52 protein-coding genes and 2 pseudogenes (2 of these 54 running past the window's edge) are annotated in these 55,477 nt (G+C 71.8%); 31 read left to right on the top strand and 23 right to left on the bottom strand.

Features of this window, described 5'->3' with window-relative positions; all coding sequences use genetic code 11:
- Positions 1 to 235 carry the 3' portion of a cupin domain-containing protein gene (locus tag ACWD1U_RS14550; protein WP_451107479.1) on the top strand. It extends 125 nt beyond the left edge of the window, so only the last 235 of its 360 coding nucleotides appear in the window; its start codon lies beyond the left edge, outside the window; the stop codon is at positions 233 to 235.
- A 456-nt stretch (positions 236 to 691) separates the two neighbouring features.
- Here ACWD1U_RS14550 and ACWD1U_RS14545 read toward each other — a convergent pair whose 3' ends face one another.
- The 6 genes from ACWD1U_RS14545 to rhaI form a co-directional block, all read right to left on the bottom strand.
- Complete coding sequence (locus ACWD1U_RS14545; protein WP_451107477.1) at positions 692 to 1,339, bottom strand: LutC/YkgG family protein; 648 nt, start codon at positions 1,337 to 1,339, stop codon at positions 692 to 694.
- Positions 1,336 to 2,814, bottom strand: a complete 1,479-nt coding sequence (locus tag ACWD1U_RS14540; RefSeq protein ID WP_451107476.1) for a LutB/LldF family L-lactate oxidation iron-sulfur protein — start codon at positions 2,812 to 2,814, stop codon at positions 1,336 to 1,338. The genes ACWD1U_RS14545 and ACWD1U_RS14540 overlap by 4 nt, the downstream gene beginning before the upstream one ends.
- Complete coding sequence (locus ACWD1U_RS14535; RefSeq protein ID WP_451107474.1) at positions 2,811 to 3,566, bottom strand: (Fe-S)-binding protein; 756 nt, start codon at positions 3,564 to 3,566, stop codon at positions 2,811 to 2,813. Before ACWD1U_RS14535 ends, ACWD1U_RS14540 begins: the two co-directional genes overlap by 4 nt.
- 100 nt (positions 3,567 to 3,666) lie before the next feature.
- Positions 3,667 to 5,115 carry a rhamnulokinase gene (locus tag ACWD1U_RS14530; RefSeq protein WP_451107473.1) on the bottom strand — a complete coding sequence of 483 codons (1,449 nt, stop codon included), beginning with the start codon at positions 5,113 to 5,115 and terminating at the stop codon, positions 3,667 to 3,669.
- Positions 5,112 to 7,151: a bifunctional aldolase/short-chain dehydrogenase gene (locus tag ACWD1U_RS14525; RefSeq protein WP_451107471.1), complete on the bottom strand. Its 2,040-nt coding sequence runs from the start codon at positions 7,149 to 7,151 to the stop codon at positions 5,112 to 5,114. Before ACWD1U_RS14525 ends, ACWD1U_RS14530 begins: the two co-directional genes overlap by 4 nt.
- Before the next feature lie 110 nt (positions 7,152 to 7,261).
- Positions 7,262 to 8,422 carry an L-rhamnose isomerase gene (gene rhaI, locus ACWD1U_RS14520; protein WP_451107469.1) on the bottom strand — a complete coding sequence of 387 codons (1,161 nt, stop codon included), beginning with the start codon at positions 8,420 to 8,422 and terminating at the stop codon, positions 7,262 to 7,264.
- Between the two features lie 261 nt (positions 8,423 to 8,683).
- Between rhaI and ACWD1U_RS14515 the strand changes: the two genes are divergently transcribed.
- From ACWD1U_RS14515 to ACWD1U_RS14485, 7 genes are all read left to right on the top strand, one after another.
- Positions 8,684 to 10,201, top strand: a complete 1,518-nt coding sequence (locus tag ACWD1U_RS14515) for a sugar ABC transporter ATP-binding protein (RefSeq protein WP_451107467.1) — start codon at positions 8,684 to 8,686, stop codon at positions 10,199 to 10,201.
- Positions 10,198 to 11,238 carry an ABC transporter permease gene (locus tag ACWD1U_RS14510; protein WP_451107465.1) on the top strand — a complete coding sequence of 347 codons (1,041 nt, stop codon included), beginning with the start codon at positions 10,198 to 10,200 and terminating at the stop codon, positions 11,236 to 11,238. The genes ACWD1U_RS14515 and ACWD1U_RS14510 overlap by 4 nt, the downstream gene beginning before the upstream one ends.
- Complete coding sequence (locus tag ACWD1U_RS14505) at positions 11,231 to 12,259, top strand: ABC transporter permease (protein WP_451107463.1); 1,029 nt, start codon at positions 11,231 to 11,233, stop codon at positions 12,257 to 12,259. Before ACWD1U_RS14510 ends, ACWD1U_RS14505 begins: the two co-directional genes overlap by 8 nt.
- Positions 12,260 to 12,271: 12 nt before the next feature.
- A complete protein-coding gene (rhaS, locus tag ACWD1U_RS14500) occupies positions 12,272 to 13,357 on the top strand; it encodes a rhamnose ABC transporter substrate-binding protein (RefSeq protein WP_451107461.1) in 1,086 nt (361 codons plus the stop codon).
- A 35-nt stretch (positions 13,358 to 13,392) separates the two neighbouring features.
- On the top strand, positions 13,393 to 13,713 hold the full coding sequence (locus tag ACWD1U_RS14495; RefSeq protein WP_104784503.1) for an L-rhamnose mutarotase: 321 nt from the start codon (positions 13,393 to 13,395) through the stop codon (positions 13,711 to 13,713).
- Between the two features lie 16 nt (positions 13,714 to 13,729).
- Positions 13,730 to 15,154, top strand: a complete 1,425-nt coding sequence (locus ACWD1U_RS14490; protein WP_451107459.1) for a BNR repeat-containing protein — start codon at positions 13,730 to 13,732, stop codon at positions 15,152 to 15,154.
- 87 nt (positions 15,155 to 15,241) lie between these two features.
- Complete coding sequence (locus tag ACWD1U_RS14485) at positions 15,242 to 16,267, top strand: LacI family DNA-binding transcriptional regulator (RefSeq protein WP_451107458.1); 1,026 nt, start codon at positions 15,242 to 15,244, stop codon at positions 16,265 to 16,267.
- 231 nt (positions 16,268 to 16,498) lie between these two features.
- Here ACWD1U_RS14485 and ACWD1U_RS14480 read toward each other — a convergent pair whose 3' ends face one another.
- Positions 16,499 to 18,520 (bottom strand): cell wall-binding repeat-containing protein, encoded by a 2,022-nt coding sequence (locus ACWD1U_RS14480; RefSeq protein ID WP_451107456.1) that lies wholly within the window; start codon positions 18,518 to 18,520, stop codon positions 16,499 to 16,501.
- A 443-nt stretch (positions 18,521 to 18,963) separates the two neighbouring features.
- On the opposite strand from ACWD1U_RS14480, the gene ACWD1U_RS14475 reads away from it, so the two are divergent.
- From ACWD1U_RS14475 to ACWD1U_RS14450, 6 genes are all read left to right on the top strand, one after another.
- Entirely contained in the window at positions 18,964 to 20,265 is a 1,302-nt protein-coding gene (locus ACWD1U_RS14475; RefSeq protein WP_451107454.1) for an alpha/beta fold hydrolase, read from the top strand.
- Positions 20,266 to 20,315: 50 nt separating this feature from the next.
- A complete protein-coding gene (locus tag ACWD1U_RS14470) occupies positions 20,316 to 21,050 on the top strand; it encodes a PIG-L deacetylase family protein (protein ID WP_451107453.1) in 735 nt (244 codons plus the stop codon).
- Between the two features lie 20 nt (positions 21,051 to 21,070).
- Complete coding sequence (sigJ, locus tag ACWD1U_RS14465; protein ID WP_451107451.1) at positions 21,071 to 21,973, top strand: RNA polymerase sigma factor SigJ; 903 nt, start codon at positions 21,071 to 21,073, stop codon at positions 21,971 to 21,973.
- A gap of 111 nt (positions 21,974 to 22,084) precedes the next feature.
- Positions 22,085 to 22,927 carry a pentapeptide repeat-containing protein gene (locus ACWD1U_RS14460; RefSeq protein WP_451107450.1) on the top strand — a complete coding sequence of 281 codons (843 nt, stop codon included), beginning with the start codon at positions 22,085 to 22,087 and terminating at the stop codon, positions 22,925 to 22,927.
- 263 nt (positions 22,928 to 23,190) lie between these two features.
- Positions 23,191 to 23,316, top strand: coding sequence for a hypothetical protein (locus ACWD1U_RS14455; RefSeq protein WP_451107448.1), 126 nt, complete (start codon positions 23,191 to 23,193; stop codon positions 23,314 to 23,316).
- Between the two features lie 85 nt (positions 23,317 to 23,401).
- Positions 23,402 to 24,130, top strand: coding sequence for a DUF2470 domain-containing protein (locus ACWD1U_RS14450; RefSeq protein WP_451107446.1), 729 nt, complete (start codon positions 23,402 to 23,404; stop codon positions 24,128 to 24,130).
- Here the strand turns inward: ACWD1U_RS14450 and ACWD1U_RS14445 are convergent.
- The 3 genes from ACWD1U_RS14445 to ACWD1U_RS14435 form a co-directional block, all read right to left on the bottom strand.
- Positions 24,098 to 25,294, bottom strand: coding sequence for a lactonase family protein (locus ACWD1U_RS14445; protein ID WP_451107540.1), 1,197 nt, complete (start codon positions 25,292 to 25,294; stop codon positions 24,098 to 24,100). The two genes, ACWD1U_RS14450 and ACWD1U_RS14445, sit on opposite strands and share 33 nt — an antisense overlap.
- A gap of 89 nt (positions 25,295 to 25,383) precedes the next feature.
- Positions 25,384 to 26,646 (bottom strand): FUSC family protein, encoded by a 1,263-nt coding sequence (locus tag ACWD1U_RS14440; protein ID WP_451107445.1) that lies wholly within the window; start codon positions 26,644 to 26,646, stop codon positions 25,384 to 25,386.
- Between the two features lie 88 nt (positions 26,647 to 26,734).
- Positions 26,735 to 27,229: an FBP domain-containing protein gene (locus tag ACWD1U_RS14435; RefSeq protein WP_451107443.1), complete on the bottom strand. Its 495-nt coding sequence runs from the start codon at positions 27,227 to 27,229 to the stop codon at positions 26,735 to 26,737.
- Positions 27,230 to 27,313: 84 nt separating this feature from the next.
- Between ACWD1U_RS14435 and ACWD1U_RS14430 the strand changes: the two genes are divergently transcribed.
- Positions 27,314 to 28,228, top strand: coding sequence for a DUF3626 domain-containing protein (locus ACWD1U_RS14430; RefSeq protein ID WP_451107441.1), 915 nt, complete (start codon positions 27,314 to 27,316; stop codon positions 28,226 to 28,228).
- On the opposite strand, the gene ACWD1U_RS14425 is transcribed toward ACWD1U_RS14430, so the two are convergent.
- Positions 28,168 to 28,821: a helix-turn-helix transcriptional regulator gene (locus tag ACWD1U_RS14425; RefSeq protein WP_451107439.1), complete on the bottom strand. Its 654-nt coding sequence runs from the start codon at positions 28,819 to 28,821 to the stop codon at positions 28,168 to 28,170. The genes ACWD1U_RS14430 and ACWD1U_RS14425 overlap by 61 nt on opposite strands.
- Positions 28,822 to 28,967: 146 nt before the next feature.
- Here ACWD1U_RS14425 and ACWD1U_RS14420 point away from each other — a divergent pair, with 146 nt between their 5' ends.
- The 4 genes and pseudogenes from ACWD1U_RS14420 to ACWD1U_RS14405 all read left to right on the top strand — a co-directional run bounded on the left by ACWD1U_RS14420 (position 28,968) and on the right by ACWD1U_RS14405 (position 33,380).
- A complete protein-coding gene (locus ACWD1U_RS14420) occupies positions 28,968 to 32,141 on the top strand; it encodes a cytochrome P450 (RefSeq protein ID WP_451107437.1) in 3,174 nt (1,057 codons plus the stop codon).
- 30 nt (positions 32,142 to 32,171) lie between these two features.
- Positions 32,172 to 32,608 (top strand): annotated as a pseudogene (locus ACWD1U_RS14415) (aminoglycoside phosphotransferase family protein); the annotation flags it as partial.
- Positions 32,609 to 32,612: 4 nt separating this feature from the next.
- Positions 32,613 to 33,047 (top strand): annotated as a pseudogene (locus ACWD1U_RS14410) (ROK family protein); the annotation flags it as partial.
- 60 nt (positions 33,048 to 33,107) lie between these two features.
- Complete coding sequence (locus ACWD1U_RS14405) at positions 33,108 to 33,380, top strand: hypothetical protein (RefSeq protein ID WP_451107435.1); 273 nt, start codon at positions 33,108 to 33,110, stop codon at positions 33,378 to 33,380.
- 80 nt (positions 33,381 to 33,460) lie between these two features.
- Here the strand turns inward: ACWD1U_RS14405 and ACWD1U_RS14400 are convergent, their stop codons facing one another.
- From ACWD1U_RS14400 to ACWD1U_RS14385, 4 genes are all read right to left on the bottom strand, one after another.
- A complete protein-coding gene (locus tag ACWD1U_RS14400) occupies positions 33,461 to 34,489 on the bottom strand; it encodes an SDR family oxidoreductase (protein WP_451107433.1) in 1,029 nt (342 codons plus the stop codon).
- A 300-nt stretch (positions 34,490 to 34,789) separates the two neighbouring features.
- Positions 34,790 to 36,103 carry an FUSC family protein gene (locus ACWD1U_RS14395; RefSeq protein ID WP_451107431.1) on the bottom strand — a complete coding sequence of 438 codons (1,314 nt, stop codon included), beginning with the start codon at positions 36,101 to 36,103 and terminating at the stop codon, positions 34,790 to 34,792.
- A gap of 40 nt (positions 36,104 to 36,143) precedes the next feature.
- Positions 36,144 to 36,800: an HAD family hydrolase gene (locus ACWD1U_RS14390; protein WP_451107429.1), complete on the bottom strand. Its 657-nt coding sequence runs from the start codon at positions 36,798 to 36,800 to the stop codon at positions 36,144 to 36,146.
- A 39-nt stretch (positions 36,801 to 36,839) separates the two neighbouring features.
- A complete protein-coding gene (locus ACWD1U_RS14385) occupies positions 36,840 to 37,868 on the bottom strand; it encodes a PHP domain-containing protein (RefSeq protein ID WP_451107428.1) in 1,029 nt (342 codons plus the stop codon).
- 123 nt (positions 37,869 to 37,991) lie between these two features.
- Here ACWD1U_RS14385 and ACWD1U_RS14380 point away from each other — a divergent pair, with 123 nt between their 5' ends.
- Positions 37,992 to 38,801 (top strand): SDR family oxidoreductase, encoded by an 810-nt coding sequence (locus ACWD1U_RS14380; RefSeq protein ID WP_451107426.1) that lies wholly within the window; start codon positions 37,992 to 37,994, stop codon positions 38,799 to 38,801.
- 393 nt (positions 38,802 to 39,194) lie between these two features.
- Entirely contained in the window at positions 39,195 to 39,431 is a 237-nt protein-coding gene (locus tag ACWD1U_RS14375; protein ID WP_451107425.1) for a hypothetical protein, read from the top strand.
- A 63-nt stretch (positions 39,432 to 39,494) separates the two neighbouring features.
- On the opposite strand, the gene ACWD1U_RS14370 is transcribed toward ACWD1U_RS14375, so the two are convergent.
- The 4 genes from ACWD1U_RS14370 to ACWD1U_RS14355 form a co-directional block, all read right to left on the bottom strand.
- On the bottom strand, positions 39,495 to 40,034 hold the full coding sequence (locus ACWD1U_RS14370) for a VanZ family protein (RefSeq protein ID WP_451107423.1): 540 nt from the start codon (positions 40,032 to 40,034) through the stop codon (positions 39,495 to 39,497).
- 176 nt (positions 40,035 to 40,210) lie between these two features.
- On the bottom strand, positions 40,211 to 40,873 hold the full coding sequence (locus tag ACWD1U_RS14365; RefSeq protein ID WP_451107422.1) for a DUF4230 domain-containing protein: 663 nt from the start codon (positions 40,871 to 40,873) through the stop codon (positions 40,211 to 40,213).
- Positions 40,874 to 40,978: 105 nt separating this feature from the next.
- Positions 40,979 to 41,356, bottom strand: a complete 378-nt coding sequence (locus ACWD1U_RS14360; protein ID WP_451107421.1) for an anti-sigma factor antagonist — start codon at positions 41,354 to 41,356, stop codon at positions 40,979 to 40,981.
- Between the two features lie 205 nt (positions 41,357 to 41,561).
- The gene (locus tag ACWD1U_RS14355; protein WP_451107420.1) at positions 41,562 to 41,999 is read right to left on the bottom strand and encodes a MarR family winged helix-turn-helix transcriptional regulator; all 438 of its coding nucleotides are present in this window, start codon (positions 41,997 to 41,999) and stop codon (positions 41,562 to 41,564) included.
- A gap of 102 nt (positions 42,000 to 42,101) precedes the next feature.
- On the opposite strand from ACWD1U_RS14355, the gene ACWD1U_RS14350 reads away from it, so the two are divergent.
- Positions 42,102 to 43,556, top strand: coding sequence for an aldehyde dehydrogenase family protein (locus ACWD1U_RS14350; RefSeq protein ID WP_451107419.1), 1,455 nt, complete (start codon positions 42,102 to 42,104; stop codon positions 43,554 to 43,556).
- A 23-nt stretch (positions 43,557 to 43,579) separates the two neighbouring features.
- Positions 43,580 to 44,686 (top strand): NAD(P)-dependent alcohol dehydrogenase, encoded by a 1,107-nt coding sequence (locus ACWD1U_RS14345; protein ID WP_451107417.1) that lies wholly within the window; start codon positions 43,580 to 43,582, stop codon positions 44,684 to 44,686.
- An 18-nt stretch (positions 44,687 to 44,704) separates the two neighbouring features.
- Here ACWD1U_RS14345 and ACWD1U_RS14340 read toward each other — a convergent pair whose 3' ends face one another.
- Positions 44,705 to 45,655 carry an NADP-dependent oxidoreductase gene (locus ACWD1U_RS14340; RefSeq protein ID WP_451107415.1) on the bottom strand — a complete coding sequence of 317 codons (951 nt, stop codon included), beginning with the start codon at positions 45,653 to 45,655 and terminating at the stop codon, positions 44,705 to 44,707.
- Positions 45,656 to 45,726: 71 nt separating this feature from the next.
- On the opposite strand from ACWD1U_RS14340, the gene ACWD1U_RS14335 reads away from it, so the two are divergent.
- From ACWD1U_RS14335 to ACWD1U_RS14310, 6 genes are all read left to right on the top strand, one after another.
- Entirely contained in the window at positions 45,727 to 46,671 is a 945-nt protein-coding gene (locus ACWD1U_RS14335) for a GlxA family transcriptional regulator (protein WP_451107414.1), read from the top strand.
- Between the two features lie 251 nt (positions 46,672 to 46,922).
- Positions 46,923 to 48,653, top strand: coding sequence for an ATP-binding protein (locus ACWD1U_RS14330; RefSeq protein ID WP_451107412.1), 1,731 nt, complete (start codon positions 46,923 to 46,925; stop codon positions 48,651 to 48,653).
- Between the two features lie 5 nt (positions 48,654 to 48,658).
- A complete protein-coding gene (locus ACWD1U_RS14325; RefSeq protein WP_451107411.1) occupies positions 48,659 to 49,069 on the top strand; it encodes a roadblock/LC7 domain-containing protein in 411 nt (136 codons plus the stop codon).
- Complete coding sequence (locus ACWD1U_RS14320; RefSeq protein WP_078650896.1) at positions 49,066 to 49,437, top strand: DUF742 domain-containing protein; 372 nt, start codon at positions 49,066 to 49,068, stop codon at positions 49,435 to 49,437. Before ACWD1U_RS14325 ends, ACWD1U_RS14320 begins: the two co-directional genes overlap by 4 nt.
- Positions 49,418 to 50,023 carry a GTP-binding protein gene (locus tag ACWD1U_RS14315; protein ID WP_451107409.1) on the top strand — a complete coding sequence of 202 codons (606 nt, stop codon included), beginning with the start codon at positions 49,418 to 49,420 and terminating at the stop codon, positions 50,021 to 50,023. The genes ACWD1U_RS14320 and ACWD1U_RS14315 overlap by 20 nt, the downstream gene beginning before the upstream one ends.
- On the top strand, positions 50,020 to 51,270 hold the full coding sequence (locus ACWD1U_RS14310; protein ID WP_451107407.1) for a cytochrome P450: 1,251 nt from the start codon (positions 50,020 to 50,022) through the stop codon (positions 51,268 to 51,270). The genes ACWD1U_RS14315 and ACWD1U_RS14310 overlap by 4 nt, the downstream gene beginning before the upstream one ends.
- A 215-nt stretch (positions 51,271 to 51,485) precedes the next feature.
- Here the strand turns inward: ACWD1U_RS14310 and ACWD1U_RS14305 are convergent, their stop codons facing one another.
- The gene (locus ACWD1U_RS14305) at positions 51,486 to 52,994 is read right to left on the bottom strand and encodes a hypothetical protein (RefSeq protein WP_451107406.1); all 1,509 of its coding nucleotides are present in this window, start codon (positions 52,992 to 52,994) and stop codon (positions 51,486 to 51,488) included.
- Positions 52,995 to 53,883: 889 nt separating this feature from the next.
- Between ACWD1U_RS14305 and ACWD1U_RS14300 the strand changes: the two genes are divergently transcribed.
- Together ACWD1U_RS14300 and ACWD1U_RS14295 are read left to right on the top strand one after the other, a co-directional pair.
- Complete coding sequence (locus ACWD1U_RS14300) at positions 53,884 to 54,348, top strand: pyridoxamine 5'-phosphate oxidase family protein (protein ID WP_451107404.1); 465 nt, start codon at positions 53,884 to 53,886, stop codon at positions 54,346 to 54,348.
- Positions 54,349 to 54,427: 79 nt separating this feature from the next.
- Positions 54,428 to 54,820, top strand: a complete 393-nt coding sequence (locus tag ACWD1U_RS14295; protein WP_451107402.1) for a VOC family protein — start codon at positions 54,428 to 54,430, stop codon at positions 54,818 to 54,820.
- 232 nt (positions 54,821 to 55,052) lie between these two features.
- Here ACWD1U_RS14295 and ACWD1U_RS14290 read toward each other — a convergent pair whose 3' ends face one another.
- Together ACWD1U_RS14290 and ACWD1U_RS14285 are read right to left on the bottom strand one after the other, a co-directional pair.
- Positions 55,053 to 55,346 (bottom strand): DUF4235 domain-containing protein, encoded by a 294-nt coding sequence (locus ACWD1U_RS14290; protein ID WP_451107401.1) that lies wholly within the window; start codon positions 55,344 to 55,346, stop codon positions 55,053 to 55,055.
- Between the two features lie 32 nt (positions 55,347 to 55,378).
- Positions 55,379 to 55,477, bottom strand: the final stretch of a protein-coding gene (locus tag ACWD1U_RS14285) for a glutathione S-transferase family protein (RefSeq protein ID WP_451107399.1). It continues 927 nt past the right edge of the window; only the last 99 of its 1,026 coding nucleotides appear in the window; the start codon falls outside the window, past its right edge; the stop codon is at positions 55,379 to 55,381.

Raw genomic sequence — 55,477 nt, 5'->3', positions numbered from 1 at the left:
GTCCGAGTCCGTGGCTCCGATCGCCGGGACCGACAGCTGCCAGGTCCATCACAACGGCTACGTGGTCTCGGGCCGGATGCACATCCGCATGGACGACGGTGGGGAGGGCGAGGTGGGCCCCGGCGACGTGTTCGTCTGCCCGCCCGGCCACGACGCCTGGGTCGTCGGCGACGAGCAGTGCGTGGTGTACGACTTCGCGGGCAGCATGGCCAAGGAGTACGCCAAGAAGGACTAGGCGTCTCGATCACGAGCGGGTGTTGCCGGGCGTCGCGGCACTCGTGCGTCTCGGCCTGCTCGGCGTGTGCGGGCGCGACCGCGTCGCCCCAGCGGGAGCGCTTGCCCAGCGGGAACGCTGCTCGGGGTTTCAGCCAGTGGGCGGGCGACGACTGGAGAGGGTCTCCGACAGGACCCGTCTCCCGGGGCCGGGCGGAGCCGCTCGCCCCGTCGGCTGCCGACTGATGCTGTCCTGGACGGGCCGGCGCCCGGGCGGGGGCCGGGATCGAGACACTACGGGGCGCCACTCGCCACGGCGACCGTGACCGCGCTGCCGGACGCCTCCAGGAACGCGGTGAGGGCAGCCGCCGCAGCGGCTGCCCTTTCCCGTCCCCTCGCTCACGCGGCCACCGCCCGACCGCGGGCGTGCGCAGCTCCCGCCGTGCCGTGGCCGGGCCCTCCCCATCGTCGCCCTGAGTCAGGCGTCGCCCACCAGGATCACCTCCAGCGTGCGCGGACCGTGCACCCCCTCGACCCGGTCCAGCTCGATGTCACTGGTCGCCGACGGCCCGGAGATCCAGGTCAACGGGCGTGCCGGATCGAGGCGTTCGAGCCCCTGCGGCACGGACGACACGATCTGGCCGGGGACGCGCACCACACAGATGTGGTGGTCGGGGACGAGGGTGGTCCGGCGCCGCCCCTGGTCGGGGGACCCGTCCAGCACGATCGTCCCGGTCTCCGCGATCGCGACCGCACAAGCGGTCACGACACTGTCCACCCGGTCGAGTTCGTGCGGGGTGCCTTCCGCCCGGTCCGCCACCCGCGTCACCCCGGTCGCCGCCAGCCACCCCCCGTCGAGCCCGGGCGGCACCAGCACCGAGGCCGACCCCCGCTTCTCCAGCAGACCCGCGATCAGCCCGGCCAGCCCGTCGGCGTCCGTGCGGTGCACGATCGCCCGGTAGTCCGCCAGGTTCTCGGCGAGCAGATCCACCGTCTCCGGGACACTCCGCTCCCCGTGCTCCCGCAGATAGTCGCGCGCAACCGCCTGCTCGTACGGCGGGTCGTCCCGCGGTACGTCCGCCAGCGCGCGCCGCACCCGGCCCAGGATCCGTTCCCTGCTGTTCACTTGGCACCGTCCTTCCCGCCGCGCGTGCGCTGCCACCAGTCCCGGAACGGCTCGGCGGGCACCGGCGGCAGGTCCCGCGACCCGCTCCACGCCTTGCCCGGGCCCGGCAGCGTCCGGGGATGGAAGCGGCGGGTCCGGGAGGCGGCGCGCTGGCCGGTGCGCAGCGCGCCCGGGTGCGCGAACGCCCAGCGTGCCGCGCGCATCGCGGCGCGTTCGGCGGCATGTCCCTTCGCGGGCCGCAGCACCACCTTGTTGCCCTCCCGGGTGACCTCGCCGCCCTGCACGACCCGTTCCCGCAAGTGCACCAGCACCTCGGGGATGTCGATGGCGACCGGGCACACCTCGTAGCACGCCCCGCACAGTGAGGAGGCGTACGGCAGCGAGGCGTCGATCTCGCTGGCCGTGCCCCGCAGTTGGGGGCTGAGGATCGCGCCGATCGGGCCCGGGTACACCGAGCCGTAGGCGTGCCCCCCGGCCCGCTCGTACACCGGGCACACGTTGAGGCACGCCGAGCAGCGGATGCAGCGCAGCGCCTGCCGGCCGACCTTGTCGGCCAGGGTGTCGGTGCGGCCGTTGTCCAGCAGCACCAGATGGAAGGTGCTCGGCCCGTCCCCGTCGCTCGTGCCGGTCCACGTCGACGTGTACGGGTTCATCCGCTCCGCCGTCGAGGAGCGGGGGAGGGTCTGCAGGAACACCTCCAGGTCCTGCCACGTGGGGACGATCTTCTCGATGCCGACGACCGAGATCAGCGTCTCGGGCAGGGTCAGGCACATCCGCCCGTTGCCCTCGGACTCCACGACCACCAGCGTGCCCGTCTCGGCGACCATGAAGTTGGCCCCGGAGACGCCGACCTTGGCGCGCAGGAACTTCTCCCGCAGGTGCAGCCGGGCCGCCTCGGCGAGTTCGGCGGGCGTGTCGGTGAGGCCCTCGGGGGCGGGGCGGCCCCATTCGCTCATCTCGCGGGCGAAGATGTCCCGGATCTCGCCGCGGTTGCGGTGGATGGCCGGTACCAGGATGTGCGAGGGGCGGTCCTTGCCCAACTGCACGATCAGCTCGGCGAGATCGGTCTCGTAGGCGCGGATGCCCTCGGCCTCCAGCGCCTCGTTGAGCCCGATCTCCTGCGTGGCCATCGACTTGACCTTGACGACCTCCGACTCGCCGGTCATCTTCACGAGCTGGGTGACGATCTCGTTGGCCTCGGCCGCGTCGGCGGCCCAGTGGACGATGCCGCCCGCGGCCGTGACCGCCTCCTCCAACTGCACGAGGTAGCGGTCGAGATGGCGCAGCGTGTGGTCCTTGATCCGCTTGCCCGCCTCGCGCAGCTCGGCCCAGTCGGACACCTCGGTCACGGCCTTGGCCCGCTTGGCGCGGATGGTGTGCGTGGCATGGCGCAGATTGCCGCGCAGGGTCTTGTTGCCCACGGCCTCCCGCGCGGCCTCCGGAAACGCCGGCATGCCGACGAACGTCCCGCTCATACGGCCGGTTCCTCCTCCGTGCTCGCCAGGATCTCCGCGATGTGCACCGGCCGCATCCCGGTCCGCAGCCGGGTCATCGTGCCGCCGATGTGCATCAGGCAGGAGTTGTCGGCCGCGCACAGCACCTCGGCGCCCGTCGACTCGGCGTTGCGCACCTTGTCGGTGCCCATCGCCGCCGAGACGTCGGCGTTCTTCAGCGCGAAGGTACCGCCGAAGCCGCAGCACTCCTCCGCCCCCGGCAGCTCGACCAGCTCCAGCCCCTCAACGGCCTGGAGCAGTCGCCGCGGCCGCTCGCCGAGCCCGAGTCCGCGCAGCCCGTGGCAGGTCGGGTGATAGGTCACCTTGTGCGGGTAGTACGCCCCGACGTCCGTCACGCCCAGCACGTCCACCAGGAACTCGGTGAGCTCGTACGTCTTCGGCACCACCGGCGCGAGCGTGGCGGCGAGGCTGTCCCCGCGCCCCTCGGCCCGGGCCCGCTCGCCCATCCGCGGATACAGCTCCCGCACCATCGCCCCGCAGGACCCGGACGGCGTCACGATCGCCTCGTAGCCGCCGAAGACATCGGAGAAATGCCGGGCGAGCGGTTCGGCCTGGTGCCGGTATCCGGTGTTGTAGTGCGCCTGCCCGCAGCAGGTCTGCGCCATCGGGAAGTCGACGTCGACGCCCAGTCTGGTCAGCAGCTTCACCACAGCGCGCCCGGTGTCCGGATACAGCGTGTCGTTGACGCAGGTCAGGAACAGGGCGACACGCATCGCGGCTCCTTGTGGTTGGTCGTCGGATGGGTACTGGGGGCCCACACGCGTTGAGCGTAGAGGGGGAGTAGTGCGGGCGCACGGACCGGGGGAGGCCCGGTCAGTCGCCGGCGAGCCGGGCCTGCGCGGCACGCCACCGCTCGGTCCCGCCCCGCGGCTCGTACCGCGTCAGTCCCTGCGTACGGACGAGCAGGCCCCGCATCCCCGCGAGGTCACCGACCAGCCCGTGTGCCCGGGCCTGCACGAGCACGTTTCCCAGCGCGGCCGCCTCGGTCGGCCCGGCCACCACCGGCAGCCCGCACGCGTCGGCGGTCAGCTGGCACAGCAGGGCGTTGCGCGTGCCGCCGCCCACCACATGCACGACGTCGACCGCCTGCCCGGCGAGCCGCTGGGCGTCCTGGACCGCCTTGCGGTGGGCGAGGGCGAGGGAGTCGAGGATGCAGCGCGTCACCTCGGCCGGCGACTCGGGCACGGGCTGCCCCGAGACCCGGCACGCCTCGGCGATCCGCTCCGGCATCCGCCCCGGCGCGAGGAACGCCGCGTCGCCCGCGTCCACGACCGACCGCAGCGCCTCCACCTTGGACGCCTCCAGCAAGAGCGCGCCCAGGTCCGGGTCTCCCCAGGCCCGCACGCACTCCTGGAGCAGCCAGAGCCCCATGATGTTGCGCAGATAGCGCACGGTGCCGTCCAGCCCCAGCTCGTTGGTGAAGTTGGCCGCCCGGCTCTCCTCGGTCAGCACCGGCGCGTGAAGCTCCAGACCGGCCAGCGACCAGGTGCCGGTGCAGATGTACGCGAACCGCTCGCCCGACGCCGGTACGGCGGCGACCGCCGAGGCGGTGTCGTGCGACCCGACGGTCGTCACCGGCACCGGGCCGGTGAGCCCGGTCTCCTCCAGCACCTCGTCGCGCAGCAGCCCCGCGGGATCGCCGGGCTGCCTGAGCGGTGCGAACAGGTCCAGGTCGATGCCGAGCCGGGAGGCGATGTCGTACGACCAGTCGCGCGTCCGGGGGTCGATCAGCTGCGTCGTGGACGCGTTGGTGAGCTCCGTGCCCTGCTCGCCGGTCAGCCAGTACGTCAGCAGATCCGGCATCAGCAACAGCCGCTTCGCCCCGGCGAGTTCGGCCGTGGAGCGGGCCGCCGCCAACTGGTAGAGGGTGTTGAAGGGCGCGTACTGCAGCCCGGTCGCGGCGTACAGTTCCTCGGCGGGCACGGTCGCCCACACCTTCTCCGCGACGCCCTCCGTCCGGGAGTCCCGGTAGTGCACGGGGTTGCCGAGCAGCACCCCGTCCGAGTCGAGGAGGCCGTAGTCCACCGCCCAGCTGTCGATACCGACGGAGTCGACCCGCCCGGCCGCCTTCAGCCCGTCCAGCACCCCCGCGTACAGCCCGAGCACGTCCCAGCGCAGCCCCTCCGGCAGGCGCACCGGCCGGTTCGGGAAGCGGTGGGCCTCGGCCAGCTCCAGGGTGTCCGGCCCGACGCGGCCGACCATGACGCGCCCGCTGGACGCGCCGAGGTCGACCGCGGCGTACGACTTCACGTCCGCGCTCATCGCAGGAAGGCGGCCGCGACGCCGGCGTCGACCGGGATGTGCAGCCCGGTGGTGTGGGTCAGGTCCCCGCCGGTCAGCGCGAACACGGCATTGGCGACGTGCTCGGGAAGCACCTCGCGCTTGAGGATGGTCCGCTGGGCATAGAACTCACCCAGCTTCTCCTCCTCGACCCCGTACACGGCGGCCCGCTTGGCTCCCCACCCGCCGGCGAAGATCCCGGAACCGCGCACGACACCGTCCGGGTTGATTCCGTTGACCCGGATGCCGTGCTCGCCCAGCTCGGCCGCGAGCAGCCGCACCTGGTGCGCCTGGTCGGCCTTGGTGGCCGAGTAGGCGATGTTGTTGGGCCCGGCGAACACGGCGTTCTTCGAGGCGATGTAGACGATGTCGCCGCCGAGATCCTGCGCGATCATCACCCGCGCCGCCTCCCGCGACACCAGGAAGGACCCGCGGGCCATGATGTCGTGCTGGAGGTCCCAGTCCCTGGCCGAGGTCTCCAGCAGCGGCTTGGAGATCGAGATGCCCGCGTTGTTGACGACGAGATCCACTCCGCCGAAGGCCAGCACGGCCGCCCGGAACGCCTCGGCGATCTGCTCCTCGGACGTGACGTCCACGGTCACCGCGACTGCCTTGTCGGGCCCGCCCAGTTCCTCGGCGACGGCCTCGGCGTTCTCGCCGTTGAGGTCGGCGACGACCACACACGCGCCCTCGGCCACGAGCCGGTGCGCGATGGCCTTGCCGATCCCGCTCCCGGCACCGGTCACCAGCGCGACCCGGGTCGCCAGCGCCTTGGGCTTCGGCATCCGCTGGAGCTTGGCCTCCTCCAGCGCCCAGTACTCGATCCGGAACTTCTCGGACTCCTCGATCGGCGCGTAGGCCGACACGGCCTCGGCGCCGCGCATCACATTGATGGCGTTGACGTAGAACTCTCCCGCAACCCGGGCGGTCTGCTTGTCCTTGCCGAACGAGAACATGCCCACGCCCGGCACCAGCACGATCGCCGGGTCGGCGCCCCGCATGGCGGGGGAGTCGGGCTCGGCGTGCCGCCGGTAGTAGGCGGCGTACTCCTCGCGGTACTCGGCGTGGAGTTCCTTGAGCCGGGCGATGGCCTCGTCCAGTGGTGCGCTCGGCGGCAGGTCCAGGACCAGGGGGCGGACCTTGGTCCGCAGGAAGTGGTCCGGGCAGGAGGTCCCGAGCGCGGCGAGCCGCGGGTGCTCCGCGCTCGCGAGGAAGTCGAGGACGACCTCGGAGTCGTCGAAGTGCCCGACCTGAGGCCGGTCCTGGGAGGCGAGGGCACGCACGTACGGGGCGAGGGCAGCGGCCCGCTCCCGCCGCTCCCCGGCGCTCAGCGCGGCGTACCCCTCGATCACGGGCCCGAACGGCTCGTCCTTCCCACGCTCGGCGAGGAACTTCTCCGCGGTCCGGATGATGTGCAGCGAGTTCCGCTCGCACTCCTCGGAGGTGTCACCCCAGGCGGTGATCCCGTGTCCGCCGAGGACGCAGCCGATGGCCTGCGGGTTGGCCCTCTTCACGGCCGCGATGTCCAGGCCCAGCTGGAACCCGGGCCGCCGCCACGGCACCCACACCACACTGTCCCCGAAGCACTCGGCGGTCAGCTTCTGCCCGTCGGCGGCACAGGCCAGCGCGATCCCGGAGTCCGGATGCAGATGGTCGACATGCGCGGCCTCGACGAGCCCGTGCATGGCGGTGTCGATGGAGGGCGCGGCTCCGCCCTTCCCGTGCAGGCAGTAGTCGAAGGCGGAGACCATCTCGTCCTCACGCTCGACCCCCGGGTACACGTCGACGAGCGCCCGCATCCGGTCCAGCCGCAACACGGCGAGCCCCGCCTCCGTGAGCGTGCCGAGGTCACCACCGGACCCCTTGACCCACATCAGCTCGACATCGCCCCCGGTGACCGGGTCGGTCCCGGTGCCCTTGGCGGAGGCGTTGCCGCCGGCGTAGTTGGTGTTGCGGGGATCGGCACCGAGCCGATGCGAACGAGCGAGCAGGGCGGCAGCTTCGGGATGGGGTGCCATGGATATCAGTTTCCTTTCAAGGGAGGAGTGTGTGAATCACTGAGGGGCACGGGGAACCGCGCGACCGGCCACATACGGCCCGCACCCCGCGGACAACGGATCTCAGATGCTTACGCACCCCACCCCGCCTGCTGTCCGCCCACCCGCTCGGCCACGATCTTCTCGGCCCACCCGGACCGCCGGTACGCGGCAATGGGATCGGGGTCCAGCCCCATCTCCTCCCGCACCTCACGAAGCAACGGCCGCACATCGGTGTTGTACGCGTCCATCAGCACGGCGTTGGCCTCCAGCACGTCACCGCCGCGCTGTGCCGCACCCAGGGCGTCACCGTCGACCAGCAGCGCCTTCGCCGTGGCCTCCTGCACATTCATCACCGACCGGATGATCGCCGGGATCTTCGCCTCGATGTTGTGGCACTGATCGAGCATGAACGCGACCTCGGGCGAGAACCCGCCGCCCCGCACCACCTCGTACATGATCCGGAACAGTTGGAACGGATCCGCGGCCCCGACCATCAGGTCGTCGTCCGCGTAGAACCGCGAGTTGAAGTCGAACCCCCCGAGCTTCCCCTCGCGCAGCAGGGTCGCCACGATGAACTCGATGTTGGTCCCCGGCGCGTGATGCCCCGTGTCGACGACGACCTGCGCCTTCGGCCCGAGCTTCAGGCAGTGGGCGTACGCGGTTCCCCAGTCCGGCACATCCGTCGCGTAGAACGCCGGCTCGAAGAACTTGTACTCCAGCAGCATCCGCTGCCCGTCCCCGAGCCGCTCGTAGACCTCGGCCAGCCCCTCCGCCAGCCGGTCCTGCCGGCCCCGGAGGTCGTCCTGCCCGGGATAGTTCGTCCCGTCGGCGAACCACAGCTTCAGATCGCTGGACCCGGTCGCATCCATGATGTCGACACACTCCAGCAGATGGTCCACGGCCTTCCGCCGCACGGAAGCCTCCGGATGGCAGATGCTCCCGAGCTTGTAGTCGTCGTCCTGGAAGGTGTTGGAGTTGATCGCCCCCAGCTTCACACCGCGCTGCTCCGCGTGCTTCGCCAGTGCCGCGTAGTCGTCGACCTTGTCCCACGGAATGTGCAGGGCCACCGTCGGGGCCACCCCGGTGAACTCGTGCACCTTCGCCGCGTCGTCCAGCTTCTCCTGCGGCGTGCGCGGAACGCCCTGCTGCGTGAACACCTTGAACCGCGTGCCCGAGTTCCCGTACGCCCACGACGGCGTCTCGACGGCCTGTGTCTTGAGAGCGGCCTTCGCCGCGGCGAGCTCGGTCACGTCAGGCTCCTGTGACATCGGGTCGTGACGACCACTGAATGAAACGATTCAGGACGCGAAGCTATGGGCCTCCCGAAGGGGTGTCAACCCCTCCGGCGCACACCTTTTCCCGTGACCAGGGCGTGACCTTCGGCCCTCGAAATATTTTCGACCGGTACCCATTGACGTGACATGCGCGGCGCGCCTAACGTCCCGGCAACCCAGTTGAAACCTTTCACGACGCCGGGAGGGCCGTCCCGCCGGCGTCGTCGAGGAGCCCCCATGACCCACCCGTCCACCACGGGTCCGGCCCCGGTTCTGGCGCTGAGGGACGTATCGAAGTCCTTCGGTGCGGTCCGCGCCCTGCGGGACGTCACCCTGGAGCTGTTCCCCGGGGAGGTGCACGCCCTGGCCGGTGAGAACGGTGCCGGCAAGTCGACCCTCATCAAGGCACTCGCCGGAGTGCACCGGCCGGACGCCGGCCAGGTGCTGCTCGACGGTGCGCCCGTCGCCTTCCACGGCCCCGGCGACGCCCGCGACGCCGGCATCGCCGTGATCTACCAGGAGCCCACGCTCTTCCCCGACCTGTCGATCGCCGAGAACATCTACATGGGCCGCCAGCCGCGCCGCGCCCTCGGCCGGATCGACCACAAGGCCACGCACAACGCGACCGCCGCCCTGATGCGGCGCCTCGGGGTCGAACTCGACCCCGACCGGCCCGCCCGCGGCCTGTCCATCGCCGACCAGCAGATCGTCGAGATCGCCAAGGCCCTCTCCTTCGACGCCCGCGTCCTGATCATGGACGAGCCGACCGCCGCCCTCACCGGCAGCGAGGTCGCCCGCCTCTTCGGGGTGGTGCGCACCCTGCGCGAGCAGGGCGCCGCCGTGCTGTTCATCTCCCACCGGCTGGAGGAGATCTTCGAGATCTGCCAGCGGGTCACGACCCTGCGCGACGGCGCCTGGATCGCCAGCGAGCCGTTGGAGGGCATGACCGAGGACGACCTCGTGCGCCGTATGGTCGGCCGTGACCTCGACGAGCTCTACCCCAAGCAGGACGTGCAGCCCGGCGAGGTCGCCCTGAGCGTGCGCCGGCTGACCCGCGAGGGTGTGTTCACCGACGTCTCCTTCGAGGTCCGGCACGGCGAGATCGTCGGCCTCGCGGGTCTCGTCGGCGCCGGCCGCACCGAGGTCGCCCGGGCGGTCTTCGGCATCGACCGCTGGGACGCCGGGGAGGTCTCCGTCCAGGGCAAGGCCCTGGTCAACGGCGCTCCCTCCACCGCGATGGCCGCCGGACTCGCCCTGGTCCCCGAGGACCGGCGCGCCCAGGGCCTGGTGATGGACATGTCCATCGAGCGGAACATCGGCCTCACCGGGCTCCGTGCGACGGCGAAGGCCGGGCTCATGGACCGCGGCGCCGAACGCAGCCGCTCCCTCGACTGGGCCGTCAAACTCCAGGTCAAGTACGCCCGGATCGCCGACACGGTCAACACGCTCTCCGGCGGCAACCAGCAGAAGGTCGTGCTCGCCAAGTGGCTCGCCACCGGCCCGAAGGTGCTGATCGTCGACGAGCCGACCCGCGGCATCGACGTCGGCACCAAGGCCGAGGTGCACCGGCTGCTGTCGCAACTGGCCGCCGACGGCGTGGCCGTCCTGATGATCTCCTCCGACCTGCCCGAGATCCTCGGCATGGCCGACCGCGTGCTGGTGATGCACGAGGGCCGCCTCACCGCCGAGATCCCGCGCTCCGACGCCACCGAGGAAACCGTGATGGCCGCAGCCACCGGGAGGGCCGCCGCATGACGGTCGTCACCCCCCAAGAGGCCCCCGTGGCCGACGTGCCCAAGTCGAGCGGCACCCGGCTGGTCGACCGCGTCTTCAAGATGCGCGAACTCGCCATCCTGGCCGTCTTCCTGGTGATGATCGGCGTCACCCAGGCCGGCAACAGCGAGTTCCTGTCCGAGCAGGGCATCAAGGACCTCCTGTTGAACGCGACGATCCTCGTGCTCGTCGCCACCGGCCAGTCCCTCGTCGTCATCACGCGCAACGTCGACCTGTCCGTCGGATCCACGCTCGGCATCAGCGCCTTCGCCGCCGGCACGTACCTCCAGGGCGGCGGCGACCCGGTCGTAGCGATCGCGCTCGCGGTCCTGCTCGGCATCGGCTTCGGACTGCTCAACGGAGCGCTCGTCAGCCTCGGTCAGGTACCCGCCCTCGTCGTCACCCTCGGCACGCTGTACATCATCCGCGGCATCGACTCCATCTGGGTCGGCTCCCGCCAGATCACCGCGGCCGATCTGCCCGGCGGATTCGTCGACTTCGGCTCCGGCGGCATCTCCGCGGTGCCGTACCTCGCCCTGATCGCGCTGGCGGTTCTCATCGCCACGGCCTATTACCTCAAGCACTTCGGCAGCGGCCGCGAGCTCTACGCGCTCGGCTCCAACCCGGAGGCCGCCCGCCTCGCCGGCATCCCCGTGCGCAAGCGGATCCTCGCCGCGTACACCTTCTGCGGCGCCCTCGCCGGACTCGCCGGCGCGATGTACCTGGCCCGGTTCGGCAACGTCGACTCCGGAACCGGCAGCGGTTACGAACTGACGGTCGTCAGCGCGGTCGTGGTCGGCGGTGTCGTCTTCACCGGCGGCTCCGGCAGCGTCTACGGCGCGGCCCTCGGCGCGCTGCTGCTGACGTCCATCAACAGTGTGCTGCCCGCCCTCGGCGTCAGCTCCGTCTGGGTGCTCGCCATCAACGGCATCCTGCTCATCCTCGCCATCGCGGTCGACCGGGTCGTCGCGCTGCGCGTGGCCTCCGCCCTGAAGAAGAGGAACGCCCGCCATGGCTGACATGTCCCTGAGCCGAGCGGTCCGCTGGTCCGCGTTGAAGAGGTGGGATTCCGCCGTCGGTGCCCTGCTCGTCGTGGTCCTGCTGTTCTCCTTCGGCCTCGTCGACGGATTCGGCAACGCGCTCAACCTCTCGTTCCTGATCGGCAACACGCTGCCGATCGCGCTGATCGCGCTGCCGATGACCCTGCTGGTCGTCTCCGGGGAGATCGACCTGTCGGTGGCGTCCACGGCCGGCCTGTCCGGCGCCGTGATGGGCGCGCTGTGGAACCAGGGCATGGCCATCGAGACGATCATCCCGGTCTGCCTGCTGCTGGGCGTGGTGTGCGGGCTGATCAACGGGCTGCTGGTGACCAGGCTGGGGCTGCCGTCCCTCGCCGTCACCATCGGCACGCTGGCCGCGTACCGGGGCATCGCGCAGATCGTGCTCGGCTCGGACGCGGTGACCGACTTCCCGACCCAGTACCTGGACTTCGCGGCCGGGCGCATCGGAGACACGTTCATCCCGTACGCGCTCCTGCCCTTCCTCGTCCTGCTCGCCGTCGCCGTTGTCGCGCTGCACGCCACGCCGTTCGGACGGTCGCTGTTCGCGATCGGGGCGAGTGAGGAGGCCGCCCGTTTCGCCGGGATCCGGGTCAAGCGGCAGAAGCTGATCCTGTTCACGCTGACCGGGTTGATGGCCTCACTGACCGGGATCTTCTGGGCGCTGCACTACGCCAGCGCCCGCTACGACAACGCCACCGGCCTGGAACTGTCCGTCGTGGCCGCCGTGCTGCTCGGCGGTATCGACTTCGACGGCGGAAAGGGCACGCTCGGCGGCGCCGTCGCCGGGGTGTTCCTGCTGGGGGCGCTGCAGAACGTCATGAGCCTCCAGGACGTCTCCGCCCAGTCGCAGATCGTCGTCACCGGCGTTCTGCTCGTCCTGTCCGTGCTCGGCCCCAGGGTCGCACGGCAGATCTCCGTAGCGAGGGCGGGCCGCAGAGCCGCCTCGACTCCGACCTCCTCACCCAGCCCTTCCTCGTAAAGGACCATCGTCATGCGCAAGTCGACCCTCCGCCGCAGCTGCGCGGCGCTCGCCACCGCCACCTCCCTCGCCCTGGCGCTCACCGCCTGCGGCGGCGGCACCACCAAGAAGGACGTGCAGAACGAGGGCGGTTCCGCCGCCACCGCCGGCAAGGCCGACCCGAACGCGGCCACCAAGAAGGGCCTCACCGTCGGGTTCCTGCCCAAGCAGGTCAACAACCCGTACTTCACCTCCGCCGACAGGGGCGGCGAGAAGGCGCTGAAGGAGCTGGGCTCCAGCTACAAGGAGGTCGGGCCCTCCAGCGCCACCGACACCGCCGGGCAGGTCAGCTACGTCAACACGCTCACCCAGCAGCAGGTCGACGCGATGGCCGTCTCCGCGCAGGACCCGGGCGCCCTGTGCACCGCGCTCAAGCAGGCCATGAAGAACGGCATCAAGGTCGTCACCTACGACTCCGACACCACGCCCGACTGCCGCAACGCCTTCGTCTCGCAGGCCTCCGCCGAGGACCTGGGCCGTACCGAGGTGCAGCTGCTCGCCAAGCAGATCGACTACAAGGGCGAGATCGCGATCCTGTCCGCCGCGCAGACGGCGACGAACCAGAACACCTGGATCGACTTCATGAAGGACGAGCTGAAGAAGCCCGAGTACAAGAACATGAAGCTGGTGAAGGTCGCGTACGGCAACGACGACGCCCAGCAGTCCTTCCAGCAGACCCAGGGCCTGCTCCAGGAGTACCCGAACCTGAAGGGGATCATCTCCCCGACCACCGTCGGCATCAAGGCCGCCGCCCAGTACCTGTCGGGCTCCAAGTACAAGGGCAAGGTCAAGCTGACCGGCCTCGGCACCCCGAACGACATGCGCAAGTACGTCAAGAACGGCACCGTCGAGGCGTTCGAGCTGTGGGACCCGGCGAAGCTGGGCGAGCTGGCGGCGCGTACCGCCGTCGCGCTGTCCTCCGGGCAGATCACCGGCAAGGAGGGCGAGACCTTCAAGGCCGGCTCCATGGGCGAGTACACCATCGGCAAGGACGGCGTGATCAGCCTCGGCAAGCCGACCGTCTTCGACGCCAAGAACATCGACCGGTTCAACTTCTGATCACCGCGTTTTTTCGATCACCGAAAGGGCTGTTGATGCAGCGCGTGTGCTTCCTGCTGAAGGTCCGGGCGGACCGCCTCGACGAGTACCGCGAGCGGCACGCCGCGGTGTGGCCCGAGATGCTCCAGGCACTCTCGGAGACCGGCTGGCACAACTACTCGCTCTTCCTGCGCGAGGACGGACTGCTCGTCGGCTACCTGGAGACCGAGGACTTCGCGGCCGCCCAGGCCGGAATGGAAGCCACCGACGTCAACGCCCGCTGGCAGGCGGAGATGGCGCCGTTCTTCGAGTCGCTGGACGGCGCCCGGCCCGACGAGGCCATGAAACCGCTCACGGAAGTGTTCCACCTCGCCTGACGAAGGAGTCCACGAGATGCACAGACGTACCCTGCTGGCCGCCGCCCTCGCCGGAGCCGTGGTGACCCCCGCCCTCGCCGCCGGCACGGCCCGCGCCGCCGACCCCGGCCCCTCCGTCACCCGGACCGGCACCACCACCCTCGACAGCCAGGCCATCTTCTTCGTGTCGTACGACGGGCTGGTCAACAACAACTCGTTCCAGAAGAACGGCCTGCTGACCTACAAGGGCTACCAGTACGCCGTCTGGTACACCGCCGACCGCAACGCCGTGGTAGGCCGCCGCGCCCTCGGAGCCAGTAGCTGGTCCACCGTGCAGGTCGGCCACACCCTGCGCTACAACGACTCCCACAACGTCATCTCCATGGGCGTCTCCAAGGTCGACGGCCGCCTCCACCTCAACATGGACTCCCACAGCGACGGCTTCACCTACGTCAAGTCGGTCGCCGGGCTCATGGACAACCCGGCCGGGCTGAGCTGGACCGCGAGCCGCTTCGGAGCGCCCCAGTCGACGCTGGACGGCCTGGCGCTGACCTCGCAGTTCACCTACCCGCAGTTCATCTCCACGCCAGAGGGCAGGCTCCAGCTGAGCTACCGTGTCGCCGTCTCCGGCAACGGCCGCAACGCGCTCGCCGAGTACGACGGCACGAGGTGGACCAACCTCGGCGAGTGGTCGAGCTCCACCGGCACGTACCGCAGCGAGCACGGCTCCTCGACCGCCCGCAACATGTACCTGCACGGCATCGACTACGACCGCAGCGGCCGGCTGCACTCCTTCTTCACCTGGCGCGAGCAGAACGGCGCCGTGATGTGCAGCAGCGGCGGCATCACCAACCACGACACCGGCTACGTCTACTCCGACGACCGCGGCCGCACCTGGCGCAACAACGCGGGCACCGTCGTCGGCGTCACCGGCGGCTCCGACAAGGTGTCCGTGAACGACGCCGGCCTGGTCGTCGACCCGCTCAACCCGGACCACTCCCTGATGAACCAGGAGAGCCAGTTCACCGACTCCGCGGGCCGGCCGCACGCGATCATCTCCTACGTCCCCGGTCGTTTCGGGCAGTGCACCACCAACTACGTCTCCGACCGGACGCGCAACGGCCGTGCCTTCCACGTCCGCAGGAACGCTTCCGGCACCTGGCAGAAGACCGAGATCCCGGTCCCGCTGAACTCCAGCCAGCGCACCAAGCTGATCCTGGACAAGTACGACAACGCCTACGCGATCTTCCCCTTCGGGCGGATCGCCGGAGCCTCGGCGGCCTCCGGACACACCGACTGGAGGATCCTGTTCGACGGCAGCGGCCTCAACGCCTTCGGCGAGGTCGTCATCGACGAGACACGCGTCGCGCAGGACGGGGTGCTGTCCTTCATGTACCAGGAGAAGTCCAGCGGTACGACGCCCTCGGCGCTGCGCGTGATCGACTTCCGCCTGCCTGCCTGACCGAAGCCGGTCGCCGGGGCGGCCTGCCGGTAATGTGAAGCCGCCCCGGCCGCCCCCCCCACATCACCCTCTGGAGGTCCCTGCCCGATGGCCCAGTCGGTGGGTATCAAGGACGTCGCCCGCGCCGCCGGAGTCTCCGTCGGCACGGTCTCGAACGTGATCAACCGCCCGGACACGGTCGCCACCGAGACCCGGGCCCGCGTGCTGTCCGCGATAGACCGGCTCGGCTACGTCCGCAGCGAGTCCGCGCGCCAGCTGCGCGCCGGCCGCAGCCGCATCATGGGGCTGCTCGTCCTCGACATGGGCAACCCCTTCTTCGTCGACGTGGCGCGCGGCGCCGAACGCGCCGCACGCCAGGCCGGCCTCGGCGTGATGGTCTGCAACAGCGCCCAGAACCCGGGCGAGGAGGCGGAGTACCTGTCGCTCTTCGCCGAGCAGCGCGTACGGGGCGTGCTGCTCACCCCCGCCGACGCGACCGGCCGCAACATCGGGGCGTTCCGCCGGCACGGCATCCCGTTCGTCCTGGTCGACCGGGTCGCCGAGGGCACCACCGAATGCTCGGTCTCCGTCGACGACGTGGCGGGCGGCGCCCTGGCGGTACGCCACCTCGTCGACGCCGGGCACCGCTCCCTCGCCTACGTCAGCGGCCCGCCGGGCCTGAACCAGGTCCGTGACCGCCGCACCGGCGCCCTCGAAGCGCTCGCGGAGGCCGGGCTCGGCCCCGACGCGCTGCGCGAGCTGCCCACCGAACGGCTGGACGTCGCCGCCGGCCGGGACGCGGGCGCCCGCCTGCTCGGCCTGGCCGACCGGCCGACCGCCGTGTTCTGCGCCAACGACCTGCTCGCCCTCGGCGTCCTGCAGGCCATGTACGCCGCCGGCGTGGACGTCCCCGACGACCTCGCCATCGTCGGCTACGACGACATCGAGTTCGCCGCCGCCGCGGCCGTCCCGCTCACCTCGGTCAGACAGCCCGCCGTCACCATGGGCGCCATGGCCGCCGACCTGCTCCTGGAGGAGACGGAAGAGGAGGGCCCGGCCCGGCCGCACGAGCACCGGAGGGTCGTGCTCCAACCCGAGCTGGTGGTCCGCCGCTCCAGCCTGTCCGCCCGCTGAGCCTGAACCGCCGTTCAGCGGGGTTTCGTGATCGGCCGACGCGCCGGCCGTTGTACGACCCGGAGTGGGCGCCCTGACGGACCTCCACTTGCCTCACGTGCCGGAACGTTCTGACGCGCGAGTACGCGGCCGAGCCGACCGAACGCCAGGCCGGTCCCCGCGGCATCGTCCGAGCGGCCGCAACGAAGGCCCCGACCGGCTGACCGGTCGGGGCCCTGAAGTCCGCGAGGGCTACTTCGTGGCCGTCACCCGCAGTGGCGCGAGATCCGGGCTCGGCGCGGCCCCGGTGCCGCCGGACAGCGGCTGCGCGGTCGTGGTCTGCGGCGCCACGCCCTTGTAGTACGGCGTGTAGACGTAGCGGGTGCCCACGCCGATCGCCGCACCGATCTTGGGGATGACGGAGGCGTCGACCGATCCCGAGCCGCCGAAGACGGCCACGTGGTACATGCTCGACGACATCCGCATCAGGTACCGCTTGGTGTCGTACGGCAGCGAGGTGACGTCGGTCCACAGCAGCGGGCCGTAGGTGGTCATCGCCGAGGACGCGGAGACACCGCCCCGCCAGCTTCCCACGGAGGCCACGGCGGCGTTCGGCGGCAGCGACCACCACAGGTTGGCGAGCTGTACGGCGTTCGACTGCGGCGTAGAGCCGGCGACCCGGTAGTAGCTGTACGAGCCGGGCCAGTTCGGCATCTTCCCGGCCTTGTACGCCTTGGTCAGCGCCGACTCGGCGTCGGTTCCCACCGTGATGATCTTCGTCGTGCCGGGACTGTACTTGTTGAGGTATCCGTAGACCGACGCGGTCATGGTCGAACCGTCGGTCAGCAGGACGGTCGCGGTACCGGCGGAGCCCATGGAACCGGCGGCGGAACTCGCCGCGAGGGCGTTGTGGTAGTCGGTGCCGGTGGCGAGGAAGACGTACTTCGGCGTGCTGGTGATGGCCTTGGCCACGGCCACCGAGGTCGAGTAGCGCGAGACGTCGGACAGCCGCTTGGCCACGTACCCGAGCGAGGTCACCTTGGACGCCACCGCGCTGCTGAGGATCTTGGTGCCGCCGACCAGGTACACCGTCCTGCCCTTGGGCAGCATGCGCTTGAGCTCCGTCTGCACCGAGGAGTCCAGGCCCGTCCCGGAGGTCATCAGCACCGGCCCCCGCTTCTTGCCGGCCAGCGATGTCGCGGTGGTGGCGTAGGCCGCGTCGGACTTGCTGATGAGCACGGCCGCGTTCGCGTTCGGCAGGCCGGTTGCGCCGGCGCCGACCGTGTTCCAGGTCCACTTGGACGACGCGATGTTGGTGGCGTAGGTGTCGGAGCCGTAGACGCGGGAGATCGCGTTGTCCCTGAGCGGCTGCCAGGCCACGTCGGTGCCGGTGCCCTGGGGCACCTGCGTCTGCGTGCCCGTGCCGAGGTCGTGGATCCACACCTGGGGTCCGCTGGGGACGTCGGGGTCGCCGGAGACGAAAACGTCGTACGCGATCCGGTTGCCCTGCGGCGACCAGGCGGGCCGGTTGTGGTCCACGGCGTCCGTGGTGAGCTGGGTGAGCCCGGTGCGGTCGGTGTTGACCTTGAAGAGCTGCCTGTGCCCGTCGACCGACCGTGTGAAGGCCACCGACCGGCCGTCCGGGGAGATGCTCGGGTCCTTCGCGTCGTCGGCCAGCTTGGTGAACGCCCCGGAGCGGCCGTTGTAGACCCAGACGGCCGGGGCGCCCGCGGTCCCGCAGCTCGTGCCCGTGCGTACGAAGGCCAGCATGCCGTTCACCGCGCCGCTGGGCTCGGAGTCGCAGCCGTCGACATCGGTGCCGAACAGGGCCTTCGGTGTGCGGGTGCCGTCGGCCGCGGTCAGCCGTAGCCGGCCGCCGGCCGTGAAGACGATGTCGCCGCCGCCGTACCAGAAGGTCGGATCGGCAGGATGCCAGCCACTGCCCGACGGCATGGCGATGTCGGCGCCGGTGGTCTCGGAGTCGGCCCATGCCGTGCGGATGTGGTCGTCGTAGTGGTTCACGAAGGCGACCTGGCTGCCGTCGGCGGACCAGGCGCCCTGGTCTCCGGTCGGGTGGAACTGGGACCACGATGACCCGTCGGGACGGACGAACGCCATCTGGCCGCCGACGTCCGTGTAGAGCAGCTTCCCGTCGGTGGCCGGCCAGTTGCCGGGAACGGCGGCGGCCGACCCGGGAAGTGCGGCGATGAGGCCCGCCGCGAGCGCGGCGGCAGTGGTGAGCGCCGCGGATCTGCGGCGCGTACGCAGGTTCAATGTACCCCCACAGTGAATGGATGGCTGCCGATCCCCTCCCCCAAGGCGAATGGACGGCTTCACGTTCGTCCGCACGACAGCGGCGAAACAATAGCCGCAGGTCACGACCGCTGTGAAGACAGGGGCTCCCGGCATTACTGGCCGATGACCAAGCGGCCGGAACCTGCGGTCGGCCGGCGATGCGTGTCGCCACCTCGCTCCGCGGCTTCAGCAACTTCCCCGAACCTGTCAACCGGACCAGACAGGTTCTCCACGGCGCGTGCATGAGCGCTCTCACCGAGACATCAGCCGAACGGATCGCCGGTGACCTCGCCCCGGCCCTGCACCAGGGACTCATCCGGCCCGGGGAACGGCCCCCGTCGCGGTCCGCAGGGCTCACTCGCGGACGTTCCCTGTGATGAACTGGGACGCGGTCCGACAATCCGTCCGTCCCGGGAGCCCTGTTGACCGCCAGCTACCGCCAGCCCGGAGTCGTCCTCACCGACCGACGCTTCACCGTCCCCCTCGACCACGACCGCCCCGAGGGCGACACGATCGAGCTGTACGCCCGCGAGGTCGTCGCGAGCGACAAGGCGCACCAGGACCTGCCGTGGCTGCTCTACCTCCAGGGCGGGCCCGGCTTCGGCGCGGACCGCTCCGTCGGCAGGCCCGGCTGGCTCGGCCGCGCGCTGAAGGAGTACCGCGTCCTCCTCCTCGACCAGCGCGGCACCGGCCACTCCACGCCCGCCAACCGGCAGACGCTCCCGCTGCGCGGCGGCCCCGCCGAACAGGCCGACTACCTCACGCACTTCCGCGCCGACTCGATCGTCCGCGACTGCGAGGCCGTCCGCGCCGAGGTCACCGGCGGCGCCCCCTGGACCGTCCTCGGCCAGAGCTTCGGCGGCTTCTGCGCGACCAGCTACCTCTCCCTCGCCCCCGAGGGTCTGGCCACCGCCGTCATCACCGGCGGGCTGCCCTCCCTCGACGCCCACGCCGACGACGTCTACCGGGCCGCCTTCCCGCGCATCGAACGCAAGGTCACCGCCCACTACGCCCGCTACCCGCAGGACGCCGAACGCGCCCGCCGCATCGCCGACCACCTCCTGACCCACGACGTGGTCCTGCCGAACGGCTACCGGCTCACCGTCGAGGCCTTCCAGTCCCTCGGCATCGTCCTCGGCACCGGCGACGGCACCCACCGCCTCCACTACCTCCTCGAAGACGCCTTCGTCCGCACCCCGCAGGGCACCACGCTCTCCGACGCCTTCCTGGAACAGGCGCAGGCCATGCTCTCCTACGCCCGCCACCCGCTGTACGCCCTGATCCACGAGTCGATCTACGGGCAGGACGCCCGGCCCACCGCCTGGTCGGCCGAGCGGGTCCGCGCCGAGTTCCCGCAGTTCGACGCCGCCCAGGCCCTCGCGGGCGACGAACCGCTGCTCTTCACCGGAGAGTCGATCCACCCGTGGATGTTCGACTGCGACCCGGCCCTGCGCCCGCTGCGCGAGACCGCCGACCTGCTCGCCGTCCGCACCGACTGGTCGCCCCTGTACGACCCGGCCCGCCTCGCCGCCAACGAGGTAACGGTCGTGGCGGCCGTCTACCACGACGACATGTACGTCGACACGGCCCACTCATTGCGCACCGCCCGCACGATCCGCGGTCTGCGCACCTGGATCACGGACGAGTTCGAGCACGACGGGATCCGCACCGGCGGCCCGCGCGTCCTCGACCGCCTGCTGGCGCTCGCGCGGGACGAGGCGTGATGCCGTGCCGGACGCGTGGTGAAGCCGGTGGCGCGGATTAGCCTGCCGACATGACGACCACTCAACTCCAGCCCATGCCCAGAGACTGGCACCGTGCCCTCGCGGTCGTGGCACACCCCGACGACCTCGAGTACGGCTGCTCGGCGGCGATCGCGACCTGGACCGACGAGGGCCGCGAGGTCACCTACCTGCTCGCCACCCGGGGCGAGGCGGGCATCGACACGATCGAACCCGAGCGGTGCGGCCCGCTGCGGGAGCGGGAGCAGCGGGCGAGCGCGGCGGTGGTGGGCGTCCGGGAGGTGGAGTTCCTCGACCACGAGGACGGCGTCATCGAGTACGGCACCGCCCTGCGCCGCGATATCGCCGCCGCGATCCGCCGGCACCGGCCCGAGCTGGTCATCACGCTCAACCACCGGGACACCTGGGGCGGTGTCGCCTGGAACACCCCGGACCACGTGGCCGTCGGCCGCGCCACGCTCGACGCGGCAGGCGACGCCGGCAACCGGTGGATCTTCCCGGAACTCGTCGAGCAGGGCCTCGAACCCTGGCAGGGCGTGCGTTGGGTCGCCGTCGCCGGGTCCAGCACACCCACGCACGCCGTCGACGCCACACCCGGCATGGAACGCGCGGTGCGCTCCCTGCTGGAACACCGCACCTACATCGAGGTGTTGACCGATGAGGATCCGGAGACATACGTCCGCGGCTTCCTGACCCGGCACGCCGAGACCACGGGGGAGCGGTTCGGGGGCAGGCCGGCGGTGGCGTTCGAACTGTTCAGCAGATGACGCGGATGACGGGGGAGACCATGACAGGCAGTGAGGAACTGGCCGGCCGGTTCGAGGAGCACCGAGGCCGGTTGCAGGCCGTCGCCTACCGCATGCTCGGGTCACTGGCCGAGGCGGAGGACGCCGTCCAGGAGGCCTGGCTGAAGCTCAGCCGCACTGACGCGGACGACATCCAGAACCTCGGCGGCTGGCTGACCACCGTGACCGGCCGGGTGTGCCTGGACCTGCTGCGCTCCCGCGCCGCACGCCGCGAGGAGCCGATGGACAACAGCCTCGGCACGTTCGTCCCCGACCCCGTGCTCCGGCCCTTGACGCACATCGACCCGGCGGAGGAGGTGCTCCAGGCCGACTCGGTGGGACTGGCCCTGCTCGTCGTGCTGGAGAACCTGGCGCCCGACGAGCGGCTCGCGTTCGTGCTGCACGACATGTTCGCCCTGCCGTTCGACGACATCGCGCCCATCGTGGAGCGCAGCCCGGCCGCGACCCGGCAGCTGGCGAGCCGGGCCCGGCGCCGGGTGCGCGGCGCCACCCCGTCGACGGACCCGGACCTGGGCCGGCAGAAAGCTGTGCTCGACGCCTTCCTGGCGGCCTCGCGCGCCGGGGACTTCGAGGCGCTGCTGGCGCTGCTGCACCCGGATGTGGTGCTGCGGGCCGACTCGGGTGCGCTGGTGCGGGGCGCGGCGGTGTCCAAGCTCGTGCAGGGGGCGAAGGTGGTGGCGGAGCAGGCGCTCATGTTCGCCCGGTTCGCGCAGTCGGCGGAGCTGGTGCTGGTCAACGGCACGGTCGGGGTGGTCAACGCGCCCGGGGGCCGCGTGCAGTCGGTCATGGGCGTCACGATCACCGGCGGCCGGATCACCGGCATGTACATCCTGGCCGACCCCGAGCGCCTGCGGCGCCTCAAGGCGCCCGGGCTCACGGGCTGATTCAGGCGGCGACGGCCGACGGTGCGACGGTGCGGCGCGGGTCCACGCCCCGCCCGCCCGGCGGAGGCGGGGGCCACAGGGCCGCAAACTACCGGTGAGTTGTCGTTTCGTATGCTGAACGCCATGCGAGATCATTATGCCGCGCGAGCGGAACTGCGCGGCGATTGCGAGCGGTGCTTCGGACTGTGCTGCGTCGCTCTGCCCTTCACCGCCTCGGCCGACTTCGCGGTGGACAAGGGCGCCGGCACACCCTGCCGCAACCTCCGGGCCGACCACCGCTGCGGCATCCACGCCCGGCTGCGGCAGAAAGGATTCACCGGCTGCACGGTCTACGACTGCTTCGGCGCCGGACAGCAGGTCTCGCAGATCACCTTCGGCGGGCAGGACTGGCGGACGGGCCCGCCGGAGCACGCCCGCCGCATGTTCGACGTGTTCCCGGTCGTCCGCCAGCTGCACGAGCTGCTGTGGTATCTGACCGAGGCGCTCACCCTGGCCGCGGCCCGCCCGGTCCACGCCGATCTGCGCAGGGCCCTGGAGAAGACCGAGGAGCTCACCGGCGGGACCCCCGAGGAGCTCGCCGAGCTGGACGTGGCGGCGCACCGCGAGGAGATCAACGTCCTGCTGCTGAGGACGAGCGAGCTGGCCCGGGCCGGCTCCAAGGGCCGTGGGAAGGACCGCCGGGGCGCGGACCTCATGGGCGCCCGTCTCAAGGGCGCCGACCTGCGCGGTGCCGACCTGCGCGGCGCCTACCTCATCGCCGCCGACCTCACCGGCGCGGACCTGCGGGGCGCGGACCTGATCGGTGCCGACCTGCGCGACGCGGACCTCACGGACGCCGACCTGACCGGGGCGTTCTTCCTCACCCAGCCACAGCTGGACGCGGCCCGGGGCAGTGCCGGCACCCGGCTCCCCGAGTCAGTCACCCGCCCCGGGCACTGGACAGCGCAGGTCTGAGGCCGGTTGCCGCACCGGCATTCGGCGCTCCGGATGCAACCGCAAGTTTTCCGGCATCTGCCGCAGCCGTTCCATCACACGCAGCCGGTAGGCCGGGTCGGTCCGCAGCTCGCAACGGCGCATCGGCGGGCCGAGCACCGATGTCGCCTCGTGCGGGGCGAACCGGCGCCGTGCGGTCCAGCTCCGGCCGGCCCGGCTCGGCACTCCAGAACCCCTTGGGCTGCCCGGCCCGTATCGACGCCTCCGTCAGGACACGATCTCCCTTGCTCCCACGGCGGGTTCACACGTGCACGGCCGTCTGCCTGGAGTGGCTGCGCGACACGGAGTCGGAGCGGGAGCGGGTGCGCGAGGTGTGCGCCCGCGCTCTGCTGGGTGTCCTCGCGCTCTGAAAAGGTTCCGCAAAGAGCAGGTGGCGTGGTTGGCGTGCACTTCGTTCTTCGGTAGGTTAGGTAAGGCTTACCTAAGGAGGTTTGGATGGGTGACGACAGCCACAGCTGGACGGCGGCTCCTGCCGCGGCGGAGCGGGCGCGCTCGGTGCTCGCCGCCGCGTGGTCCTGCTCGGTGACCGCGGAGGGCGCGCGAGAGGAGCTGGTCGGCGCGCACACGGTGGCCGAGGACGGCCGTGTGCTCGTGGACGTGCCCGAGGACAGCGCCCTGCTCGCGGCCGCGATCTGCGCGCCCCGCGGCGAGCCGTCGGCGGTGCTGGAGTTCGCCGACGTGGCACCCGTCCCCGTGCGCAACCGGATCCGCGCCCGGCTGTGGCTCGCGGGCTGGTTCGCCGTCGAGGAGGGGCGGCCGGCCTTCACCCCCACGCGTGTGGTGCTGCGGCAGCCGTCCGGCGCGGTGGCCGTGGACCTCCACGAGTTCGCCGCCGCCGCACCCGACCCGCTCACCACGGCCGAGGCGAGGCTGCTGACCCACCTCGCCGACTGTCACGCCGACGCGGTCGAACGCCTCACGCGCCTCGTCGACTCCGACAGCCTGCACGGCGCGGTCCGCGTCCAGCCGCTCGCCGTCGACCGGCACGGGCTGACCCTGCGCATCGAACGTGCCCGCGCCCACGGCGACGTACGCCTCGCCTTCCACGCGCCCGCCGACGACGTCGCGCAGCTCACCGAGCGCATGCACGTCCTGCTCGGCCGGGCGACCGCCGCGTCCTGCCCGCGGGCCCTACAACGGCAGCGCACAGACGGCGACGGGTGACGGGAACGACGCTCCGGCGCGCCGCAGTTCGCCGTTCGCCTCGTCCACCTGGAAGACGGTGACGGTGGAGGACTTCTGGTTCGCGGCGAACAGCAGCATGCCCTCCGGCGAGAAGGCGATCTGCCGCGGGAAGTCCCCGCCCACCGGCACCGTGTCCAGCAGCCTGAGCCGGGCACCGTCCGCCTCGATCGCGTAGCGCGTGAGACTGTTGTCGCCGCGGTTGGCGAGATAGGCGTACCGGCCGTTCGGGGTCACCAGGATCTGTGCCGGGTAGCTGGTGCCCGGCCCGGTGCCCGTGGACTGCGCCTCACCGATGCGCAGGCGGCCGGAGGCCGGGTCGTACGCGCAGACCGCGACCGTGTTGTCGGCCTCGTCGGCGAGGTAGGCGTACCGGCCGCCGGGGTGGAACGTGAGGTGGCGCGGTCCGGCGCCCCGCCGGGTCCGCGCCTGCGCAACCTCGGTGAGCGTGCCGGCCTTCTCGTCGAGCCGGTAGGTGTAGACGGTGTCCGTCCCCAGGTCGACGGCGAGGACATGGCCTCCGTCCGGGCTCGTGATGATCTGGTGGGCGTGCGGCCCCTCCTGGCCGGGGCCGGGCGGTGGGCTGGAGTGTGTGACCAGGTCGGTGCGCTCGCCGAGGGCCCCCGAGGTGTCGATCGGGTGCACGGCCACGCTGCCCGAGCCGTAGTTCGCGCTGAGCAGCCAGCGTCCGCCCGGATGCACCGACAGGTGGCAGGGGGCCGCGCCGCCGGTGCTCCGGCTGCCCAGGACCTTCCGGTCGGCGAGCCGGACGGCGGTCACGGCGCCGTCCTCGCGTTCGTTCACCGCGTACAGCGTGCGGTGGTCCGGGTGGATCGCCAGGTACGACGGATCGCCGACACCGGTGATGGTGCCGGCGCCGGTGATCCGGCCCGTCGACGGGTCGTACGTGGCCAGCCCGATGCCCTTGCCGCCGCCCTCGACGGATGTGTAGGTGCCGAGGTGCAGGGGGCGGGGCCCGGCGGGGCGCCGGGTCCCGCGGGACGGGCTGGTACTCACCTCGGGAGCCGTCGTCGCGGGCGTCGAGGCCGCGGGCGCGTTGTCGTCACAGGAGGGCAGCGCCGCCGCGGTGGTCCCGCCCGCAAGTGCGCCGACGAACCGGCGCCTGCTCCAGCCACCACTGCCCATGTCGCCCCTCAGATCGTCACTCGTCCCCGTCGCCACAGCCACCTTGGCGTGGATCACCCGGCGGGTGCAACAATGGCACCGGCGCTCCCTCAGCGAGAACGCTCGCCGAACCCCGCCCGGCTCCGCCACAGCTGCTCCTGAACGCCCAGACGCTCGCGCAGGCGGGTCAGCCGCGGCATCCGGGCGCGCTGCTCCGTCGACACCCGGTCCAGCTCCTCGAACAGGCGCTTGGTGCGGTGCTCGGTGTCGAGCTCGTCGAGGATCCGGTTGACCTCGGTGAGGACAGCGCCGGGCAACTGCCAGTGCTCTTTCTCGCGTTCGGCCTCCTCGCGCAGCAGCAGGGCCAGCCTGTCGCGGGTACCCGCAGCGGCGCGCAGTTCCGCGGCGAGACGTTCCTCCGCCGATTCGGCGCTCGTGCTGAGGTCGGTGGTGACCAGCACCGCGAAGCTGACCACGGCGTCGGCGATCTCGGACAGCAGCTGCTCCAGTGCGGCGCCCGTCTCGGGCCCGAACAGCGGCTCCGGTTCGCGCTGCTTCGCGAGGTCGGTGAAGGAGCGTGCGAGCACGCGCAGGACGACCGTGCAGATCTCCAGGGTGTCCAGGCCGGTGCGCAGCACCACCCGGTGCAGCAGGCCTTCCCGGACGCGCGGGTTGAGCCGCAGGCTGTCCTCGGCCTGCGTGAGCGCGGCGTCCACCTCGACGATGTCGTGGTCCAGGCGCCGCGCCTCGTGCAGCCGCTCCGCCGCGCGGTCCACATGGTCGCCGGCCCGGACGCCGGCGGCCTCCTCGCCCATGCGCAGCATCAGCTGCCGCAGCCGGCGGGCCAGGCCCTCGATCGACTCGCCCGCCTCCTCCACCCACACCGGCGGGGCCAGCAGCAGATTGCAGCCGAGCCCGACGACCGCGCCGATCAGCGTCTCCACCACCCGGGCCCAGGCGGTGTCGCCGACGGTGGTGACGCCGAGGACCAGCATCGCGCTGATGGCGACCTCGGGGACGTACTCCTCCACCCGGACCAGACGCCCCACGGCCAGCGAGGCCACGAGGAGCAGCGCCAGGCTCCACCAGGTCAGGCCCACCAGAAGGCTGAACGCGATGGCGACGAGAACCCCGGTCACCACCGCGTTCACCCGCCGGAAGCCGTTGGTGAGGGTGGCGTACAGGGTCACCTGGACGACCAGCAGTGCCGTCAGGGGAGCGGTGAGCGGTGCCTTCTCGGGGCTCAGCCGAAGCGCGATGACGTAGGCGATCGTCGCCGCGGTCGCGGACCGCAGCGTCTGGACGACAACGGGGTCACGCCGTTTCCTCAGAATCCTCGCGGCGTGCGCCGTCCACTCACGTACCTCTCGCATCCTCGGGCTGTTCCCCTTCCTCTCGGGCCTCGAACGCATCCAGGAAGGACGTTAGAGCAGGGGGAAACCACGGGCGACCGAGGGGCGGTCAGCCGGACACCTTGTCGAGGAAAGCGGTGAGATGACCCATGGTCCGCCCGATCTGCTCCTCCAGGGTGAGGCTCTCCTCGAACCGGGCCCCGGTCTCCGGTACCTTCTTCCCCCTCAGGTACAGGGAACAGGCGAGGTCGGTGCACATGTACGCCCCGACGGAGTTCCCCTCGCGCCCCGCCGCCCCCGCCTTGCGCGCGGTCATCAGAGAGACCCCGCCCCGCGGGTGCGTCGTCAGGCACAGCGAACACATGCTGCGGTGCGAGAACCCCCGCTGCGCGGTCTGGAACCGCATCGCCAGTCCGACGAGCCGCCCTCCCCGCTCGGTCACCAGATAGCTCCGGTCGGGCGCCCCCGGATCCCGCCATCCGAGGAAGTCGAGATCGTCCCAGGGCCGCTCGGCGAGATCGCGGGGGACGGCCAGGCGCTTGGCCTCGCCTTTGGAGCAGTTGATGAAGGAGTCGCGGATGTCCTGCTCGGTGAGTGCTCTCATGGGAGGCTCCTGGTTGTCGTTCCCGGAAACCTAGGGGTCCTAGGATTCGGGCTCAGGTTAGACATCGGCCACGAGGGAGAGCCAGTGGATTTCCGGGAGATCGCCTCTTCACGCGCACGGTCGGCACTGCGTCATGTGGCGGCCCGCTCGGCGGGACCAGCCGTCGACCCGCACCTGCGTATCACCCTCAACTTCCACCCGGACCGGACGGCGCACGGCCGGCCGATCCTCACGGCGCTGGCGCAGGACGGCGCCTATCACTCGCAGTTCGTCACGGGCACCGGCAACGGCGGCCTCACGGCCCGCCCCGGAGGTGACCGGTGGCGCTGGGAGAGCCGGATCTTCGGCGGGGCGTACGACGAGGCGGCCGGGCATGAGAGGCCCGTGTACGGCGCCCTGAACTTCCGCCGGCAAGTGGTCGGCGCGGCCCCCAGGTTCGGCTCCTCGCACTTTCGGCTGCGTGCCGGGGCCCTGGCCCGCGCCACGTTCTGCTACCCCGACAGCGCCGCCGAGCCGGCCGACTTCGGCGTCGCGGCCGGGATGTCCCTGATCGCGCTGGCCGAGGCGGACCGGCAGGACGCCCTGAACGACTACGTCGAAGCCCAGGTGCACGGCGGTGTCGTCCTCGCCCGGGACGTGGAGGCGCTCGTGCTGGACGCCTGTTACCGCGGCACGCCCCTCGAGGCCGCGGCCCGGCGTCTGCCGTGCCCGGTCGAGTGGCACCCCGGCTACCGGCTCACCGTGGCGGAGCTGCGCCGCCATGCGGGGTACCGGGGCCCCGAGTACGCGGAGCTGGGCGCCCGGATCGCCCGGGACGGCCTCGTCGACCCGCGGGCCATCGGCGATGCCGCCCGCACCGGCCGGTACGAACTACAGGACCTGAAGATGGTCTGGCACACGCTTGCCCGCTTCGGCGCCCCCGAGGGTGCCGGCACGGCCTACCCGGCTCCCGGGGCCTGTGGCGGCCAGACCCCCGGCCTGAGCACCCCCAGCGCATAGGCCCGCGCCACCAGTTCCGTGCGGTTGGCCGCGCTCCAGCGGGACGACAGGCGGCGCAGGTGGTACGTCACGCCGTCGGTGGTGAGGCCGGTTTCCCGGGCCGTTCGGGCCGTGGTGCGGCCGGCCGCCAGGAGCGCCAGGATGCGGGCCTCCGTGGGGGAGACCCGGACCTCGTCCGCGGGCGGGGCGGGGAAGGGGTGCTCGCGTTCGGCGTCGACCCGGAGCATGACCAGCAGCGCCGGAGTGTCCTCCACCGTGTCGCTCACCGGATCCGCCGTCAGTACGCCGTACCGCTCCGCGCCGCCGGGGGCCCGCCAGCGGACCGACACCTGATAACGCGAGCGGTGCCGCAGGCGCAGCGCCTCGGCGATCCGCTCCACCTGCGTGGCCTCCCGCGGGCTGAACAGGTCCAGCACGTCACGGCCGCGCAGCCGCCCCGGCGTCGTACCGCACTCCGCGGCCATCGCCGGATTGGCGAGCAGCACCGCCCCGTACACGTCACACACCGCGACCGGCATCGCGACCCGGTCGAAGAGGAGCAGGGCGCGGTTGCGCCATGTCACGGCCTCCTGCCGGGCCTGGTCCACGAGCATCTCCTGCCACGCCGGGCCGTCCCCGCGCAAGGGCGACGCGTCTGCATGTACTACACAATCATGTAGGGCCGCGGCGCCGTCCGCCGGGTCCCGTGGATCACGCTGGAACGCAGTACTTCCGTACCGCGAAAGGCAGTTGTCGCGTCATGCGCCCCACCGCACAGACCCCCCGGCCCGCAGCCGACCTCCCCGGCGTCCCCGTCGCCGACATCTCCGGCACCGGACCCGGCGACGCGCCCGTCCAGCAGGCCATGGACCTGATGCGCGAGCACGGGCCCGTGTTCGTGCGGCGGCTGTACGGGCGGGACACCCTGTTCGTGGGCGATCTGGACCTCGTGGCCGAACTCGCGGACGAGCAGCGGTTCGCCAAGCACATCGGGCCCGGTCTGGAGAACGTCCGCGAGTTCGCCGCCGACGGCCTGTTCACGGCGTACAACGACGAGCCCAACTGGGCCAAGGCGCACGACATCCTCATGCCCGCCTTCGCGCTGGGCTCGATGCGGACCTACCACCCCGTGATGCTGGAGGTGGCCCGCAGGCTCATCGCCTCCTGGGACCGCGATGCCCGCGCCGGGCAGCCCGTCGACGTGCCCGGCGACATGACCCGCATGACGCTCGACACCATCGGACTCGCCGGCTTCGGCTACGACTTCGGCTCCTTCGAGCGCTCCGAGCCGCACCCCTTCGTCGAATCGATGGTCCGCTGCCTGGAGTGGAGCATGACCCGCCTCGCGCGCGTCCCGGGCAAGGACTACTCGGCGCAGGACGAGGCCTTCCGGGACGACTCCGCCTACCTCGCCCAGGTCGTCGACGAGGTCATCGCCGCCCGCACCGGCACCGACCAGAGCCAGGCCGACGACCTCCTCGGCCTCATGCTCACCGCCCAGCACCCCGCCGACGGCAGCACCCTCGACGCCGCCAACATCCGCAACCAGGTCATCACCTTCCTGATCGCCGGCCACGAGACCACCTCCGGCGCCATGTCCTTCGCCCTGTACTACCTCGCCAAGCACCCGACCGCGCTCCAGCTGGTGCAGCGCGAGGTCGACGAGCTGTGGGGCGTCCAGGCCGACCCCGAACCCGCGTACGACGAGATCGGCCGCCTCACCTACACCCGCCAGGTCCTCAACGAGGCGCTCCGGCTGTGGCCCACGGCCGCCGTCTTCGCCCGGGAGGCCCGCGAGGACACGCTGCTCGGCGGCCGCATCCCGCTGCGCGCCGGGCAGTCCGCCCTGGTCCTCACACCGATGCTGCACCGCCAGCCCGTGTGGGGTGACAACCCCGAACTGTTCGACCCCTCCCGCTTCACGGCCGAGGCGGAGCGCCCGGTGCACGCCTTCAAGCCGTTCGGCACCGGTGAACGCGCCTGCATCGGACGGCAGTTCGCCCTGCACGAGGCGACCATGCTGCTGGCCATGCTCGTCCACCGCTACCGGCTGAGCGACCACGCCGACTACCGGCTCCACGTCAAGGAGACCCTCACCCTCAAGCCCGAGGGCTTCACCCTCACGCTCACCCCGCGCACGTCCGCCGACCGCGTCCACACGCCGCTGCCCGGCGCCGCCCCGGTCCAGGACTCCCGGTCGGCCGAACCGCAGGGCCTCCCCGCCCGCGTCCGCCCCGGCACCGCCGCCCTCTTCCTGCACGGCAGCAACTACGGCACCTGCCGCGACTTCGCAGCCCAGCTCGCCGACGAGGCCGCCACGATCGGCTGCGACACCGAAGTGGCCTCCCTGGACTCCTACGCCGACGGCCTGCCCACCGACCGGCCCGTGATCATCACGGCCGCCTCCTACAACGGCCGCCCCACCGACGACGCCACCGTCTTCGCGACCTGGCTGGAGGAGACCCACGACCTGTCCGGCGTGACCTACGCGGTCCTCGGCGTCGGCGACCGCAACTGGGCCGCCACCTACCAGCACGTCCCCACCCGGATCGACGAGCGGCTCGCGGGGTCCGGCGCCACCCGGCTGATCGACCGCGCCGCCGCCGACGCCTCCGGCGACCTCACCGGCGCGGTCCGGGAGTTCACGGCCGGCCTCCGCGTCGCCCTCCTGGAGCGGTACGGCGACCCGGACGCCACGACCCCGGACCCCGAGCCCACCACCGCCTACGAGGTCCGCGCCCTGACCGGCGGCACGCTGGACGCCCTCGCCGCACGGCACGAACTCGTCCCCATGCGGATCACCGAGGCCCACGACCTCACCGCCCCCGGCTACGCGCGCCGCAAGCGGTTCGTCCGGGTCGCGCTGCCCGACGGCGCCACCTACCGCACGGCCGACCACCTCACCGTGCTGCCCGCCAACGCCCCGGACCTGGTCAGCCGCGCCGCCGCCGCGCTCGGCGCCGACCTCGACACCGTCCTGGACATCCGCGCCACCCGCCCGCGCCGCGACGGCATCGCCGTGGACCGGCCGGTGAGGGTACGGCAGCTCCTCACCCACCACGTGGAGTTGCAGGAGCGCCCGAGCGCCGGACAGCTGGCCGCGCTCGCCGCCGCCAACCCGTGCCCGCCGGAGCGCGCCGCCCTGGCCGCCCTCACCGGCGACCCGCGCACTCTCGTGGAGATACTCGAGGACCACCCGGCCCTGCGCGGCGCCCTGGACTGGCCACAGCTCCTCGACCTCCTCACCCCGCTGCGCCCCCGCCACTACTCCATCTCCTCCTCGCCCGCCGTCGACCCCGGCCACGTGGACCTGATGGTCTCGCTGCTCCAGGCACCCGCGCGCTCCGGCAAGGGCCTCTACCGGGGCACCGGCTCCGGTCACCTCACCACTCTCGAGCCCGGTGACACGGTGTACGCGCGCGTGCAGCCCTGCCGGGAGGCCTTCCGTATCGACGCCACCGGCCCCGCACCGGTCGTCATGATCGCGGCGGGCACCGGCCTCGCCCCGTTCCGCGGTGCCGTCGCCGACCGCACGGCGGCCCTCACGGCAGGCGCCGAACTCGCCCCGGCCGTCTGCTACTTCGGCTGCGACGCTCCCGAGGCGGACTTCCTGCACGCCGCGGAACTGCGCGCCGCCGAGACCGCCGGCGCCGTCTCGATCCGGCCCGCCTTCAGCGAGGCCCCCGAGGGCGAGGTGCGGTTCGTGCAGCACCGGATCGCCGCCGAGGCCGAGGAGGTCTGGGCCTTGCTTGACGCCGGAGCGCGGGTGTACGTCTGCGGAGACGGTTCCCGAATGGCGCCCGGGGTGCGGGAGGCGTTCCGTACGCTGTTCCGCAAGCACACGCCGGACGCCGATGACGCCGCTGCCGAGCAGTGGCTCGACGGGCTGATCGCGGACGGGCGTTACGTCGAGGACGTGTACGCCGCCGGCTGACCGCGGACGCGGGGGAGAGGTGGGCACCCGGTGGTGGACTCCTGGGAACGGGCCCGGCACATCCTGGAGGCGGGGGCCCGGACCCCGGCACCCGCGCCCACCTCGCGCCGCTGACCGGCGGCACCTGCAACACCGTCGTGGAGCTCCGTCTCACCGACGGCGCCGCCAGGTGCCGAAGATCCCGCCCGCCGCGGCCACGCCCGGCCTCCGGCACGAGCGACGGCTGCTCGTCTCGGAGGCCGAGTTCTCCCGCGGGGCCGCCGGCGTCGGTGTTCCCGCACTGCGGGTGGTGTCCCTGGGGGAGGACTCCCTGCTGCCCGGGCGACCCATGGGACGGCACGCTCACCGACCCGGAACAGATCGCGCTGCGGACGGAGCTGGGACGGCAGGTGGCCCGCCTGCACCGTGTGACCGGCCCCGGCCCCGGCTACCCGTCCGGCGCCCTCGGCCCGCTCGCCGGCGGCTGGCTGCGGCCGGGTCCCGGACGGCACCGACGAGGAGACCGCCCTCACGGCGATGCCCGCCGCCTACCCGCCCGGGGACGGCGAGGCCGACCCGGCCGCCCTGGTCCTGAAGGAGACCGCCAAGCACCTGGGCGCGGGCTTGCCCGACCTGATCAACCTCTTGCAGCCCGAGCACATCCTCATCGGCGGCTGGGCGGGCCTGGCGCTCGGCTCCCGCTTCCTGCCCGCCGTACGCCGCCACGCCGTGTCGTACGCCCTGCGTCACCCGGCAGGGAAGGTGACCGTCGACCTGGGCCGGCCCGGGCCCGACGCGGTCGCGGTCGGCGCCGCCGTCCTGCCGCTCGCCCACTTCTTCGCGCGCTGCGGCCGGCGTCCCGACCCGGCCCAGGAGAATCCGCTCCCGGCCTGGCGCACCGCGCTCCAGGAGCGGGCACCGCGCTGAGGTTTCGCAGATCACCGCGGAGGTACTCGCCTGGCGCCGGACGACCGAAGGGAGTACGCCGTGACCGACCACCGCCTCGACGCACCCGGCGAGAACGGTGAGCCCGTCCCGCGGGACATGCCGGACCAGCAGGCCGACGCCGGCGAGGACCCGTGGGAGGTCGCACCGCGCTTCACGGGCAGCGGCGAGGACGACAAGGACCAGGCCGACGAGGCCGACGAGCCGGCCGGTGACGTCCCCGACACGGACGAGGCGGGGACGGGCCGGCAAGGGGCACCGCGCTCGGGAACGGTACAGACCGAGAACCCGGTGCCGGACGAGCCCTCCGCCTGAGGAGGGCCCACCGCCGGGGGCCGCAGCCGACTGTGGGGGTCGGCTGCGGCCCCCGGCCCTGCCACGTGTCGTTTCGCGGGTCAGCCCACCTTGCGTCCCCGCATCGGGTCCGTCTGTGCGCCCCCGCCCTGCTGAAGCCCCCGAAGGAACTCCTCCAGCACCTCCGTCGCCGTACGCCGCGGCTCCCAGCCGAGCTCGGTGCGGGCTCGCGTGCAGTCCATCAGCGGCAGCCGCAGCACCGCGTCGAACAGGTGCGGGGAGGCGGGCAGCAGGTGCAGGCCCCAGGCGGCTGCGATCGCCGAGCGGGCCGCCGTGCGCGGCAGCCGCACCGGCCGCGCCCCGAGCATCTCGCCCAGCAACCGCGCGTCGACCGCGGGCTCGGCAGCCAGGTTGAAGGCGCCCCGGACATCGGAACGCACGGCCAGCCGGTAGGCGTCGGCCGCGTCGTCCGTGTGCAGGGCCTGCACCCGCAGCCCGGGGATGTCGGGCAGGAAGGGCAGCAGCTCCGGGCGGGCCAACGGGCCGGGCAGGAAGCGGCCGCCGAAGATGCGGCGCTGCTCACTCGCGGACTCCCACTTGAAGAGGAAGGCGGGCCGCATCCGCACCACCCGCGTCCCGGGATGGTCGCGCTCGAACGTGTCCAGAGCGCGTTCCAGATATGCCTTCTCGCGGCAGTACGCGGCGTCCGGCCAGCCGTGCGTCGGCCACGACTCGTCCACCGCCTCGTCCTTCGGGCCGGGGGAGTACGCGCCGACCGACGAGGCGTGCACCAGCGCCGGCACCCCGGCCGCCGCCACCGCCTCGAACACCCGCATGCTGCCGAGCACGTTGGTCCGCCAGGTCGCCGCCGGGTCGTGCGTCGGCTGGAACGCCCAAGCCAGATGGACCACCGCGTCGGCGCCCGCGAACCGCTCCACCAGACCGGGCCCCTCGGAGGCCAGATCGACCGCGTCCCAGTCCGTCTTCGGCGGCGACCAGTCCGGTAGCCGGCGAGCCAGGCCCAGCACGGAACCGACCTCCGGATCCTCGGAGAGAAGGCGCACGACGCTGGTGCCCACGTTGCCCGTGGCGCCCGTGACGACGATCTTCCTACCCGTTGCGCTGTTCACCTCTGGCTCCTCTCGGCCGCGTGGTCCCGCGAGAGATGACCGAGTACCCGGGTGGGGCGTATTGCACGTGGGCAGAAAGAAGCCCCGGCCGGACGGGGGAAGCACGGCCGGGGCGGCTCGGAGTGGGCGCGGACGGCGGTCGCCTCTCGGCGATGGGGCTCCAGGAGGGCTTCAGCCGAACGATCGTCCCTGTGGGCGGATGGTGAGGCCCGGGGGCACTGTCCCCTCCGTGCCCACCTGTCGTTCAACGGGAACCGCCTCCGGGGTTCCACGCCGAGGCGCCTTTCGCGGTGATGCGCGTCACCGTGGCCGGTCGTCCGGAACGGTCTCCGCCCACAGGTTCTCCGCCTGCAGCAGCAGCGTGCCCAGGACGGCGGTGTTCGCGGCGCCCTCCTCGGCGTGCCGGCACAGCCGGTCCTGCAACTCCTCGTGCAGGTCACGCATCGCCGTCTCGGTCTCGCCGCCGGGACGGCCGTCCGGGCCGCCCTCGCGCAGACTGTCCGCCTGCGCGTGACAGGCCTCCCCGATCAGCTCCAGCAGCCGCGCGTACGCGCGCAGCGCCGGGCCCTCGGGCGGGGCGGGTGTCCGGTTGTCGTCCACGGACACCGCCAAGGCCCGCGTCAAGGCCATGACGTGCCCGGTGACCCGGGCGAACCGCTCGTCCTGCGCCACCGGCGGCAGGGCGGCGCCGTTCGGGACGCGGTGCAGGGCGCGCAGCGGCCCGTAGGTCAGACGCAGGCTCTCCTGGCTCCACCGGCGCGCCGACTGCAGGGCGTCCAGGCGGTGGTCCAGCCCGGCCGAGGCGCCGACCCAGCCGGCGGCGGTCTCCGCGTCCCACTCGCCCTCGCGCAGGTCCGCGGCGACGGTGTGCAGGACGTCCCCCGCCTCACGGGCGAGCGCCGCCAGGTTCTCCCGCACGTCGCGCAGATGGATCGGCGGCAGGATCAGCGCGTTCACGGCCACGCCGATGACGGCGCCGAGCGCGGCCAAGCCCACCCGGTGCCCGACGCCGGACAGGCTCACCGTGCCGGCGGTGACGGTGAACAGGGCCGTCGTCGCCGCGTAGATGCCCTGGTCGCCGAAGCGGGGCCAGTTCGCGAGCAGCATCAGCACCGGCACGGACAGGGCGAGCGCGCCCGTGGTGTCACCGGTGATCGCCTGGGCCGCCGAAGCCAGCAGGGCGCCGACGCAGATCGCCCCGAACTGCCGCGCGCCCTGCACCAGCGAGCTGTAGACGGTGGCCTGCACCAGCACCAGCGCCACCCACGGCGCCATCAGCGCCAGCGGGTCCCCCATCCAGACGCCGCCGATCAGCCAGGCGATCACCGCGGCCAAGGCGGCCTTGAGCGACTGGACGACCAGATCCCGTTCCCGTCCGGGGCCACGCCAGGCCGCCCGCACCGCGTCCCAGGCACTCCGCGTCTCCCGCCGTACGGCGTCCACCGGCCGTACGGCTCGCCCTCCCTGTTCCAGGTCGCTGGTCCGTCCTCGCTTCGTCGCCGCCCCCTCGGTCCGCGCACCCGAGGCCCGTGCCGTGCCGGCCGCCGTGCCGCTGTCCCTCCGCAGGCGGATGGCTCCCGCCGTCCGCCGTACCGCACTCGTCACACGCGTCATGCGCTGCGGGTATCCCCGTGACCGGGGGTTTCACCTCGCGTCATGCGAGCGGACCGTCCCCGAGGGCGGACAGCAGGTGCGCGGGGTCGGCGTAGACCGCGTCCGCGCCGGACCCCTCCAGGTCCGAGCGCGGGATGCCGCCGCACAGGACACCCACGCACCGCACCCCGGCCCGGCTGCCCGCGAGCATGTCCCACACGGTGTCGCCGACGAACACCGCCCGCTCGGCGGGCACCCCGGCCAGCTCCAGAGCGTGCTCGACCGGCTCGGGTGCGGGCTTGCCCTCGTCGACGTCGTCGGCGCTCGCGGTGGCGGCGATGGCGTCGTCCGCGTCGATCGCCCGGCGCAGCGCGTCCAGCTCGGCGCCGCCCGCCGACGTGGCCAGCACCACCGTCCAGCCGTCCCGGTGCAGGCGCCGCAGCAGCGCCCCGGCCTGCGGCAGCGCGGGCAGCCGGTCGAAGTACTGCCCGTACAGCGCCTTGTGGCCGGCGCTGATGTCCGCGTCCTGGGCCTTGTCCCGGTCGTCGCCGAGCAGGTGGGCGACGAGGTCCGTGGACGGCAGGCCCACGGCCCGGTGGACGGCGTGCATAGGCACCTGGTGGCCCGCCTGCCGGAAAGCCTCCCACCAGGCGACCACGTGCAGATGGTTGGTGTCGACCAGCGTGCCGTCGACGTCGAACACGGCCGCGCGTTCCATAGATGCAGTCCCTTCCTCTCCGGCCGCGCGAGTACCACGTCAGCCGGACGGCACTCGCCGCTCACGGGTCCACGCCAGCAGCTCGTCGAGGGACCAAGCGGTCACCACCCGCTCGGGCGGCACCCCGCACTCCTCCGCCCGCGCGCACCCGTTGATCTGCCAGTCCAACTGCCCGGGCGCGTGCGCGTCGGTGTTGACGGAGAACAGCACCCCCGCGTCCACGGCCCGGCGCAGCAGCCGCCGCGGCGGGTCGAGCCGCTCCGGCCTGCTGTTGATCTCCAGGGCGGTGCCCGTCTCCGCGAGGGCCGCGAACACCTCGTCCGCGTCGAACTCCGACTCCGGCCGCCCCCGCCCGGTCACCAGCCGCCCCGTGCAGTGCCCCAGCACGTCCGAGTGCGGATCCCGTACGGCGGCCACCATCCGCCGGGTCATCGACCGGGCGTCCATCCGCAGCTTGGAGTGCACCGACGCCACCACGACGTCGAGCTGCTCCAGCAGCTCCGGCTCCTGGTCGAGCGAGCCGTCCTCGAGGATGTCGCACTCGATGCCGGTCAGCAGCCGGAACGGAGCCCAGGTCTCGTTCAGCTCCGCCACCACCTCCAGCTGCTCCCGCAGCCGCTCGGCCGACAGGCCGCGCGCCACCGTCAGCCGCGGCGAGTGGTCGGTCAGCGCCGCCCACTCGTGACCCAGTGCCGCCGCGGCCCGGCCCATCTCCTCGATCGGGCTGCCGCCGTCCGACCAGTCGGAGTGCAGATGGCAGTCCCCGCGCAGCAGCGCCCGCAGCTCCTCCCCGCCCCGCACGGCAGGCTGCCGCCCTGCCTCGCCCTCCAGCTTCGACAGATAGCCGGGCACCTGACCGGCCAGCGCCTCCCGCACCACCTGCGCGGTCTTGGGCCCGACCCCCTTGAGCCCCTCCAGCGAACCGTCCGCGGCCCGCCGGGTCACCTCGTCCTCGCCCAGCTCCTTCAGCACCCGGGCCGCCGTACGGAAGGCGCGCACACGGTAGGTCGGCGCCAGGGACCGCTCCAGCAGGAAGGCGATCCGGTCCAGTGCCTCGACGGGGTCCATCACCACCTCCACCTCAAGGGTTCCCCAGCGCCCCGCGGCCCGCACGACGGACGGGCGGTTTGCCCCGCATCCCCCCGGGTACTGCGATGCCTCGTCCCGACCGCGCCGACGAGGAGGCCCGTCATGCCCGCCCCCACCGCGCCCCACAGCAAGGTCGCCGTGATCACCGGCGCCGACTCCGGCATCGGCCGGGCCACCGCCGTACGCCTGGCCCAGGCCGGCATGGACATCGGTATCACCTGGCACAGCGACGAGAAAGGGGCGCAGGAGACGGCCGAGGAGGTCCGCGCGCACGGACAGCGGGCCGAGGTCGCCCGGATGGACCTCACCCGGCTGCCCGACGCCGCCGACACCGTCGACGAGCTGTGCGAGCGCCTCGGCAGGATCGACGTGCTCGTCAACAACGCCGGCACCGGCACCATGACGCCGTTCCTCGACCTGGAACTCTCCGACGTGCGCGAGGTCTTGGACGTCGACCTGGTCGGGCCGTTCCTGTGCGGGCAGAAGGCCGCGCGGCGCATGATCCGGCACGGCGACGGGGGCCGGATCGTCAACGTGACGTCCGTCCACGAGCACCAGCCGCGGGTGGGCGCCGCCCCGTACTGCGCCGCAAAGGGCGGACTCGGGCTGCTCACCCAGGTCATGGCGCTCGAACTCGCCGAGCACCGCATCACCGTCAACGCCGTCGCGCCCGGCGAGATCTCCACGCCCATGACCGGGCAGGAGGACACCGACCCGCACACCGAGAGCCGCCCCGGCATCCCGCTCGGCCGGCCCGGTGACGCCCGCGAGGTCGCCGCCGTCATCGCCTTCCTCGCCGGCCCGGACGCCACGTACGTCACCGGCGCCTCCTGGAGCGTCGACGGCGGCATGCTCCGGATGGGCCCGCAGGCCGGTTCGCACCTGCCGGGCCACGACTGGCGCCGCCCCTGAGGGGTCCTTGCACTATGAGCGTCCGGTCAGGTCGCGCGGTCCGGTGCCGTGCATCGCAAGGCGCCGGAGCGCCCTGGTGGCGGAGCTGCCCGGGCGTTTCGGCAACGCGGCGAGGCTCGGTGCCAGGCCGCCCGACGCGGGCGGGCACAGTGCAAGGACCCCTGAGCGGACCCCGGTGGGACTGCGCACCGTCTCCTGCGGCGGGGCACGGTTCCACCGCGGGGCCACGGGCACGGGGCCGCCGTTCCGGACACCGACGGCGCGCGCACCTCACCGGCGGCCCCCGGGGCCTGGCACCACGGGTTGATACGACGGCGGCCGAACGGCCACCGCCGGTACCTGGGCCGCTGACTCGACCCCGCGCCATCGCCGGTTCCGCTCTACGCTCGATGCATGACCGAAATCTCGAGCCCGCACATAGCGCGCCCCCGGATCATGGTGCTCGGGGTGCAGCCGGGCACACCGCCGTTCCGGATCGTGGAGATCGACGGCCAGGTGGTCGGAGAGGCCAAGGTCATCACCGACGTCCTGACGGCCGCGGCCGCGTTCGGCATCACGGTCCACGACCTGGACGACCCGGACGTGGTCCGCTGGGTGGGCGGAGACAAGTTCACCTGGACCGTGCACTAGGCACCACCGCCGGCGGCGTACGATCTCCCGATCATGCCGTCCGCGGGGACGGCCCGGATCAGGTCAGCCGCTCGCCGTCGCTTTCCCCGCCCGGTTCCCGCCCGGCTTGCGCGCGTGTACCGCGCGGCTCAGCCGGCGTCCCAGGAGCAGGTAACCGATCAGCGCGCCCGTCGTGTTGAGGATGACGTCGTCGATGTCGAAGGCACGGCCGGTGACCAGGGCGCCCTGGGCGAATTCCACCAGGAGCATCACGACCGCGGTCAGGAGCAGGACGCGGAGGATGCCGCGGGTGCCGGGCGCGACGACGGGGACGAGGACGCCGAAGGGGACACCCAGGAGGATGTTGCCGCCGATCTGCCGGAAGGCGTCCCGGAGCTCGGGCTGGTCGATATAGGCCCTGAGGGAGCTGCCCGGCTGCAGATTGCTGTGGGTCAGAGCCTCCGAGGCGGGCGAGGGCTGCAGAGTCAGCCGGGCCAGCACCACGGCGAAGGCGACCATGAACGTGAAGGCGCACAGTATCGCCAGCAGCCGGAGGGGCAGTGGGAGCGGGCGTCGCTCGGTCCCGGACCCTGCGGTCCGGGGACGTGAGGCTGCACCGGCCATTCGGTCCTCCAGTCTTCAACTTCGCTGCCTGGTAGGCGGTTACCCGCGGAAACACCGAGGATGCCGCCGACGGCCGTCCCACCCTCGGTTTCCCGCCTTCCGCCGGGGCACTCCCGGCCGCCGGCGCGGCGCCGCTCCCGACTGCCGGGGAGCCGTTCCGGAGGGCCGGGAGCCGGTCAGTCGCCGTACGTGACGCGCACTTCCTTGAAGCCCAGGGACCGCAGCAGACCTTCGAGCATGCCGGTGGTGTTCGACTCGGCGCGCGCGGTCAACTCGCTCTCCTTCGCCGCGTCCTTGATGTGCCGTGCCGCGAGTTTCTGCACGGCCTGCTCGCCGTTGGGGTTGTCCGAGAAGAGGTCGCCGAGGCGGTCGAAGAGACCGCGCTGCTTGGAGACGGCGTAGGAGCGGTCGGGGTCGAGGGCGGGCTCGCCCAGTTGCGCGTGGGGCAGCCGGAGCGTGGCGGACGTGCGGTCGCCGTTGACAGCCACGTCGTTCTCGCCGACCTTGCCCAGGTCGACGTAGGCGTCCACGGTGCCCGCCCCGACGTACAGCGTGCGGGTGCCGCGGATCGCGTCGGGCAGGAGCTTGACGTCCTTCTCCAGGTCCACGACGACCTGGAAGTTGCCGGAGGCGGCGTTGTACCGGCTGATGTCCTGGACCGACTTCAGCAGGGCGGGACCGGACCGGTCCTGTGTCTCGGTGCCGAACAGGTCCTTCAGTCCCGGGAGCACGCTCAGCCGGAGCCCGGCGAAGAACACGACCAGCACCAGCACGAGCGCGGCCACCACCTTCGCCCAGCCGGGCATGCGCCTGGGGAGGCGCTTGACGGGAGTCGTCATGCGACGGCCCTCCTTCCTACTGTCCGGATGCCCGCCACGACCCCTGCCAGACCGCTGAGTCGAGGATTCGACGCCCCCGGCGGAAGCAGGCAGGGCGCACACCCGTCACGGGCGGGACGTCGCCTCAGGACGCTCCAGCGCCGCGTCCAGCGTCGGCTGCGGCGGCAGCAGCCGCGACAGGCCGGTGATCCGCAGGACGCGCAGCGTCAGTGGGTGGGGGCAGACGAGCAGCACGTACCCGTGTCGGTCGAGCACCCGGCTCCGGGCCCGGTACAGCAGCCGCAGGCCCGAACAGTCGAAGAACTCGGTCCCGCTGAGGTCGATCACGACCCGGGCGGCGGGGCGGTCGGTCTCCCGGTCCAGGTGCGGGGCGATCTCCGCGGCCGCGGCGAGGTCGATCTCACCGCGGAACTCCAGCACCGTGTGCCCCCGTTCCTCGCGGACCCGCAGATACCGGGTGAGCGGTGCAGGTTCCTGCCGCACGACGAGATCGCCTCCAGCCTGCTCCGTGCGTGGGGAGGGGGCACGGCTTCACATCCGTTCCCCGTCCTGCAAGTTACCCTCCAACGAGTGAATTTGAGCATGTTCGATTGACATATGACATTGAATTCAGGCCGAGTTGGCCGAGGTTCACGCCGGGGCGTGCGCGGGTGTGATTCCGGGGCGCGCCGCGAGGGCCCGGCGGGGGTCAGGACAGGGCGTGCCAGGCCTTGCCGAGCGCCTGGCGGAACTGCTCGGTCTGGTGCGCGGTGAGGTCGCGCACCATCCGTTCCTCCAGCTCCCTGACGGGCCCGGCGTGCCGCGCGAGCAGCTCGCGGCCGTCGTCGGTGAGCAGGATCAGCAACTCCCGGCGGTTGCTCGGGTTGCGCTCCCGGCGCACCAGCCCGCGGCCCTCCAGAGAGCGGACGAGGTCCGCGATGGACTGCGCGGTGACGAAGGAGTCGCGCGCCAGTTGGGCCGCGGACAGTCCGTCGTGCCGTTCCAGCACGGTCAGCGCGGTGTACTGAAGAGCGGTGATCCCGGAAGGTCTGACCAGCTCGTCGAGATGGGAGCGCACGACGAGCTCCACCTGCTTGACCATGTAGAGCAGGGACGGGGGCGCCTTGGTCACCTGTGCGTCGAGCATGGACGCAGGTTAGAACATTGACAGGAAACCTGTCTGTAAAGAGACTGCACACAAACAGGAATCCTGTTTGTTGAAATCTTGGCGACTGGCTGAGGAGCGGCGATGGCCACCTTCGAGAGCACACCCGCGCAGCTGTTCATCGGGGGCCGGTGGCGCGAGGCCGCCGACGGGGCGCGCACCGAGGTGGTCGACCCGTCCCGGGGCACGGTCGTCACCACCGTCGCGGAGGCCGGCCCCTCCGACGTCGACGCGGCCGTACGCGCCGCCCGCGAGGCATACGACGACGGCGCCTGGTCCGGCCTGAGCGGCCGTGAGCGGGGCCGTGTGCTGCACCGCGTCGCCCGGCTGATCCGCGACAACGCCGACGAGCTCGCCGCGCTGGAAAGCCTCGACGTCGGCAAGCCGATCACTCTGTGCGGAGCGGTCGACGTCACCAACGCGGCCAACGACTACGAGTACTACGCGAACCTCGCCCAGACCCAGGACGGCGCCCTGCGCGACACTCCCCTGAACGCCCTCGCCTACACCAGGCGCGAGCCGCTCGGCGTGATCGCCGCCATCACCCCGTTCAACTTCCCGCTGATCCTCGCCGGCTCCAAGCTCGCCCCCGCGCTCGCGGCCGGCAACACCGTCGTCCACAAGCCCGCCGACGAGACCCCGCTCAGCGCCCTGTACATGGCCGGGCTCCTCCAGGAGGCGGGCGTACCCGACGGCGTGGTCAACGTCGTGACCGGATCCGGCCCGGTGGCCGGCGAGGCGCTGCTGCGCCACCGCGGTGTCGACAAGGTCGCCTTCACCGGCTCCACGGCGATCGGCCGCCACGTGGCGAGCGTCGCGGGGGAGGCGCTCAAGCCGGTGACCATGGAACTCGGCGGGAACGCCGCCCACATCGTCTTCGAGGACGCCGACCTGGAGAAGGCGGTCGGCGCGGTCATCAAGGGCTTCGTGTTCAACACCGGCCAGTTCTGCATGGGCGGCCCGCGCCTGCTGGTGGCCCGCTCGGTGTACCCGACGCTGCTCGGCATCCTCGCCGAGGCCGTGCCGGGCGTCCCGGTCGGCGACCCGCGCGACCCGGCCACCGTCATCGGCCCGATGGCGGCGGAGAAGCACCTGAGGAAGGTGGAGGAGTACGTCGCCCTGGCCCGCAAGGAGGGTGCCCGCATCGTCTGCGGCGGCGAGCGGCTCGACCTCGACGGCGGCTACTACTACAAGCCGACCGTCATCGCCGACCTGTCGAACGACTCCCGCGTGATCCAGGAGGAGATCTTCGGCCCGGTCCTCACCGTGCAGCCCTTCGAGGACGAGGACGAGGCCGTCGCCCTCGCCGACTCCACGCCGTACGGCCTCGCCGCGGGCGTCCAGACCAGCCACCTCGCCCGCGCCCACCGGGTCGCCGGCCGGCTCCGGGCGGGCATCGTCTGGGTCAACGACTGGGCGATGCTCGACCCCGCGGTGCCCTTCGGCGGCGTGAAGGACTCCGGCTACGGCCGCGAGTACGGGCCCGAGGCCCTCGCCGGTTACACCAAGGTCAAGTCCGTCGTCGTCTCTCTCGACTGAACCACCGTCAAGGAGCCATCGCGATGCCCATCACCACCCGTGCCGCGGTCGTCGAGACCGGCGGTGCGCCCTTCACCCTCTCCGACGTCGTCCTCGACGAGCCCGGCCCGCACGAGGCGCTGGTCCGCATGGTCGCCACCGGCCTGTGCCACACCGACCTCGGTGTCGCGAGCGGCGGACTGCCCTTCCCGCTCCCCGGGGTCCTCGGCCATGAGGGCGCGGGCGTCGTCGAGGCCGTCGGCCCGGCCGTCACCGGAGTCGCGCCCGGCGACCACGTCCTGCTCTCCTTCACCTCCTGCGGTGACTGCCGCAACTGCCGCGGCGGTCACCCGGCCTACTGCGCGACCTGGCTGCCGCTCAACCTGATCGGCGGCACCCGCGCCGACGGGACGAGCACCATCAGCCGGGACGGCGAGTCCCTGGGTGGTCACTTCTTCGGCCAGTCCTCCTTCGCCGAGCGGGCCCTGGCCGACGAGCGCAGCCTCGTCAAGGTCGACCCGGACGTGCCGCTGGAGTCGATCGCCCCCCTGGGCTGTGGCGTGCAGACGGGTGTCGGAGCCGTCTGGAACGTCCTGAAGCCGCAGACGGGCAGCACGGTCGTCGTCCTGGGCGCCGGGGCGGTCGGCCTGTCGGCCGTCCTGGCGGCGGCCCTCACCCCGGCCACGAGGATCGTCGCCGTCGACCGGGTCGCCGAACGCCTCGCGCTCGCCACGGAGCTGGGCGCCACCCACACCGTCGACACGAGCGCGACCGACCTCGCCCCCGCCCTCGCCGAGATGACCGGCGGCCGGGGCGCGGACGGTGTCGTGGAGACCACGGGCAACGTCGGCGTCCTGCGCCAGGGCGTAGACGCGCTCGCCGCCCGCGGCACCCTGGTCGTCGTCGGGGCCCCGCCCTTCGGCACCGAGGTCGCCCTGGACGTCAACGGCCTGCTCGGCGGCAAGCGGATCGTGGGTCTCACCCTCGGCGACAGCGAGACCCAGACGATGATCCCCGCCCTGGTCCGTCTGGTGAAGGACGGCCGGCTCCCACTGCACCGCCTGATCGGCACGTATCCCTTCGGGGACATCGACCGGGCCGTTCAGGACATGAGGTCGGGCAAGACGATCAAGCCGGTCCTGACGTTCTGATCCGCCCGGCCGGCTGGGTCAGTCGTTCAGCAGCACCAGCTTCCCGGTGGTCCGGCCGGTGTCACCCAGGGCGTGCGCCTCCGCGGCGGCGGCGAGCGGGAACGTGCCGGCGATCGTGGCACGCAGCTTTCCCGACTCCACCAGTTCCGCGATCGCCTGCATGCCGCTGCGATCGGCGTCCACCAGCATGCGCAGCCCCCGCACACCGAGCCGCTCGGCCTCCCGGTAGAAGTCGTCCGAGCCCACCGGCAGGATCGACACCACGACCCCGCCCGGGCGCAGCACGCGCAGCGAGCGCAGCGCGTTGTCGCCGCCGATCGTGTCCAGGACGACGTCGACGTCCTTCACGGCCTCGGTGAAGTCCGTCTCCCGGTAGTCCACCGCCTCGTCCACGCCGATCTCCCGCAGGAACTCGTGCTTGCCCGCGCTCGCGGTGCCGATCACACAGGCGCCGCGCGTCTTGGCGATCTGCACCGCCACGTGCCCTACCCCGCCCGCCGCGGCGTGGATCAGCACCCGCTGCCCGGGCTTCAGGTCGGCGTGCTCGACCAGCGCCTGCCACGCGGTCAGCGACACCAGCGGGAGCGCGCCCGCCTGGACGTGGTCGATCCCGGCCGGCTTGCGCGCGAGGGCGCGGACCGGAGCGATCACGTACTCGGCGTGCGAGCCGTGCCCGAACGGATACGGCAGCATGCCGAAGACCTCGTCACCGGGCGCGAACGCCGCGACGCCGATACCGACCGCCTCCACCACCCCGGAGACGTCCCAGCCGAGGACGAAGGGCGGCTCGCCCAGGAAACCGCCCGTGGCGCGGTGCTTCCAGTCGGTCGGGTTGACCCCGGCGGCCCGCACCCGGACCAGCACCTCGTTCGGCCGGGGTTCCGGGCGCTCGACTTCCACTTCCTTCAGGACCTCGGGGCCGCCGAGGACGTCCTGGCTGATGGCTCGCATCGTGCTCTGAGTGCTCATGGTCATCCAGCGTGCCCGCCCGCGCCCGGCCCGCCAATGGCAGGATGGCCAACCTTCGATAGGATCGTGCCATGCGGCGTGAGCGAGTGGTGGTCCTGGCCCTGGACGGCGTGTACCCGTTCGAACTGGGCATCCCCAGCCGGATCCTGGGCGCGGCCGACGGCCGGTACGAGGTTCTGACCTGCTCGGTCGACGGCGGTCCCGTGCGCACCGACGCGGACTTCGGCATCACCGTGGAACACGGCCCCGAAGCCCTCGCCACGGCCGACACCGTGGTGATCGCTCCCGTCGCGCCGGCCCATCTGAGCGACGACGTGCCCGACAAGGTCCTGGCCGCGCTCGCGCTCATCCGCCCCGGGACGCGCATCGTCTCCATCTGCACCGGCGCCTTCGTCCTCGCCGCCGCCGGACTGCTCGACGGGCGCAGGGCGACCACCCACTGGCGGGTCGCCGACCGCTTCCGGCGCAGGTTCCCGCACGTCGACCTCGACCCGGACGTGCTGTTCGTCGACGATCACCCGATCCTCACCTCCGCCGGAGCCGCCTCCGGCGTGGACATCTGCCTGCACCTGGTCCGCAAGGACCACGGCAGTCGGCTGGCCAACACCGTCGCCCGCCGCTGCGTGGTCCCGCCGTTCCGGGACGGCGGCCAGGCCCAGTACATCGAACAGCCCGTCCCCGAACAGGGCGCCGCGAGCACCGCGGCCACCCGCTCCTGGGCCCTGGAGCGCCTCGGTGAGCCGCTCACCCTTGCCGACCTCGCCGGCCACGCCCGGATGAGCCTGCGCACCTTCGCCCGCCGCTTCCACGACGAGGTGGGACTCAGCCCCGGCCGCTGGCTCATCCAGCAGCGGGTGGCCCGGGCCCGGCATCTGCTGGAGTCCAGCGACCTCACCGTGGACCAGATCGCGGGCCGGGTCGGCTTCGCGACCGGCGCCTCTCTGCGCCAGCACCTGAACGCGGCGATCGGGGTGACCCCGCAGGCGTACCGCCGCACGTTCCAGACCACCCGCTGACCCGGGCAGGTCCCGGTGCCCGCCCAACGGGGCCGACCAGTAAAGCCATTTGTCGACCTGTTGCTTTCTGTTGGAGCGTGACAGAACCCTCACGTCCGGCGGGGGATGAGTTTCATCCTCTCGGCTTCAAACCCGATAAGGTTCCCATCGGCGCTGCGAGTTGAGTCGATCACGTCCGGCCGACTCGCGGTGCGTACTCATGAGTGCGGTCCACACCCCCCTGTTCGTTCGTGTTGCTTCGAAGGATGCAGATGGAACTCGCCACTCCGCCACCGGCGGCGCGGGCCCCTGTCGCCTGGTACAGCTGGTGGTTGATGCCACTGGGCTTGGGAGGCGGGACGGTTGCCGCCACGTTCATGAGCTCGGAGCGACTAACCACGGCCGTCGCCGGTGTCGCGGCGACGGCGGCCGGTACCGTGTGCGTACGCCTGCTGCTGCGCACCCGGGCCCAACTGAGCCGCGCGGAGGGCTCCTTCCGCACCACGCAGGCCGAACACAACCAGCAGTGGCAGCAGCACGTGGCGGGCCTGGAACGGAAGTTCTCCGCCGAGCGCGCCACCCTGGAGTCCCAGCTCACCGAGCAGAACGCGGCCTACGAGCGGCGCCTCGCCGAGCAGAGCGCCACGTACGAGTCGCAACTCGCCGACCAGTCCCGGGCGTACGAGGAACGGCTGACCGAGCAGGCCAGGTCCTACGAGGCCCAGCTCGCCGACCAGGCCGAGGTCTGGCAGGAGCAGCTGTCCCACCAGCTCGCCGCGGTCGCCCGGCTCGCCGACGAGCAGCTGCCCGACGCGATGGAGAAGCTGCGTTCCGGCGACGCCATCGACGACATCCTGCCGACCGTCACCCAGTGCGCGAAGGTCAGCGCCGACCTCCAGGCCGAACTGCGCAAGCTGCTGCGCACGGCCCTGATCGGCCTCGAGGCGGAGTTCGACCGCTCGACCACCGCCGAGCAGGCCGTGATCAGCATCGGCAACCGCATCCACGTCCTGACCAGCAAGCTCCGCGGCCGACTCCACGAGATGCAGGGCGAGCACGGCAGGCTCCCGGCCGTCGCCCGCGGTCTGATGGAGCTCGACCAGGCACTCGGCCCCGCCGACTCGCTCGCCGCGAGCATCGGTGTGCTCGGCGGCTCGGACCGTCCGGGACGCCAGTGGCAGGAACCGCAGCGGCTGCTGAGCGTGGTGCGCGGCGGCATCGGCCGGATCAAGGACTTCCACCGCGTCCAGGTGCGCCACCTGCCCGAACTCGGCGTCGACGGCGGCCTCGTGGACCACCTCACGCTGATCTTCGCCCACCTCCTCGACAACGCGGCCCGCTACTCGCCGCCCACCGAGCCGGTGCTCATCTCCGGCAAGGAGGTCCCCAACGGCGTCGGCATCGAGATCCAGGACTCCGGCAAGGGCCTGAGCGAGGAGAAGAAGCGCGAGGCCGAGCACGCCCTGGCCGGCACCGCGCCCGGCGCGGGCCTCGGCGGCATCACCGAGGACGCGAGCATCGGTCTGCGCGTCGTCGGCGCACTCGCCCGCCGCTACGGCATCCGTGTCACCTTCGCGGACTCGCCGTGGCTCGGCACCTCCGTGGTGGTCGTGGTTCCCCACAAGTACTTCAGCCCGCTGCCCGCGGCCGCGACCACCCAGGCCGCGCCCGCCCCGGAGGCCCGCCCCGCCGTGGCCGCCCCGGCCCGCGAGACGGTCACCGCACCGGCACCGGCACCGGCGGCGCAGACGCAAAGCGTGGAGACCACCCCCGGCGGACTGCCCCGGCGCCGCAGCAAGCGGAACGAGACGGACGGGCCCCGGCAGGCCGAGGGGACCGACCGGAGCACCGTCTCCGCCGTCCCGCCGGACGCCTCCTTCTCCGGCCTCGCGGCCTTCGCCACCGCAGGACGCGACGCCGAAGAGACATCCCGCGCGGCCGACGACCGCGACACCACCGCAGGACGCGAGTCCAACGAGCACCGCACCGAAGAGAGCGACTAGTCCTCATGACGCAGCAAGGAACAGATGTGAGCTGGGCGCTCCGCGATCTCGTCGAGAGCATCCAGGAGATCCGTTTCGCCCTCGTGGCCTCCAGTGACGGCAAGGCCATCACCGCCTACGGCGCCGAAGACCCCGACGACGTCGACCGCTTCGCCGCCGTGGTGGCCGGGCTGCAGGCGCTGGCCCAGCCGGTCGCCGAGCAGTTCCCCAACTATGCCGGGCAGTTGCGCCTGGCGATGATCGAAGTGGACGGCGGGCACCTCTTCGTCGTCCGCGCCGGTGTGGAGACGTACCTCGGTGTCCTCGCCAGGGAAGGCCTCGACCAGGGCCTGCTCGGGCACCAGATGAGGGACCTGGCCCGCAGGATGGGTGAGCTCCTCGGTACCACTCCGCGCCTGGAGGAGCACTCTGGATGAGTGCTCCCCGCAGGCCGTCCGACCCGTCCGGTCTCGAGCGCTACTACGTCCTCACCGGAGGGCGCAGCGGACCGGGCGGTTCGGCGTCGAGCCTCGACGTGGCGACTCTCGTCGTCGCCCGCGCCGCCCCGTTACCGGGCATGCAGCACGAGCACGAGGAGATCCTCCGCCGCTGCCGCGATCCGCTGTCGGTCGCCGAACTCGGCGCCCACCTCGGGCTGCCCTTCAACATTCTCGCCGTGCTGCTGTCGGACCTGCTGGACGCAGGTCGCGTCGAAGCCCGCAACCCCATCCCGGCACACGACGCCGGCCGCGGGCCCGACCTCGCGCTCCTTGAGGAGGTACTCAGTGGACTTGAAAGGCTTTGACCAACCCGGAGGGCGGGCGGCCGGGGACACCCGCTCGGTGAAGGTGATGATCGCCGGCGGGTTCGGTACCGGGAAGACCACCATGGTCCGGTCGGTCAGCGACATCAAGCCGCTCACCACCGAGGAGACCCTCACCCAGGCCAGCGTCGACGTCGACGATCTCATCGGCGTCGCCGACAAGACGCAGACCACCGTCAGCCTGGACTTCGGCAAGATCGGCATCAACGAGAGCCTGGTGCTCTACCTGTTCGGCACGCCGGGCCAGGAACGGTTCTGGTTCCTGTGGAACGGGCTGTTCAAGGGGGCGCTCGGCGCGATCGTCCTGGTGGACACGCGCCGCCTGGATTCCAGTTTCCGGGCGATCGAGGAGATGGAGCGGCAGGACGTCCCGTTCGTCGTCGCGCTGAACGTCTTCCCCGACTCCCGGAACTACCCGGTCGAGGAGATCCGGGATGCCCTGGACATCCCCGAGCACACTCCGGTCGTGGCCTTCGACGCCCGCGACCGGGCCTCCAGCCGTGACGTCCTCGTCGCCCTCATCCACCACCTGAAGGAACGCTCGGCCGTGGCCCTGGAGCCCCGATGAACGATCAGACCGACAACGGCCTCCAGGCCATGCGAGGCTGCCCCGTCGCCCACCACGGGGCCGAACTCACCCGGCTGTACGGGCCGGAGGCCGCGACCGACCCCACGGGCATCTACGAGCGGCTGCGCAAGGAACACGGCTCCGTCGCGCCGGTGCTGCTCGAAGGCGACGTACCCGCCTGGCTCGTCCTCGGCTACCGCGACAACCGGCGGGTGCTCGACAACCCCCGCCAGTTCAGCCGGGACGCCCGGATCTGGCGGGACTGGCGCGAGGGCCGGATCGAGGAGACCTCGCCGATCATGCCGATGGTCGGCTGGCGCCCCGACTGTGTGTCCCAGGACGGCGAACCGCACCGCAGGCTGCGCGGTGCCGTCACTGACGGACTGCAGGCGGCGGCCGTCCGGGGCATCCGGCGGCACGTCACGTACTTCGCGAACAAGCAGATCGACGCGTTCGCCGACGCCGGGCGCGCCGACCTCGTGACCGACTACGCCGAGCAACTGCCGATGCTCGTGCTCACCAGGATGCTGGGCCTTCCCGCGGCGGACGGGCTACGCCTGATCGAGTCGTGCGCCCAGGTCATCAAGGGCGGTGAGGGTGCTCTCGAGCACAACGACCGGATCATGCAGATCCTCGCGGAACTCGCCGAGCGCAAGCGGGCCGAGCCGGGCTCCGACTTCGCCACGGCCCTGCTGGAGCACCCGGCCGGCCTCGACCACGACGAGGTCGTCAGCCATCTGCGCCTGGTGCTGATCGCCGCGCACACCACCACCAGCAACCTGCTGGCCCGGGTCCTGCAACGGGTCCTCACCGACGCCGCCCGGCTGTCCGGTCTGGTCAGTGGGGAGCTGAACATCTCCTCAGTGGTGGAAGAGGTCATGTGGGACACCCCGCCGCTGTCCGTGCTGCCGGGCCGGTTCGCAACCGCCGACCTGGAGCTCGGAGGCCATCACGTCCAGGAGGGAGAACTGCTCATCCTGGGCCTGGCCGCCGGCAACCTCGACCCGGAGGTACGGCCCGACTCGGCCGTCGCCGTGCAGGGCAACCAGTCGCACCTGGCGTTCAGCGCCGGACCGCACGAGTGCCCGGGGCAGAACATCGGCCAGTCCATCATCGAGATCGGCGTGGACGTCCTGCTGCACCGGCTGCCGGACCTGCGCCTGGCTGTACCGTCGGAAGAACTCATCTCGACCGCCTCCACCTGGGAGTCCCGGCTGGACAGCCTGCCGGTCGAGTTCGCCGTCTAGGTCACGCCGGCAGACCGTTGCCCGGCCGGCTTCCGGCCGGGCAACGCCGTGCGTGCGTGCAGGCGGTGGCTCACACGCGCGGACCACCGGCCGCTACGCCGCCACCGAGGACTTCATCGCCCTTTTCCGTGTCCGCGGTGGGGCCGGGCACAGGCTGGGCCGTTACCGCCACCAGGCGGGTGCGAGCAGCGGCCCGAGCCTTCAGGATCGAGGCGTCAGCCGTCGAGCCAGTCGCCTGCGACGCCCGTGGGACGGTATCCCGTGGCGTTCCAGAGGAAATGCGGGTGGGCAGAGCCGAACATGTAGGCGAGCAGTGCGGTGTCTTCCCTCCCGGTCCGAGGGTCGTGCAGGGTGTGGAACCTCTCGGATCCGACTACGCCGGCGTCTTGTTGGACACGACGGGCGCGGTCCGGCGATGGTGCGGCGCTGGATGCCTCCACGGCGGCGATGTAGGTGCGGCGCAAGATCTCCCATGTGCTGTCCGTGTTGCCGTACCAGGGGCCGTGCAGTGCTTCGAAGGCATGGAGCTCGGCGTCGAACAGGGGCCATGCCCGGGGGGATTGGGCTCGGCAGCGTGCGGACAGCTCGGCGGTCCGGGTGCTCAGTGCTGGTGTGGTGGGCCGCGGAGCGAAGGTGAGGGTGGTGCCGTGGGTGAGGATGCCGGTGCATGGGTTGGGCTGCAGGTCGCACAGCGGGCACTCCTCGGCCGGGGGGAGGCCCTGGGTGATGCCGTCGAACCAGAGGGCGTGGCGGCCCGTGAGCCCCATCCAGACGATGGTGGTGGTCATCAGCCAGGTGTTCCACATCGGGCTGTGGGCCTCGGGCATGCAGCCGTACTTGACGAGGGCTATCGCGCAGGCAGCGTAGAGCGCCTTGGTGTGGGTGGGCATTTCGGCGAGCCAGAAGTTGCTGATCTCGCCGGTGAGGGCATCGGCTCGTACATCGGCCATGTCGTCGATGACGCGGCACAGCAGCAGGGAGGCGAGGTTCTCTTCCTGCCAGAGTTCGGTGTCGGGGGCGACGTGCCAGAACAGGCAGTCCAGCATCTGCAGGGCTGAGTAGGTGCTCTGGTCGAGCGGGTTGGTCTGGGGGAGCATGACGCTGCCCGCGTCGTGCTGTTGCAGCCAGTACTCGTCGACGGATCGCTTGTGGGCCGCGAAGAGTCCGGAGACCAGGGCCCGTGCGCTGTTGGTGCTGAAGTTCTCGGCCAGGCGGCCTTCGACGTGTTGGGTGAGGCGCGTTGTGTCGATGGTGTCGATCACGCGTTTGTATTCGTGGAAGACGAGAATGTCGTCCTCGAAGCGGTGGCGGTGGCCGAGGTCTCGTTCGAGGTCGTTCATCTGCCGGGTCCAGGACCATCCACCGGTCAGGACACTGTCGAGTTCCCGGCGGTACGGCCAGGTCTTGACGGTGAGGGGTCGACCGGCGCTCTGCCGCCAACGGTAGTCGTCCAGCGTGCGTGCGGGGGGCGTGGGCAGCCGACGGCACAGAGGGCAGGCGCAGACGCTTGTCTGCTCCTCCTCGCGTGGCGGGGTGAGTGCCCGGCTCCTCCAGGCCCCTTCCAGCATCGTGCAGGTCAGTCTGCAGACCTCGATGTCGGTGCTGACTTGGGGGAAGGCTGCTTCGATCATGCGCAGGCTGGTGTCGAGGCGCCTCAACCTGGCGTAGCCCTCCTCGTCGGGCGGGAGGAACGCGGGCCGCGCCAGATGGAGGGCTCCCTCCACATGCAGCGTGGTGCTGGAGTGGGGGGAGCCGAATGCGTTCAGTCGCTGCTGAGCGGCGTTCTGGGACCTTCGGTACTGCTCCGTGCTCCCATTGATGTGTTTCACCAAGAGGCGGGCCAGGGTGGTCCCCGCCTCCGTGGGGTGGATCTGGGCGCTTGGCTGCGCCGGGAGCGAGCTGTCGGCGGACGCCTTCGGAACAGCACCTGCGACTCGAGATTTCACACCGGTCTCCCAATAAGCTGTGGTCCTGGCAACGGAATCGATCGGCCGTGGTCGTGACCGGCCGTGTCCGGGGAACTTCTGTACTTTCCGCGACGGTCTCGCCGGACAGCCGGACTCACGCGACCGGCTTCGGCTCCTGTCACGAACGACCGCGAGGGGCACGGCTGCTGCGTTGACGGCACTCCTGCTGCAAGGCGAGCACCCGCATCGCCGCCTCAGCTGTGTTGATCAGGAAGCACTCACGGCCCGTCAGGCGTAGCGCGACCACCGGATCCGAGACGCGCTACTTCGCCCGAGGCGTGTGGGTAGCCGACAGGGGTGTCGAAGGGGAGGTCGAACCGGACGTCCTGAGGCATGCGCTTCCTTTCGGCAGACGGACCGCAGAGTCCCCCCCAAACCTGCGAACGGACGGTCCCGTGACCGTCCGCACACTCGAACTGGGCTTCGCAGTCCGAAAGTTGAACCGAGAAGCGGTACGAGGCTGCCCACGGCGCGAATGAGCCATTCCGTGACCATGCCGTGATCTCCGTTACTGCTCAAAGCGCATGAGCTGCGTATACTCCCTCGTCCCTCACCCGGTAGCGGCTCGTCCGCCGAGCCTCCGACGCCTCGGAACGCCACAATGGTCGGAGTCCGTTCCAACGACTCTCCAGGAGGCGCACCGACGATGACGTCCGCACCCGTACGCACCGCTGAGCAGCGCAAGAAGGACACCCTGCACCGGCTGGACCACGACGTGGACGCCTGGGTCGCCACGGCCGACGGCACGTCGGGGACGCCGTACCTCGTCCCGCTGTCCTTCCTCTGGAACGGCTCGTATCTGCTGTTCGCCACGCCCGCGTCGAGCCCCACCGGACGCAACCTTGCCGCGACCGGCCGGACCAGGGTGGGGATCGGCCCGACCCGTGACGTCGTGATGGTCGAGGGCACGGTCGAGACGGTCCAGCCCGGCGAGCTGACGGAGGAGGACGCCGAACTCTTCGCCGCCAAGACCGGGTTCGACCCCCGTCGGCTCGCCACGCCGTACCTCTACTTCCGCGTCGTGCCGCGGCGGGTGCAGGCCTGGCGGGAGGCAGACGAACTGGACGGCCGTGAACTCATGCGCGACGGACGGTGGTTGAACACCGACTGAATCGGCCGGACCGGGATATCCGCAAGGTACGGAGCCGCGCGGCACGACCGTTCCGCGGCCGCAATCCTGCGGAGGAGACATGGCACTGGTGAAAGCGGGGGTTCTCGTGCTCGACTGCGCCGAGCCCGAGAAGCTCGCCGTGTTCTACAAGGAGCTGCTGGAGGGGGAGGAGTCGGACGCGACGGCCAACCGGGTGGAGATCAAGACCGCCGACGGCTTCCGGATCGCACTGCGCCGGGACGTCAACGCCACCCCGCCCAGCTGGCCACGCCCCGAGAACTCGCTCCAGGCTCACCTGGAGTTCGTGGTGGACGACCTCGACGCCGTCGAGCGCCGCGTCATCAGCCTCGGCGGCCGCCCCCTGGAGGCCAAGGAGGCCTCGGGCCCCCTGGAGGAACGCGGCTACGCCGACCCGGCGGGCCACTCCTTCACCCTGCGCCGCACCCCGCCGACTGCGCCCAAGCAGGGCTGAGACCCGACGGGGGACAGCAGGACTGAACCCGGCGGGGGAGTGGTGCCCTGCCCCGGCATCACCCCCCGTTCAGCGGACGAGGACGATGCCGGGCAGGGCAGCAGGCGAGCTTCGCCGCCTTCCCGTGGTGCCGCACCTCGAGTCGCACCGCACCATGAAGCCGGTCCGGAAGGACGGCTGAGCGCACAGGCCGGCCCCGCCCGGCGCGGGACCGGGCGGGGCCGCGTCGGTGTCAGTCCCGGCCGCCCTTCTTGCCGGCCGGCCAGGTGCCGGTCGACCGCTCGATGGCCTTGGCGCCCGCGCGGTCCACGGCGCTGCGCACCACGGCGAAGATGGCGCCCTGGATCGCGGCGGCCAGCAGGACCTCGCCCCAGCCGCGGTCCTTGTCCAGTGCGTCGGGCGCGTCCTCCTCGTGCCGGATCGCCATCCACGTCTTGCGGAAGGCGAGCCCGGCCAGCCAGCCGCCCGACCAGCCGAGCACGAACCCCAGGGGCTGGTAGGCGAGGGACATCTTCTTCTTGGCCATGGGATCTCCTTGATCGCTGAGGGGAAAAGGGGTCAGGGTGTGTGCGCCGCGGGGATCCGCTCCTCGGCGCGGACCGGGCCGGGCGGTGTGCCGTCGCCGAACGGCCGGCCGCCCAGCTGCTCGCGGTGATG

Source organism: Streptomyces sp. NPDC002788 (genome assembly GCF_053592115.1).
The sequence above is the reverse complement of the archived record's forward strand: the minus strand, read 5'-3'. Positions and strand labels throughout refer to the sequence as shown.

What these genes read in the sequence shown, in the direction of transcription:
- ACWD1U_RS14540 (WP_451107476.1), bottom strand. Translation starts at nt 2,814, where the DNA reads ATGAGCGGGACGTTCGTCGGCATGCCGGCGTTTCCGGAGGCCGCGCGG.
- ACWD1U_RS14535 (WP_451107474.1), bottom strand. Translation starts at nt 3,566, where the DNA reads ATGCGTGTCGCCCTGTTCCTGACCTGCGTCAACGACACGCTGTATCCG.
- ACWD1U_RS14530 (WP_451107473.1), bottom strand. Translation starts at nt 5,115, where the DNA reads ATGAGCGCGGACGTGAAGTCGTACGCCGCGGTCGACCTCGGCGCGTCC.
- ACWD1U_RS14525 (WP_451107471.1), bottom strand. Translation starts at nt 7,151, where the DNA reads ATGGCACCCCATCCCGAAGCTGCCGCCCTGCTCGCTCGTTCGCATCGG.
- ACWD1U_RS14515 (WP_451107467.1), top strand. Translation starts at nt 8,684, where the DNA reads ATGACCCACCCGTCCACCACGGGTCCGGCCCCGGTTCTGGCGCTGAGG.
- ACWD1U_RS14510 (WP_451107465.1), top strand. Translation starts at nt 10,198, where the DNA reads ATGACGGTCGTCACCCCCCAAGAGGCCCCCGTGGCCGACGTGCCCAAG.
- ACWD1U_RS14505 (WP_451107463.1), top strand. Translation starts at nt 11,231, where the DNA reads ATGGCTGACATGTCCCTGAGCCGAGCGGTCCGCTGGTCCGCGTTGAAG.
- rhaS (WP_451107461.1), top strand. Translation starts at nt 12,272, where the DNA reads ATGCGCAAGTCGACCCTCCGCCGCAGCTGCGCGGCGCTCGCCACCGCC.
- ACWD1U_RS14495 (WP_104784503.1), top strand. Translation starts at nt 13,393, where the DNA reads ATGCAGCGCGTGTGCTTCCTGCTGAAGGTCCGGGCGGACCGCCTCGAC.
- ACWD1U_RS14490 (WP_451107459.1), top strand. Translation starts at nt 13,730, where the DNA reads ATGCACAGACGTACCCTGCTGGCCGCCGCCCTCGCCGGAGCCGTGGTG.
- ACWD1U_RS14485 (WP_451107458.1), top strand. Translation starts at nt 15,242, where the DNA reads ATGGCCCAGTCGGTGGGTATCAAGGACGTCGCCCGCGCCGCCGGAGTC.
- ACWD1U_RS14470 (WP_451107453.1), top strand. Translation starts at nt 20,316, where the DNA reads ATGACGACCACTCAACTCCAGCCCATGCCCAGAGACTGGCACCGTGCC.
- sigJ (WP_451107451.1), top strand. Translation starts at nt 21,071, where the DNA reads ATGACAGGCAGTGAGGAACTGGCCGGCCGGTTCGAGGAGCACCGAGGC.
- ACWD1U_RS14460 (WP_451107450.1), top strand. Translation starts at nt 22,085, where the DNA reads ATGCTGAACGCCATGCGAGATCATTATGCCGCGCGAGCGGAACTGCGC.
- ACWD1U_RS14450 (WP_451107446.1), top strand. Translation starts at nt 23,402, where the DNA reads ATGGGTGACGACAGCCACAGCTGGACGGCGGCTCCTGCCGCGGCGGAG.
- ACWD1U_RS14445 (WP_451107540.1), bottom strand. Translation starts at nt 25,294, where the DNA reads ATGGGCAGTGGTGGCTGGAGCAGGCGCCGGTTCGTCGGCGCACTTGCG.
- ACWD1U_RS14440 (WP_451107445.1), bottom strand. Translation starts at nt 26,646, where the DNA reads ATGCGAGAGGTACGTGAGTGGACGGCGCACGCCGCGAGGATTCTGAGG.
- ACWD1U_RS14435 (WP_451107443.1), bottom strand. Translation starts at nt 27,229, where the DNA reads ATGAGAGCACTCACCGAGCAGGACATCCGCGACTCCTTCATCAACTGC.
- ACWD1U_RS14425 (WP_451107439.1), bottom strand. Translation starts at nt 28,821, where the DNA reads ATGCTCGTGGACCAGGCCCGGCAGGAGGCCGTGACATGGCGCAACCGC.
- ACWD1U_RS14420 (WP_451107437.1), top strand. Translation starts at nt 28,968, where the DNA reads ATGCGCCCCACCGCACAGACCCCCCGGCCCGCAGCCGACCTCCCCGGC.
- ACWD1U_RS14395 (WP_451107431.1), bottom strand. Translation starts at nt 36,103, where the DNA reads ATGACGCGTGTGACGAGTGCGGTACGGCGGACGGCGGGAGCCATCCGC.
- ACWD1U_RS14390 (WP_451107429.1), bottom strand. Translation starts at nt 36,800, where the DNA reads ATGGAACGCGCGGCCGTGTTCGACGTCGACGGCACGCTGGTCGACACC.
- ACWD1U_RS14385 (WP_451107428.1), bottom strand. Translation starts at nt 37,868, where the DNA reads ATGGACCCCGTCGAGGCACTGGACCGGATCGCCTTCCTGCTGGAGCGG.
- ACWD1U_RS14380 (WP_451107426.1), top strand. Translation starts at nt 37,992, where the DNA reads ATGCCCGCCCCCACCGCGCCCCACAGCAAGGTCGCCGTGATCACCGGC.
- ACWD1U_RS14375 (WP_451107425.1), top strand. Translation starts at nt 39,195, where the DNA reads ATGACCGAAATCTCGAGCCCGCACATAGCGCGCCCCCGGATCATGGTG.
- ACWD1U_RS14370 (WP_451107423.1), bottom strand. Translation starts at nt 40,034, where the DNA reads ATGGCCGGTGCAGCCTCACGTCCCCGGACCGCAGGGTCCGGGACCGAG.
- ACWD1U_RS14365 (WP_451107422.1), bottom strand. Translation starts at nt 40,873, where the DNA reads ATGACGACTCCCGTCAAGCGCCTCCCCAGGCGCATGCCCGGCTGGGCG.
- ACWD1U_RS14355 (WP_451107420.1), bottom strand. Translation starts at nt 41,999, where the DNA reads ATGCTCGACGCACAGGTGACCAAGGCGCCCCCGTCCCTGCTCTACATG.
- ACWD1U_RS14350 (WP_451107419.1), top strand. Translation starts at nt 42,102, where the DNA reads ATGGCCACCTTCGAGAGCACACCCGCGCAGCTGTTCATCGGGGGCCGG.
- ACWD1U_RS14345 (WP_451107417.1), top strand. Translation starts at nt 43,580, where the DNA reads ATGCCCATCACCACCCGTGCCGCGGTCGTCGAGACCGGCGGTGCGCCC.
- ACWD1U_RS14340 (WP_451107415.1), bottom strand. Translation starts at nt 45,655, where the DNA reads ATGAGCACTCAGAGCACGATGCGAGCCATCAGCCAGGACGTCCTCGGC.
- ACWD1U_RS14335 (WP_451107414.1), top strand. Translation starts at nt 45,727, where the DNA reads ATGCGGCGTGAGCGAGTGGTGGTCCTGGCCCTGGACGGCGTGTACCCG.
- ACWD1U_RS14330 (WP_451107412.1), top strand. Translation starts at nt 46,923, where the DNA reads ATGGAACTCGCCACTCCGCCACCGGCGGCGCGGGCCCCTGTCGCCTGG.
- ACWD1U_RS14325 (WP_451107411.1), top strand. Translation starts at nt 48,659, where the DNA reads ATGACGCAGCAAGGAACAGATGTGAGCTGGGCGCTCCGCGATCTCGTC.
- ACWD1U_RS14320 (WP_078650896.1), top strand. Translation starts at nt 49,066, where the DNA reads ATGAGTGCTCCCCGCAGGCCGTCCGACCCGTCCGGTCTCGAGCGCTAC.
- ACWD1U_RS14310 (WP_451107407.1), top strand. Translation starts at nt 50,020, where the DNA reads ATGAACGATCAGACCGACAACGGCCTCCAGGCCATGCGAGGCTGCCCC.
- ACWD1U_RS14300 (WP_451107404.1), top strand. Translation starts at nt 53,884, where the DNA reads ATGACGTCCGCACCCGTACGCACCGCTGAGCAGCGCAAGAAGGACACC.
- ACWD1U_RS14295 (WP_451107402.1), top strand. Translation starts at nt 54,428, where the DNA reads ATGGCACTGGTGAAAGCGGGGGTTCTCGTGCTCGACTGCGCCGAGCCC.
- ACWD1U_RS14290 (WP_451107401.1), bottom strand. Translation starts at nt 55,346, where the DNA reads ATGGCCAAGAAGAAGATGTCCCTCGCCTACCAGCCCCTGGGGTTCGTG.